Below are 43,992 nucleotides of genomic sequence, written 5' to 3' on the forward strand. Positions count from 1 at the left end.
GCGGATCGCCCACCACGGGCAGCCAGCTCAGCAGGCAGGCCTTTGCGCCCAGGCGGCGCAGCCAGACGCGGGCGCGGCGCTCGTGGCGTGACAGATTGCGCGGCGGCTTGGCCCGTTCAGGCGGCAGCCCGGCCAGCCGCCGCTCGCGTGCCGCGCGCCTCGCTCTGGCCGAACAGTCCCGTCGCCGACCGCGCCGCCGCGCTGGACCGTGCCGCCGATGCGATGCAGACACGCATGCCGATCCTGCTCGGCCTCATCGTCCGCGAAGCCGGCAAGTCGCTGCCCAACGCCATCGCCGAAGTACGCGAGGCGATCGATTTCCTGCGCTATTATGCCGCGCAGGCGCGCACGACCTTCGGCCCGGCGCAGCAGGCGCTTGGTCCCGTCACCTGCATCAGCCCGTGGAATTTCCCGCTCGCCATTTTTACCGGACAGGTTGCCGCAGCCCTCGTCGCGGGCAATCCCGTCCTCGCCAAGCCGGCCGAGGAAACCCCGCTGATCGCAGCCGAAGCCGTCCGTCTGCTCCATGAAGCGGGCGTGCCTGCCGATGCTCTGCAACTTCTGCCCGGCGAAGGCCGGATCGGTGCGGCGCTCGTCGCCGCGCCCGAAACCGCCGCCGTCATGTTCACCGGATCGACCGAAGTCGCCCGCCTGATCCAGCGCCAGCTGGCGACGCGGCTTTCGCCGACGGGGCGGCCCATTCCGCTGATCGCCGAGACCGGCGGCCAGAATGCCATGATCGTGGATTCGTCGGCGCTTGCCGAACAGGTGGTGGCCGACGTTATCGCCTCCGCCTTCGACAGCGCCGGCCAGCGCTGTTCGGCGCTGCGGATCCTCTGCCTTCAGGAGGATGTCGCCGATCGCACGCTGACGATGCTCAAGGGCGCGCTGGCGCAGCTCAGCATCGGTCGCACCGACGCGCTGAAGGTCGATATCGGCCCGGTCATCACCGCCGACGCGCGTGATGGCATCGCCAAGCATATCGACGCGATGAAGGCGCTTGGTCGCAAGGTCGAACAAAGCCCGCTGCCCGAAGAAGCTGCCCACGGTACCTTCGTGCCGCCGACGATCATCGAGATCGACTCCATCGCTGACCTCAGCCGCGAAATCTTCGGCCCCGTTCTCCATGTCCTGCGCTTCCGGCGCGACCGGCTGGATGCGCTCGTCGATCAGATCAACGCCACCGGCTACGGCCTGACCTTCGGCCTGCACACCCGCCTCGACGAAACCGTCGCCCGCGTGACGAGCCGGGTGAAGGTCGGCAATATCTATGTGAACCGCAACGTGATCGGCGCGATCGTGGGGGTGCAGCCCTTCGGCGGCTGCGGCTTGTCGGGCACCGGTCCCAAGGCGGGCGGGCCGCTTTATCTTGGCCGTCTGGTCGCGACGCCGCCGGTCTTTGCCGCGCGCGTCAGCCATCTGCGCTCGCCGCTCCATGCCTTCGCCGACTGGCTGGACCAGCAGGGCGAAGGGGAGGCCGCTGCGCAGGCCCGCCGTACCGGCGATGCGTCCGCGCTGGGTGTCGAACTGGCGCTGCCCGGTCCGGTGGGGGAGCGCAACCTCTACGCCCTGCATCCGCGCGGTCGCGTCCTGCTGCGCCCGGCGACCCGTCAGGGGCTGTTCCGCCAGATGGCCGCCATACTTGCCACTGGCAATCATGGCGTGGTGCAGGGCATGACCATCCCGCCCGGCCTGCCGGCCGACGTCGCCGCATGTTTCAGCACCGATGCCACCGGCCATTATGCCGCCGCCCTGGTCGAGGGCGACGCCGCCAAGATCGCTGCGACTGCTCAGTGCGTCGCCGATCTGCCCGGCCCTATCGTGTCGGTCCATGCCGACGATCATGGTCATGGCTATTGCCTCGACTGGCTGCTGGAGGAACAGTCCACTTCGGTGAACACCACGGCGGCTGGCGGCAATGCCAGCCTGATGATGATCGGATGACGTTAGGGAAATGGGTATCATTTCCTTATCGATATGACTCTCGTGCCCAACGATACATTTTCGTCCAGTCGTCGCGGTTAACGAAAAAATAAAGGGAAAATGCGAAGACCGGCAGGAATTGGAGACCTGCCCATTTTGCGCGCCTTGAAAACATTGCTGGAAAAGCGGGCGCAGCGGCCGACCCAGGATGCGGACGTGCGTCGCAGCCTTATCGAATCTCTTTATGCCTCGCCGGCGTCCCTGACCATCGGGGCAGTGACCGGTGTGGCTGTCGGGTTGGTCGTGGTCAGCCTGTCCAGCGGAGCAGCGATCCATGGCGTGGTCGCGCTGCTCTGCCTCGTTGCGACGCTGCGCGTCATCTCCGCCGTCTTCTTCCATCGCCAGCTGGTTCGTGGCACCGCCGTCGCCTCGCGCGGCTGGGAACTGGCCTATGAACTGGGCGCCTGGGTCTATGCCGGGCTGCTGGGGTTGATGGCCTTCGTCTCGCTGGTGGGCTCAGGCAACAGCGTCATCCACATGCTGACCGTGTCGATGGCGACGGGCTATGCTGGCGGTATTTCCGGCCGCAATGCGGGCCGTGTGCAAATCGCCATAGGGCAGGTCTGCCTGACCCTGCTGCCGACCGCCACGGGCCTCTGGCTGGAAGGCTCCACGGGCTATCGCGTCCTGTCGGTCGCAATGGTGATGATGGTGCTCGGCCTCGCCGAAATCAGCTCGACTACGCACCGCATCGTCGTCCAGGCGCTGCTCGGGAAGCGCGACAAGTCGTTGCTGGCCGAGAAGTTCGAGAAGCTCGCCCGCTTCGACAGCCTCACCGGCCTGGAAAATCGCATGGCGATGCAGATGCGACTGCGCGACATTTTTCAGAGCAGCGAAAAGCGCAACGACGCCGTCGCGATCCTCTGGATGGACCTCGACCGGTTCAAGGAGATCAACGACTCGCTAGGCCATATGGTCGGCGACCAGCTGCTGCGCGCGGTCGCGTACCGGCTCAATGAAGTCGTGCAGGAACGTGGCAAGATCGCCCGCTTCGGCGGCGACGAATTCGTCATCATCTGTCCCGACACGGACAGGGTGACGGCGGCGGGCATCGCGCAGGAACTGATCGACTATTTCGCCCATGGCTTCGACCTGGGCGAAAATCATCTCCAGGTGACCGCCTCCATCGGTTACGCCGTCGCGCCGCAGGATGGCCGCGACATGGACGAACTGATGCAGCATGCCGACCTGGCGCTTTACGAAGCCAAGGGGGAGGGGCGCAATCGCTCCGCCAGTTTCAACTGGTCGCTCAAGGAGCGGTTCAACCGCATCCACGAGATCGAGACGGGCCTGCGTCGCGCGCTCGATGCCGGTGAACTCAAGCTGCTGTTCCAGCCAATCGTGGACCTCGCCGGTGGCAAGATCGACGCCTGCGAGGCGCTGTTGCGCTGGGACCATCCCGTGCTGGGCGCCATCCCGCCGTCGGAATTCATTCCGATCGCCGAAAATATCGGCATGATCGAGGCGATGACCGGCTGGGTGCTGCGTCAGGCTTGTATCGCCGCGGCCTCCTGGCCCGGCGAAGTCCGGATCGCCATCAACATTTCGCCTGCCTCGCTCAAGTCGCCCGAACTGCCCGGCCATGTTATCGCGGCCTTGCTGGAAACCGGCATTTCCGCGCGTCGGCTGGAACTGGAAGTCACCGAATCCATCTTCCTGGACGATAGCGGGCAGACCAATTCCATCCTGCGCGAGTTGCAGCGGATCGGCCTTCGGCTGGCGCTCGACGATTTCGGTACCGGCTATTCGTCGCTTTCCTATCTTCGCTCCTATCGCTTCGACACTCTGAAGGTCGACCAGAGCTTCATGGCCGGTGTCAGCGCCAACGCCGAGGACCGCGCGATCGTCCATGCCATCGGCAATCTGGCGCGCGACCTGTCGATGGATACGGTGGCCGAAGGGATCGAGACGCAGGATCAGCTTCGTCATGCGCGCGATGCCGGCTTCACCAATGTGCAGGGCTATCTGTTCAGCCGCCCCGTCACGAGCGAGCGGATCGCCGAGATGATCGCCGCAGGTCCACTCGAAGGAGCGGAGCGTCCGGACCCGATCGTCCAGACGCGCCGCCGCCGCGCCTAGCCTTTAGCGCAGCCGGGTCTGCGCCGCGGCCAGTCGCCGCATCATCCGCAGATCGCGGTCCGAAAGCGACAGAGCCGTCTCGGTCCACATCTCGACAATGTCGGTCAGTTCGGTCAGCGTCATCGGATTGACCCGTCGCCCGGCGCGGCTGATGCCGACATAACCCGCATGATGCGCCATATGGTCCTTGATCCAGCGCGCCGTCGCCGCTTCGCCGTCCCCGGTGTCGACCACCTGCGTGACGATGCCCATCTCGAACATCTCGTCGGCGGTGTAGATGCGCCCGTCCGCAATCATCTGCCGCGCCAGCACCGGCCCGACCCGCCGTTGCAGGATCGAATAGGCACCCATGCCAGGGAAGAGGCCGAACAGCACTTCGGGCAGCCCGAACCGCGCCTGTCGTTCGGCGATGATGACGTCGAAGCACATCAGCGCTTCCAGCCCGCCACCAAGCGCATCGCCCTGTGCCAGGCCGATGTTGATGATGTTCATGTCATTGCAGTGCCAGATCCGCTCGACGATCTCGCAGCAGGCGACGCCATATTTAAGCAGCGTATCGCGGTCGCGGCGCTGGATGCATTCGGCGAACATTTCCAGGTCGCCGCCCAGGTTGAACACGCCGGGAAAGCGCGATCCCAGCACCATGAACTTCAGCATCCCGCCCTTGTCCCCGAACACGCGGCGGCTTTCGCGCTGCCACGCCATCGTGTCGCGAATCAGGCCCATGTTGGAATTGGGTCGTTCCGTTGGGGTCATGAACGCCCAGAGCGTCGCCAGTTCCTCATCCCACCGGACATCGATCTGGCCAAGGTCGAACAGGGTCGACCGGCTGATCGTTTCGTCAACGGTTGTTTCCGTAACGTAAGCTTGGCCATGGTCCGGGTCGTCGTCGAAACCCTCGTCAGATACGGCCTCGGCCTCGTCTCTTGACGGATTAAACCGTCCTGAATCAATCATCTGCGCCCCCAATTTTCTATCCGTAATGAAGAGATCAGGCTCGCCCCCAAGATGCAGCCAACCGGCTATTTATTGACAGGGCGTTAACCATTTTTCTTGGCAACTGTTGCAAGGAGGTCGCCCGAAACCGGTCCGCTGCGGGGATAATGTGGCGCGAATGCCACATAAATTTTCCGATCCTTTGGCTAAGGGGTGGCTCAGGGCTTTGTTAACCTTCCTTATTTATTCTCATCGGCATGATTGAGCCGCGCCCTGAATCGCCCAGCGTCACTCTCGCCCTGCATGACGAGCAGGGGGAGCCATGGCCGCTACGCCTGTCCGCCGATTGCCTTCGCTTCATCGGACCCTATCGCCGGGTGGAAGGCTTCAACATCGATGCCATGGCCTTGTTTGACGGCGTGCGTCGGGCCGCCTGATCGCGGCGGCTGACCGGCGATCCTTGTGCGCACGGCCGTTCGCTCGTAGAGCGCGGCGATGACCAAGTCTCGTTTTTCTTTCTCGATCAGCGCCACCGACGGCAAGGCGCGCACCGGCGCGATCCAGATGCGCCGCGGCGAAATCCGTACTCCCGCCTTCATGCCCGTGGGCACCGCCGCCACGGTCAAGGCGATGCGCCCCGCCGAAGTGCGCGCGACCGGCGCAGACATCATCCTGGGCAACACCTATCACCTGATGCTGCGTCCTGGCGCAGAGCGTATGGCGCGACTGGGCGGCCTGCACGGCTTCATGGGCTGGGACCGTCCGGTCCTGACCGATAGCGGCGGCTATCAGGTAATGAGCCTGTCCGCCCTCACCAGGATGAGCGAAGAAGGCGTGGCCTTCTCCAGCCATATCGACGGGTCGAAGCATATGTTGACCCCGGAGCGCTCGATGGAAATCCAGCGCCTGCTCGACAGCGATATCGTGATGGCCTTCGACGAATGCACCAAGAATGGCTGCACCCATGACGAAGCCGCCAAGTCGATGGAGCGATCGATGCGTTGGGCCAAGCGCTCGCGCGACGCCTTCGACGCGGGCGGCGATCATGCCGAGCGCGCCGCCCTGTTCGGCATCCAGCAAGGGTCGCTGGACGAAGGGCTGCGCCGCATCTCGGCGGAAAAGCTGATCGAGGTCGGCTTCGATGGCTATGCCGTGGGCGGCCTCGCGGTGGGCGAGGGGCAGGAAGCGATGTTCGCGACGCTCGACTTCGCGCTCGACATGCTGCCACAAGACAAGCCGCGCTACCTGATGGGCGTCGGCAAGCCCGACGACATCGTCGGCGCGGTGGAACGTGGCATCGACATGTTCGACTGCGTGCTGCCGACCCGTTCGGGCCGCAACGGGCAGGCCTTCACCTGGGCAGGCCCGCTCAACATCCGCAACGCCAAGTTCAACGAGGATCTGGGGCCGCTCGACCCGCGCTGCGGCTGTCCGGTCTGCGCGACCTGGAGCCGTGCTTATCTCCATCATCTGGTCAAGGCCGGTGAAATGCTGGGCGCGATGCTGATGACCCAGCACAACATCCATTTCTACCAGGAACTGATGCAGGGGCTGCGCGACAATATCGCCGCCGGCACGCTGACCCGCTTCACCGCCGATTTTCGTCGCGACTATAAACGGGTCTGACGGTCAGGGGATGATGGTGATGGCGATGGCGAAGCAGCCGGTCTCGCCATCATGGTCGAGCGGCGCGCGCAACTGGCGCGACAGGCCGGTCAGCACGCGGCGATAACGATCGTCCAGAAGGTCGGTCATCGCCTCGGACTCCCGCAGGCCAGCCGACCGGACCTCCAGCACGGCGCGATTTTCGGCGTCCGCCTGCAACTGCACTGAAATCCGCATCCGTCCCTGCGGGTCGAGGCGCATCGCCAATTCGACCAGCTCCGTCACCAGGAAAGCGACCGGCACGGCCACGTCCTGGCTGATATGCAGGTCGTCGCTGTCGATCTGTATGCCGAAGCGGCGGGCTTCGGCGGGGGCGGTGCCGCGCAGGCTGGCAGATAGTTCGCTTATCAGTGGACGCATGCCGACGCCGCGATTCTCCTCCAGTTCGGCGAAATGATTGCGATGCACCACTGACAGCGCATCGACCCGTCGCTGGATTGATGCATAGGCTTCGACCGCCTCGGGATCATGAGCGGACCGAGCGTGGAGGTTGATCAGGCTGGCGATGATCTGGAGGTTGTTCTTGACCCGATGATGCACTTCGCGGGTCAGCTTCCGTTGCGTATCCAGCCCTTCGGCCATTTCGGCTTCATGGGTGGCAACGTCCTCGCTGATCTCCCGGAATGTCTCGCCCAGCGCGAGAATTTCCTGCGCGGGCGTGCGCAGCCGGCGCATCGGCTCCAGCACCTCGCCGGGCTGATAGCTCGCCACCGTGCGCCGCAGCAGCACCAGTGGCCGAATGAGCAGGCGATTGACCACGAACCAGCCAACGGCGGCGGCGGCGAACCACATGACCAGCGGAAGGAAGAGGGAAAGGGTGCGCGCCAGCGTCGCAGGCGGATCACTTACGGTCATGGTCAGCACGATGTCGGGTGGATCGATCCGCGCCGACAGGCTGGTCTTGTGTCCATATTCCAGCGCCGCACCGGGCCGGCTGATGATCAGTTGCCTGTCACCCTGACGAAGGCCCAGCTGCCGGTTCTGAAGCGCCGTGGCCGGATCGGCCACGCTTTCCAGATGCTGGCGCGAATAATAGACGAGCCCGACCAGCCTCTCGTCCCGGCTTTTGATGCGCGTCACCAGATAGGGGATGTCGGTCAGGATCTGCGCGGTCGGCCCCGAAAAGCGCTCGCGCTCGTCCAGGCCCACCGGCTCTTCCCGTCTTGATCCGCATATCCTGCGGCCCGATCGGTCGTAGATATAATAGAGGCCGCCCTCCGCATCGTTCGATGTCAGGAACAGGTCCAGGCGGTCGCATATGCGCGGGCCGGCGGTGGTGACATTGTTGATCGCCAGTTGCAGCGCCGTGCGGTCGGACTGGAGGTCGGCGGTCATCTTCCGCGCGCTCTGCGTCACGGCGACCCGCAGCAGTGCTTCCTTTTCCAGATCGGCGGTGCGGATTGCCTGGAGAGAGGCGATCAACGCGATCAGTCCGAGCGGCAAAAGAGCAAGCGTCAGGATGAGGAACATCTTGACGCCGGTAGAGCGGAAAAAATGTGAAAGCGGTTCCGTCAGCGACCGGGCCGCCGGAGAAAGGCTGCCCCCGGCCATGACGACGTCAATCCAATTTGCTCAGAAGGTCCAGCATTTCGGCAGGAATATCCTCATCCACTGCGCGCTGATAGACTGTGCGCAGAACCTGGGACACCTGGCCTTCTTCTTTGGTTTTGGCAGCGCGCGTCTTGCGCGAAGGCGATTTCGCGCCTTTCTCGCTTGCTCCCGCTGACCGTCGTTCCGTTGTTGAAGAAACCAAAATCTGCCCCTTTGAAGCAATCTCAATCACGCCGGCCTGCCCGTATTCGCGGGATTCGTGCGGAACGTCAATTCATCGTCCCCCGCAATAATTGCGAATTTCACGATATCGTCGAAAAAACCATATGGCTGCGAAACAATTTTGCGCTTTGATGGTTCCGATGCAGGAAGCGTTTTTTTGACGCTGCCGGCCGCGAGGCGGGGAGAAGGGGGCGGGGCTTGCCATTATGGCATCGACATTCCATCCTTTTCTCCTCTGACCAACGGTCGGAGGTTGTTGGCCTGTTTTTCAGGCAGGGAGAAGATTTGACGATGTCGCTTGGACAGAAACTCCACCCCCATCTGCCGTTCCTGCGGCGCTATTCCCGTGCGTTGACGGGCAGCCAGGCCCATGGTGACGCCTATGTCCGCGCGACTCTGGAGGCAATCGTGGCCGCGCCGGAGGAGTTCCCGTCCGACATCGATCCGCGTCTTGGCCTTTACAAGACCTTCCACGCCATCTGGTCATCTTCGCATCTGGACGATGTGCCTTTGACGGCGGGCGACGGTCGCGAAGCGATCGCGCAGGCGCGCCTCGGCCGTCTGACGCCGCTGCCGCGTCAGGCGCTGCTGCTGACGGCTTTGGAAGGTTTCGCGGTCGACGATGTCGCCTATCTCATCAATCTGGATAGCGCCGATGTCGAGGCGTTGGTCGAGGAAGCCCTGACCGAGATCGAGGCGCAGACCCGCGCCAAGGTTCTCATCATCGAGGACGAGCCGATCATTGCAATGGATATCGAGACGATCGTGCGCGACCTCGGCCACGAAGTCACCGCCATCGCGGTCACGCGTGAGGATGCGGTGCGCGAAGCCATGGCCGAACGGCCCGGCCTTGTTCTCGCCGACATCCAGCTCGCCGATGATTCGAGCGGGATCGACGCAGTGAAGGATATCCTTGCCGAAATCTCTGTACCGGTGATCTTCATCACCGCCTTCCCCGAACGTCTGCTGACGGGCGAGCGGCCCGAGCCGACTTTCCTTATCACCAAACCGTTCCAGCGCTCGACCGTGAAGGCGGCAATTTCGCAGGCGCTCTTCTTCGACGAGGCGACGGCACCCGCCTGACCCGCCTTTTGCACGACGGGACGGAACTCCCGGTCCACGCTCGCGTTAATGAAGCGTAACGATCGGGAGACGTGCCATGGTTGACCATGAGCAACATATCACGGCCGAAAGGGCGAGCGCAGGCTCCAAGGAGCATGTCGTACGATATGTGTTGGCTATTTCGCTGGCTCTCATCGTCATCGTGATGCTGGCCCTGCTCTGGATGTAACAGGGCGGTAACAGGGCACTAGGTTTTGACGATAAACGGTTTAGGATACGGGCGCACTTATGGCTTTGACGACGTCGATTCATGCGACGAGGGCGACAGCCAGCACGGGGGTTGTTCCCATGGATGAAGACGTTGGCGGCGTTGAGGAACGAGCCGCCCTGTCGGACGCGGATTTCAAGCGCGAACTGGCGGCAGTCATTCCTCATCTTCGCGCATTTGGACGCTCCCTGTCGGGTAATCGCGACGTAGCGGATGATCTTGTGCAGGAAACCCTCTTGAAGGCGTGGGCTGCGCGCGCCCGCTTTCAGGCTGGCACCAATATGCGGGCCTGGACCTTCATCATCCTGCGGAACCATTATCTCTCGCAGATGCGCCGTTCGCGCTTTCGCGGCGATTGGGACGATCTGACGGCGGACCGCATCCTTGCCGCCCCGGCCGGCCAGGACAAGCATGTCGAACTCAGCGACATGCAGCGGGCGCTACTGCAATTGCCCCAGCCGCAGCGCGAGGCATTGATTCTGGTCGGCGCGGGCGGTTTCGCCTATGAAGAAGCGGCGGAAATTTGCGGCGTCGCCGTCGGCACGATCAAGAGCCGCGTCGCGCGCGGCCGCGCTGCGCTGGAACAGATATTGGAAAGTGGCGATCTCCCCTCGCGCCGGAGCCAGGAAACCACCGATACGGCGGTGCTTGACGAGATCATGGAGGATGTCGACCGGCTGAGCCGCGGCGCCCAAAGCCATTCCAGTGAAGATGACTGACGACCCGAACGCCTGATAAATGCGCGTCGTTGTCGCAGCAGAAGGGTAGCGACATGGACGAAGACCCCCTGGCCCCAAAGGAGCCGCCGCCGGTGGAAGAGCCGCCGATGCGCTCGAACGGAAGCAGTGTGGTCTTCGCGTTGGTGGCGCTGGCCCTCATCCTTGCTATCGCCTTCTTCTACCTTACCAATGATCGGCGAGAGGATCGTCGTGCCGAGAAAATTACCGAGGCGGCGGGCATTGTGGACAATGCTGCGGCCGTGGTGGGCGATGCCGCGAAAAACGCCGCGGACGCGTTACGTAACCGGAACTGACACACTTGGCGCGGCGCGCCCTCTTCGGCTTTTTCCATAGCCTTATCGGCTGATTCAGACTTTCTTCGTCATTTTCGGACAGGATGCGCGGCGTCGGATTTCCTTACACTTATCTGTAAGGCGCGATCCGGCGCCATTTGGGGATCCGTGGTCGGAAGGCAGCGGGAAAAAAAGCGCGACGATGATCAGGCTGTTCAAACATTATGTGCCGCATGCCGTATTGCTGCTGGGGCTGCTGGACTTCATGCTGCTGATCGCGGCGGCGGAGGCGGGCTGGATATTACGCGCGCACCAGATCGGCATGGGCATCGACCATGTCGTCACGCGCACCGGCCCGCTGCTCAGCTTTGCGGTCGCCATACAGACTGCGATGATCGCCGTCGGCGTCTATGGTCCCGAAGCCCTCCAGTCGATCCGCTTCGCCGTGGCGCGCCTGCTCGTCGCCGTGTCGCTGGGCGTGATCTTCCTGTCGATCCTCTATTTCCTGTTGCCGGGCATGACCCTGTGGCGGTCGAACTCGCTTTACGCCATGGGCCTGTCGCTTTCATTGTTGTTGCTGGTACGGCTGCTGCTCGGCTCGATGCTGGGGGGCGAAGCGTTCAAGCGCCGGCTGGTGGTGCTGGGTGCAGGCAGTCGCGCCGACCGGATCCGCGAACTTGAGCGCAAGCGCGGTTCGGGCTTCCTCGTCGTCGGCTATATCGCGATGAACGATGGCGCGCAGGTGGTAGAGGAAGCGATCAACCGCAACGCCGTCTATAATCTTTCCGACTTCGTCGTCCGCCTGAACGCCAGCGAGGTTGTGCTGGCGCTGGAGGAGCGGCGCAATGCCATCCCCATGTCTGACCTGCTGCGCATCAAGACGACCGGGGTTCATGTGAACGACCTCTCCAGCTTCCTGGAGCGGGAGACGGGCCGCGTCGACCTTGCCAGCGTCAATCCCAGCTGGCTGATCTTCTCCGATGGTTTTTCCGCCGGTCGCCGCCTGTCCAGCATCGCCAAGCGGCTGTTCGACATTGTCGCCAGCCTGATCCTGCTGGCACTGACCGGCCCGATCATCCTGCTCGCGGCTATCCTCGTGAAGCTCGATAGCAAAGGAGGCGCCTTTTACCGCCAGCAGCGCGTCGGCCTCTATGGCCAGGAATTCTGGATCGTGAAGCTGCGGACCATGCGGCAGGACGCCGAAGTCGCCGGGCAGGCGGTCTGGGCGGAAAAGGACGATCCGCGCATCACCCGCCTCGGCTACTGGCTGCGGAAGCTGCGCATCGACGAACTCCCGCAGACCTGGACGGTGCTGAAGGGCGAAATGAGCTTCGTCGGCCCGCGTCCCGAACGGCGTCAGTTCGTCGAGGATCTGGAACAGCATCTGCGCTATTATGCCGAACGCCATATGGTGAAGCCGGGCATCACCGGCTGGGCGCAGATCAACTATCCCTATGGCGCGTCGATCGAGGATGCCCGGCACAAGCTCGAATATGACCTCTATTATGCCAAGAATTACACGCCGTTCCTGGACTTGCTGATCCTCCTCCAGACCGTGCGGGTCATCCTCTGGCCCGACGGCGCGCGCTGAGGGGCGGGGTGTGGGCGTCCTCCTGCAATTTATCGGCGACTGGGGCCATGCGCTTGCGGCGGTGCTGTTCGCCGCGCTCGGCATCTTCCTACTGCGTCGGCGCGAGGAGGCGATCGAGCTGCGCATGCTCGCGGGCGCGCTGCTGCTGACCAGTTGCTGGGCGCTCTATGTCTCTTTCGGCGGCGTATCGAAACCGTTGTCGGGTGTCGGCGAAAGCATCCGCAACGCCGCATGGCTGCTCGCCCTGTTCGTCATGCTGCGGCGCGGCCCGGTCGGCCGAACCGGATCGATCGGCGCGGTAGCGGCGGTCTACGCAGCGGTCGCGGGTCTCATTCTGCTCCAGACCTTCACCGACCTCACCTGGCGGCAATTGCCGGTCGACAGCGACATGCATCATGCGCTCGTGACCTGTTCCCTGATCCTTCGGATGATGACTGCGATCGGCTGCCTGCTCCTGGTCCATCAGCTCTACACGGCCTGGCCCTCGCGCGAGCGGGGCAGGGTGGCGCTGCTGTTCGGCGCATTGGCGGCGATGTGGACCTATGACCTCAATCTCTACGCCATCTGCTATTTCGCACCCAACCGCGTGAGCGAGCTTTATGCGCTGCGCGGCCTGCTGATGGCCCTGCTGGCGCCGGTCATCGCCATCGGCATGCGCAAGGAGATGGCCGGGCGCTTGCAGCTGTCGCGCACGCTGACAGTCCAGTCGCTCTCCATCTTCGCGGTCGCGCTTTATGTCGTCGTCGTCACGGCGGCGGCCGTGCTGATCGAACTGATCGCCGGCCCCTATGCCCGGCTGGTGGAGATCGGCGCGGTCTTCTTCGCCGCCGTCACCGCGCTCGTCCTGCTGCCCTCGCCGCAGATGCGGGCGCTCTGGAAGGTACAGGTCGCCAAACACTTCTTCCAGCATCGCTATGATTATCGCACCGAATGGATGCGCTTCGGCGAAACCATCGCCCGCCCTGGCGAGGATCCCGCGCCGCTCGGCCAGCGCGTGGCCAAGGCGGTGGCGGACATCACCGATTCCCCCGCCGCGATGCTGCTCCTGCGAAACGAGCAGGGCGGGCTGGCCTTCGAGACACACTGGAACTGGACCGGCGACCTGCCCGAAGCGGCGATGCTCCCCTCCGAACTGGTTGCCCGGCTGGAGGTGAGCGGCTGGGTTCTGGATCTCGCCAGGACCGACAACGCCCCGGCCTTGCCCGACTGGGTAACGCAGGACGGGCGCGCCTGGGCGCTCGCCCCGCTGATCCATTATCGCCGCCTGATCGGCGCGATCTTGCTCGCCCGCCCGCCGATCGACCGGCGGCTGGACTGGGAGGATTTCGACATGCTGCGCGCCGCTGGGCGGCAGGCGGCAACCTATATCAGCGAGGCGCAGGGGCAGCAGGCGCTGGACGATGCGCAGCGCTTCGACGAATTCAACCGCCGCTTCGCCTTCATCGCGCACGACATCAAGAATCTGGTGAGCCAGCTATCCCTGCTGTCGCGCAATGCGGAACGTCATGCCGACAATCCCGAATTTCGCGCCGACATGGTGCTGACGCTGAAGGAATCGGTCGGCAAGATGAACGACATGCTTGCCCGCCTGTCCCAGCATAACAAGGGCCGGCGGGAAGAGCCGCGCCCGATGGCGCTACGCGACCTGCTCGATCAGGTCGCCCGGACCCGTGCGCGCCAGCATCCTGTCCATGTCACCGGTGCCGCGCCGATGGCGGTTGCCGATCCGGCGCGCGTTGAGCAGATCGTGACCCACCTGATGCAGAATGCCATCGACGCCAGCCCGCCCGACAGCCCGGTCGAACTGCGCCTGTCCGCCGACGACCGCGCCGCCATTGTAGAGATCATCGACAAGGGTACCGGCATGAGCGCCGAATATGTCCGCCGCGACCTGTTCAAGCCCTTCTCCTCCAGCAAGGCGGGGGGCTTCGGCCTTGGCGCGTTCGAGGCGCGCAGCCTCGCCGAGGCGATGGGCGGACGGATCGAGGTCGAAAGCCAGCCTGGACTTGGCAGTCGTTTCACCCTGCGCCTGCCGCTGGCGCCCCGCATAGACACAGAAAAGGCCGCCTGATGAGCGACACCCGCCCCAAATTGCTGATCGTGGAGGATGATCCGGGTCTTCAGCGGCAGTTGCGCTGGGCCTATGAGGATTATCAGCTCTTCATCGCCGGCGACCGGCAGGAAGCGATCGAGATGCTGCGGTCGGAAACCCCGGACGTGGTGACGCTGGACCTGGGCCTGCCGCCCGATCCCGACGGCACAAGCGAGGGTTTCGCCACGCTGGTCGAAATGCTGAAGATCAAGCCCGATACCAAGGTGATCGTCGCCTCCGGCCATGGCGCGCGCGAAAGCGCGCTGGATGCGATCGCGGGTGGCGCCTATGATTTCTATCAGAAGCCCGTCGACATCGACGAACTCGGCCTCATCGTTCGCCGCGCCTTTCACGTCCATGCGCTGGAGCGGGAAAATGCCCGTCTCGCCGAAGTCGCGCCGGAGGATGGCCGGGTATTGGGCCGCCTCATCACCGGCGCACCGGAAATGATGAAGGTCGCCCGCACGATCGAGCGCGTCGCCAACGCCGATGTTTCGGTTCTGCTGCTCGGCGCCAGCGGTACTGGCAAGGAATTGCTGGCGCAGGGGCTGCACGACGCCAGCCCGCGTCGCTCGCAGGCCTTCGTCGCGATCAACTGCGCCGCCATTCCCGAAACATTGCTGGAATCAGAACTGTTCGGGCATGAAAAGGGCGCCTTCACCGGCGCGATCAAGACTACGCCCGGCAAGATCGAACAGGCGCAGGGCGGTACGCTCTTCCTCGACGAGGTCGGTGACATTCCGCTGCCGCTTCAGGTAAAGCTGCTCCGCTTCCTTCAGGAGCGGGTGATAGAGCGGATCGGCGGGCGCCAGCCGATCGCCGTCGACACTCGCATCGTCTGCGCCACGCACCAGAATCTGGAGGAGATGATCGCAGCAGGTACGTTCCGCGAGGATCTCTATTATCGCCTTGCCGAAATCGTCGTGCGCATCCCCGCGCTCAGGGAGCGGTCCGGCGACCCGGCGCTGCTGGCGCGCCATTTCCTCACCCGCTTTGCCCGCGACATGAACCCGCAGGTCAGGGGGCTGGCACCAGATGCGCTCGCCGCGCTCGATGCCTGGCCCTGGCCCGGCAATGTCCGCGAACTGGAAAACCGCATGAAGCGGGCGATCATCATGGCCGATGGCAAGCTCATCACCGCCGCCGACCTGGATCTGGACGATGATCGGCTGGAAGGGGCCGATGTCGTGAACCTGAAGGCCGCGCGCGAAATGGCCGACCGCCGCGCCATCCGCCGCGCCATCGCGCGAACCGACGGCAATATTTCCGGCGCGGCCAAGATATTGGGGATCAGCCGTCCGACGCTCTACGACCTGCTCAAACAATATCAGATCCAGAACTGATCGATGCGCCGCTCTCGTCTCTTCCTGCTCGCCGGCATGGCCGCCCTGATGCTGGGCGGCGCTGGCCTGTGGCAATGGCGCGCGCATGAGCGCGACGGCAGCGCCGCGCTCGCCCGTGGCCTTGCCGCGCTCGACAAAGGAGACACCCGCAGCGCGCGGGTCGAATTGATGAATGCGATTCGGGGCAATGGCCGATCGATGCAGGCCCATGCCGCGCAGGCCCGCGCGCTCGCCGAACTGGGCGACGGTGCCGGTGCGCAGGCGGCGGTCGAGCGCGCCCGTTCCCTCGGCTGGCCCGCCGCGCAGGGGCGCGCCGTGATGGCGCAGGCGCTGCTGTTGCAAGGCGACATCGATGGCGCGTTGCGGGAAGCGCAGGCGTCGGACGTCCCGCCAGAGTCCGTCGTCGCGGCGGCCCGCGTGATTGCGCGGGCATCGCTGGCGCAGGGCGATATAGGCCGCGCGCGGCTTGCGCTGGAACGCGCCCTGACGCTTGCGCCCGATGACGCCGAAAACTGGATCGACCTTGGCCGCTTCCGCCTTGCGACGGGCGATCAGGGTGGTGCGATCCAGGCGGCCGACCGGGCCGTGGCGCTTGCGCCCGCCAATGCGAAGGCGCTGGCGCTGCGCGGCGAACTGACCGGCGCCCAATATGGCCTGATCGCCGCCTTGCCCTGGTTCGATCGCGCGCTTGCCGCCAACCCGGATTCCGTGCCCGCGCTGGAGCAATATGCCGCGACCCTCGCCGATGCGGGGCAGGCGAGCAAGGCGCTCAGCCTCTCGCGCCGAATTCTCGCGCTGGACCCGTCCAACCCGCGCGCCTGGATGATGCAGGCGGTGATGGCCGCGCGGGCGGGCAGGGCCGATCTGGCGCGCGCCCTGCTGGACCGCACCCATGGACGGTTGGATGGCGAGCCGGCCACTCGCTTGCTGCGCGGCGTGCTGCATCTGGAGGATGGCAATGCCGTGCTCGCCACCGAGGCACTTGCCCCCCTGGTCGCTGCCCAGCCCGACAACCGCACTGCCCGTGTCCTGCTCGGCCGGGCCTATTATCTGAACGGCGATTTCGCTTCGGCCGCGTCCACGCTCGCTACCATCGTCGCCCAGCGCGACGCCGATCCCTATGTGCTAATGCTCGCCGCGAGTGCGCAGGAAGCGCTGGGCGATCGCGCCATGGCCGACGACATGCTCGCCCGCGCCGACTGGCCGGTGCGCGCGTCCGCCGACCCCTTCGCCAGTCCGCGCGACGCTACCCTGGCCGCCGGCCCGCCGCCTGCCAATGCCACGACCGCGATCGACAATATCCCCTATATCCGCGCGCTGCTCAGTACCGGTCGCGCCGCCGACGCGCTCGCCCGCGCGCGCCTGCTCAGTCGCGCCAATCCCGGCGCGCCCGCCGCCTGGCTCATCCTCGGCGACACATTGGGCGCTGCCGGTCAGCCGCAAGAAGCGGCGCGCGCTTATGAAGCCGCCGCCAATATCCGCTTCGACCGCGACGCCGCGCTGCGCCTGGCCGCCGCCTGGGGTCGAGCCGGGAATCCCGCCCGCGCCGCGCAGGTCATCCAGTTGTTCCTGACGCAAAACCCCAATGATGTGGAAGCGCAGCGCCTTGCGGCCGGCATCGCTATTCAGGCGCAGGACTGGCGCGGTGCGTTGCGGATGCTGCGCGCGGTCCGCGCCCGGATCGGCGACAATGACGCCGTGCTGATGGCCGACCTAGCCCGCGCGGCGCTGGAAAGCGGCGACGGTCCTGCTGCGCGCGCCTACGCCACCCATGGCTATCGGCTGATGCCGGGCAATCCGATGACCGCCGACATGCTCGGCTGGGTCTTGCTGCGCACCGGCGAGAAAGGACCGGCAGCCGTCGACCTGTTGGAAAAAGCGGTTGCGCTGGCCCCCGGCGCGCCTGCGCTCCAGCTGCACCTGGGGCAGGCCTATGCGGCCGCGGGACGGAAAGGGGAGGCGAAACTGGCACTGAACCGTGCGGTGTCCGTTCCGGGCTTTGCGGATCGGCAGGAAGCGCTTGAAGCGCTCGCGGCGTTGTAAAGACACCTGGATCCGTTCGCCTTGAGCCTGTCGAAGGGCATTCTTAAAAAAGAAGGGGCTTCGACAAGCTCAGCCCGAACAGCGAAAATAAGACCGAAGTCCTAAGCCTTCGCCAGATCCAGCTCATCGATCCGCAGCCCCAGCCGCCTGATCTGTGCCGCAACCGGGGGCCAAACCGTTTCCAGAAAACGCTCGCGTTCTGCCGTGCGTAGCCGGCGGGTCGCACCATCGGCAACGAACATGCCGACGCCGCGCTTCACCACCACCAGCCGATCGTCCTGGAAACTCTGATAGGCCTTGGCCACCGTCAGCGGATTGGCGCCTTGCGCGGCGGCAAAGGCGCGCACCGATGGCAGCAGGTCGCCATCACTATATTCCCCGTCCAGGATGGAGGCGGCAATGATCTCCCGCAGGCGGAGATAGACGGGTTTGGATTCGTCGGCCATGGTGCATCAGTGCCATAATACAGCGATCAGGGCAAGTCATGGCATTACGCAATTTGTTTTGTATGCGTAATTATCTGTCCCAGACAGAGACGACCGCGTCATAATCTGGCCGAGGGCGCTCTTCCTGCGGCTTGCCCGGAGTTCCGATGAAGACGAAGCCGGCAATCGTTTCCCCTTCGCGCCCGAATGCCGCGCGCACATCCTCATTATAGGTCGGCCATCCTGTCAGCCAGCCGCCGGCAAAGCCCAGCGCATGAGTGGCGTGCAGCAGGTTCATGATCGCAGCGCCCGCCGACAATTGCTGCTCCCAGGCCGGGATCTTGCTGCCCGCGACCGGGGCGGACAGCGCCACCACCAGGGTCGGCGCCTGATGCGCGAACTGGTGCATCGCCTCGATCTCCAGCCGGCCGGCATCGGGCTTTTCGGCGCGATAGGCCGTTTCCAGCAGTTCCGCCAGCGCGGCGCGCTTGTCCAGCGGCACGATCACGAAACGCCACGGCGCCAGCTTGCCATGGTCGGGCGTACGCAATGCCACGTCCAGTATTTGCCGGAGTTGCGCGCCGTCGGGACCGGGCGCGATCAGGTCGCGCGGCTTGCCGGAACGGCGGGTCTGGAGCAGGGCGAGCGGGGAGGAGAGGTCGTTGAACATCGCTGCGACAGATGGCGCGCCTCTCGCTTCGACGCAAGGGCCGGAGCCATTGCGGCTCGCCCTTTTGACAGGGCGGACCGATCCGCACTAGGTTCGCCCCCATAAGCGGCCCCGCCACGGAGGGCCGGACACAAGAATAAGCAAAGGGTGCCGAATGGCGACTTCGGACATGACGACTGCCGAGGCAGGCAAGACCTGGCTCGGCCATCCGCGTGGGCTGTATCTGCTCTTTTTCGCGGAAATGTGGGAACGTTTCTCCTATTACGGGATGCGCGCCATCCTGATCTTCTACCTCACCAAACATTTCCTCTTCGGCGAGGACAAGGCCTATCTCCTTTATGGCGCCTATACGTCGCTGGTCTATATCACGCCGGTCATAGGCGGCTATCTGTCCGACCGGTTCCTGGGACCGCGAAAGGCGGTGCTGGCGGGCGGCGTGTTCATCGCCATCGGCCATTTCCTGATCGCCGTGACCGAAGGGCCGGGGGGACAGGATCCGCTTTTCCTCAATGGTTTCTATCTGGCGCTTGCCAGCATCATCGTCGGCACCGGTTTTCTGAAGGCCAATGTGTCGGTATTGGTCGGCGAACTCTATCCCCGCGACGATCATCGCCGCGACCCGGCCTATTCGATCTTCTACATGGGCATCAACATGGGCGGGATGCTCGGTCCGATCGTCTGTGGCCTGCTCGGCGAACTCTGGGGCTGGAGCTGGGGCTTCGGTGCAGCGGGCCTGGGCATGTTGCTCGGCCTCGTCATGTTCGTCTGGCTGAAACCCTGGTTGCTTGGCCGGGGCGAGCCGCCCGCACCGCAGCAACTGCGCCAGCCCACGGTCGCTGGCCTCAGCCAGGAATGGACCATCTATGCGGGCGCGGCGCTGGGCATCGTCGCCATCTGGGGGGTGATCCGCTATGCCGAAATGCTGGGCTATGCGCTACTCGGCTTCTCGGCCCTGACCGTCATCTACATCCTCTGGCGCACGGTTGGCACGCTGGGCAAGGTCGATCGCGATCGCATGTTCGCCGCGCTTTTCCTGATCGCGCTCAATCCGCTGTTCTGGGGGCTGTTCGAGCAGACCGGATCGTCGCTCAATATCTTTACCGACCGCAATGTCGACCGCAACATCCTTGGCTGGGATGTGCCGGCCTCGCTGTTCCAGTCGGTCAATTCGGTCTTCATCATCCTGTTCGCGCCGCTTTTCGCCGTCCTCTGGACCTTCCTCGACAAGCGCCGGCTGGAACCGTCCTCACCCGCCAAGTTCGGCATCGGCCTCATCCTCTGCGGGGCAGGCTTCCTGGTGCTGGTGGCAGGCGCGGCTATAGCGGGCGAAAATCTCACCCCGGTCCTCTTCGTCTTCCTCATCTACCTGTTCCACACCATGGCGGAACTCTGCTTCTCGCCGGTGGGCCTGTCGGCCATGACGCGCCTGTCGGTGTCGTCGATGGTCGGCCTCGTCATGGGCACCTGGTTCCTCGCCATGGCGGCGGGCAATTTCATCGCCGGCCTCATCGCCCGCGCGACCGGCAGCGGCGAAGTAGGAAATGTCACGCAAGTGCTTGACGTCTATACGCAAATCGGCTGGTTTGCGGTCATCGTCGGAGGACTGGTGCTGCTCGTTTCGCCCTATGTGAAACGCATGATGCATCTCGACACCATATCCTCGAACAGGGAGGAACATTGATGAACAGAGGCGGCAAATGGCTGCTGATCGCGGCGTTGCTGGCGGGAACCGCCACACCGCTCGCGGCAAAGAAGGACAAGGAAGCGGCGCCCGCGTCGCAAGGCAACTCGGCTGAACCCGAAAATCCCTATCCGTCCACCTACAAGGCCTATCCCGGCCGCCCTACGGTGATCCGCGGCGCGACGATCTTCGACGGCGAAGGCGGTCGCATCGACAATGGCGTGGTCTTCCTGTCGGAGGGCAAGGTCGTGTCGATCGGCGGTCCGGACACGCCGATCTCCGCCGATGTCGCGGTGTTCGACGGTACCGGCAAATATCTGACGCCCGGCGTCATCGACATTCACAGTCATCTGGGCGTCTATCCCTCGCCCGGCGTCGACGCGCTGTCGGATGGTAACGAGATGACCTCGCCCGTGACGCCCCATGTCTGGGCCGAACACAGCATCTGGCCGCAGGACCCCGGCTTCGGTCGCGCACTCGCCAATGGCGGCGTCACCACGCTCCAGATTCTGCCCGGTTCGGGCAATCTGTTCGGCGGTCGCAGCGTGACGGTGAAGAATGTCCCGTCCCGCACCCAGCAGGGGATGAAGTTCCCCGGCGCGCCCTATGGCCTGAAGATGGCATGCGGCGAAAACCCCAAGCGCGTCTACGGCGCCAAGGGGCGCGAGCCGTCGACCCGCATGGGCAATATGGCGGTCGACCGCCAGACCTGGATCAAGGCGCGCGAATATCAGAAGAAGCGCGCCGCCGGCAAGGACCAGACCCGCGACCTCGGCATGGAAACGCTGGCCGATGTGCTGGAAGGCAAGATCCTCGTCCACAATCACTGCTATCGCGCGGACGAGATGGCCAATGTGATCGATATGTCGAAGGAATTCGGCTACAGGATCACCGCCTTCCACCATGCCGTCGAAAGCTACAAGATCGCCGACCTCCTGCGGGAGAACAATATCTGCTCGGCCATGTGGGGCGACTGGTATGGCTTCAAGATGGAAGCCTATGACGGCATCAAGGAAAATGTACCACTGGTCCATCGGGCCGGCGCCTGCGCCATCGTCCACTCGGACGATGAAAACGGCATCCAGCGCCTGAACCAGGAAGCGGCCAAGGCATTGGGCGCGGGCCGCCGCATGGGGATCGACATTCCCGACGAGGTCGCCTGGACCTGGCTCGCGATCAATCCGGCGCGCGCCATGGGCATCGCCGACCAGACCGGCAGCCTCAAGGTCGGCAAGATGGCCGACGCGGTGCTGTGGAACGGCAACCCCTTCAGCACTTATACGCGGCCGGAAAAGGTCTGGATCGAAGGGGCGCTGATGTATGACAGTTCCAATCCGAAGCTGCGGCCTGTGACCGATTTCGAACTGGGCCAGATCGGCGCGGGAGACGTGAAATGAGCGTAGACAAGAAACTCCGTTCGCTTCGAGCCCTTCGACTGCCTGCCAAGGCAGGCGCTCAGGACAGGCGAATGTCGAGAAGCGCCTGCGCTGCTGTCGCCACCATGGCTGCGCTGTTGTCCGCTCCCGCCTTCGCCCAATCCATCGCCATCACCGGCGCGACCCTCGCCATCGGCGACGGCTCCGAGCCGATCCAGAACGGCACCGTCGTCATCACGGGTGGCAAGGTGGTCGCGGCCGGCGCGGGCGTGGCCGTTCCCGCCGGGGCGAAGACCGTCGACGCCAGCGGCAAATGGGTGACGCCCGGTCTCGTCTCCGGCTATTCGCGCGTCGGCCTGGTCGAGGTGCCGGGGGTCAAGCAGACCAACGACACTCGCGCCCGCTCGCCCTTCTCTGCGGCGATCGACGTCGCGCCCGCGATCAATCCGCTGGCCAACCCGATCGCGGTCAGCCGCACCGCCGGCATCACCCGCGCGGTCGTGGTGCCTGCAACCGGCGTCGGCATCTTCGCCGGGCAGGGCGCGGTGGTCGATCTGGGCGCGGACCTCAACCCGATCACCAAGGCGCGCGCCTTTCAATATGTGGAAATGGGCGAATCCGGCGCGGAGGATGCAGGCGGCAGCCGCGCCGCCGCGATCCTGACCTTCAAGACGATGCTGCGTGAAGCGCAGGATTATGCGAAGGCGCCTGCCAGCTACGATGGTCGGTCGAGGGACGCGCTCCTCAACCGCGTCGATGCCGAAGCGCTGGTTCCCGTCGTCACCGGCGCCATGCCGCTGATGATCCATGCCGAAAGCGCCCGCGACATAGTGTCCGTGCTCGCCTTGCGGCAGGATTTCCCGGCGCTCAAGCTGATCCTCGCCGGCGCGGCCGAAGGCTGGATGGTCGCGACCCAGATCGCCGCCGCCAAGGTGCCGGTGATCGCCGGCGGCCTCGACGACCTGCCCTCCAGCTTCGAAAAGCTGGCCGCGACCCAGAGCAATGTCGGCCGCATGGTGAAGGCTGGGGTCGCCGTCTCCATGGGCCTGATGGATCGCGATGAGGGGCTGCAACTGCGCCTCGCCACCCAGCAGGCGGGCAACATGGTCGCTCTCAACAAGGTGCCGGGCGCGACCGGCCTCAGCTGGGGTCAGGCGCTGCGCACCATCACCTCTGCTCCGGCCGAGGCGATGGGGCTGGGCGACCGCATCGGCTCGCTCAAGGCTGGCAAGGCAGGCGACGTGGTGATCTGGGACGGTGACCCGCTGGAAATGACGTCAGCGCCGGTCGCAGTGTGGATCGACGGCGTCCAGCAACCGATCGAAAACCGCCAGACGAAACTGCGCGACCGCTACGCCACGCCCACCGAAGGCGCGATGCCTAAGGCCTATGAATGGTGAGGTGCAGGGAGAAGGGGGGCTGAGGCTCCCCTTTGTTCTTTGGCTGGGCGGATGGCGAGCAGGAATTGCCGTCCGTTTGTTCCGCGGCTTGCCTGAAATCCGCCGCTTCCCGCAGCGGTCATCCCGGACTTGATCCGGGATCCATTCAGAGCTTCCTCACGAACGTGGCGCTGAATGTATCCCGACTTTCGTCAGGATGAAGGCTGTAGGTAAATGGCAACAAGCGACCATTTGCCGCCGTTTAATATATGCCGCGACACTTTCAAAAGCTGACGCTCACAGTTGAGCAAGGCTGGCGTCCCGCCGCGCTGCAAACTTCCATGCCGTGACGGCGATACTAGCGGTCAGGACCAACGTTGCAGCGGCAACGACGGCACCACATAACGCTAGGGCAATCGCTTCACCGACGTTCGTAGCGGACGACATGCTAGGCATGAGTTTGTTCACGCTACTAGCTGCGAAGAACACCAATATCAGCGACCAACGGTAGCCCTTCGTTGCCTTGACGATCTGCATCGGGCTTACGAACCGCGGCGAGATCGCCTGCGCTATCGGCCAAGCGGGCAGGAAAGCTACAAATAGCAAGCCTACAAGAAACAGCGCGATAACAGTAGAAATGATCAGGCCGTCGTGCGCACCAGCGCCAGACGTATAAACCAGAGCGGCCAAGCTAGATAATATCGGCACAAACGTCAGGATGCTAACGGCTGTGAACTTAGCGAAGCCAGCCACGGATGATGGCCTTGCAACCATTGTCATCGTCGTAGCATATGCGCCTGCGAGCCAAGGCAATATGACAATGGCTTGAAGGGCATAATTCCATTCGGAAAATTTCGCGCCACCCCCCCATTAAATTAGGTTTGCGATGGCAGATAGCGCGCCCGCTATTGTGACGTAGATAAGCCCACGCTTAGGGACGGTGCCGAACTCGCCCATCGCCTGCGTGAAAAAGTCTTGGAATGTGGAACCGCCAGTCATTCACGACACATGACCGACAATGCTTTGCATCGCAATCTAGGTTCTGTGTCAGACGCTATGTCAGCTTTTGGACATCTCACTACGCTAAACTGCCGGTCAGCTTTCCACCCATTCCGTCATGCTGACGAAAGTCAGCATCCAGGGTTGCCTCTGACCACTCTGGATCCCCGCATGCGCCGGGATGACGAAATTGCGGATGGTCCGCCACCCACCCAATCGCCCATCTTGATCCGCCCCCGCCTCATCCGCTAAGGGCCACTGCATTCGCATGGACCCGGTGAAATTCCGGGTGGCTATTCCGGCCGCCGATCCGCCGGACAACATCCCACATGACCCGATCGAATGCGCCGTCGCTTGCCGTGCCATGTGCCTTGTTGTGGATTTCTCATGACCAATATCCTTACCCGCTACCGTCGGCAGTGGTTCGTCGATGCCGCCTCGGCGCGGCGCGACGCGTTGGCGGGCATCGTCGTCGCGCTTGCGCTCATCCCGGAAGCCATCGGTTTTTCCATCATCGCCGGGGTCGATCCCCGCGTCGGCCTCTATGCCTCGGTCGCCATCGCCATCACCATAGCGCTGATCGGCGGGCGGCCGGGCATGATCTCCGCCGCGACCGCCGCTGTCGCCGTGCTGGTCGGCCCGTTGGTGAAGCAGCATGGCGTCGATTATCTGTTCGCCGCCACCATCCTGATGGGCCTGATCCAGATCGTCGCCGGGCTGCTGCGGCTCGACCTGCTGATGCAGTTCGTCTCGCGCTCGGTCATCACCGGCTTCGTCAATGCGCTCGCCATCCTCATCTTCATGGCGCAACTGCCCCAACTGACCAATGTCAGCTGGCAGACCTATGCCATGGTCGCGGCCGGCCTCGCCATCATCTATCTCTTCCCCCGGCTGACGAAGGCCGTCCCGTCGCCGCTGGTCGCGATCCTGCTGCTCACCGCGATCAGCATCGCCCTGGGCCTGCCGGTCCACAGCGTCGGCGACATGGGGAAATTGCCCGAAGGCCTGCCCGGCTTCGCCCTGCCGCATGTGCCGCTCACGCTCGATACACTCCGCATCATCCTGCCCTATTCGGTGACGATGGCGGCGGTAGGCCTGCTCGAATCCATGCTGACGGCCCAGATCGTCGACGACATGACCGACAGCGACAGCGACAAGAAGCGCGAGGCCATGGGGCAGGGCGGCGCGAACATCGTCGCGGCCCTGTTCGGCGGCATGGGTGGTTGCGCCATGATCGGCCAATCGGTCATCAACGTCAGCTCCGGCGGTCGCGGCCGTTTCTCTACCTTCGTCGCGGGCGCCTTCCTCCTGTTCCTGCTCGCCGTGCTGGGGCCGTGGGTCGGGCGTATGCCCATGCCTGCGCTGGTGGCCGTCATGGTCATGGTGTCGATCGGCACCTTCAGCTGGAATTCGATCCTCAATCTGCGCCGCCATCCGCCTACCTCCTCGGTGGTGATGCTGGTGACGGTGGTCGTCGTGGTCGCGACCCGCGACCTGTCGCTGGGCGTGCTTGCAGGCGTGCTGCTGTCGGGCATCTTCTTCGCCGGCAAGGTGCAGCGCATGTTTTCGGTCGAACGAAGCGAGGATGGGGCAACGGCGATCTATCGCGTGACCGGCCAGATCTTCTTCGCCTCGGTCGACCGCTTCACCCGCGCCTTCCAGCAGGAAGAGACCGCCGCCCACATCCTGATCGATGTCGCAGGCGCGCATTTCTGGGACATTTCAGGAGTCGGCGCGCTCGACAAGATCGTCGCGCGCCTGCGCCGCGACGGGCGTCAGGTGGAGGTGGCCGGCTGTAACCGCGCCAGCGCCGACCTGATTGATCGCTTCGCGCTACACGACAAGACCGGTGTCGAACTGGGCGCTGTCCCGCATTGATGGGGGGGGCGGCCTGTCCTACAGGCCGTCCTTCTGCTATAAGCGGTGCCGGCTCTTTCGCATCGTCGCCGCATCTTTTTCTTTGAAATAAAATTACCGAAATTTGCATGAAAATGTCAAGATATGCGCGACATGTGCGAAGTTAAGCCTGGCAAATCCTATTTATCGGTGGCGCCCCAGAGGTCGCTCGCCTTCACATAGCCGCGCTGTCCCTTGACGTCGAAGGTACACCAGCCTCCCGAACAATCGCTGAGCCGCCCCACGACCCCGCGTTGCGCGCGAAACAACGTCCGTGCGCCGTCGCTCGCGGATTGATGCAGCGGCGCGACCTCCGCCTTCACGATGCCGGTGGCGGTGTCGCTGAGCAGGCGGACGTGCATCCATCCCTGCGCGCCTTCGGGATCCTCGACCTTGCGCCACAGGCCCAACACCTGAACCACCTTCACCGGCAGGTCGCGGCGACGATAGACCCAGTTGGAGGGATAATCGAGGCTCGGTCCGACCCGCATCCGCGCTTCGTCCTGGGCCAGCGACGCCCAGTAAGGCACCGGCTTGGCCGGCGCCGCCAGTGCGACGCCTGCCGCCGTCAGTGCCGCCATCGCGCCTGCACCTAACCAGAAACGCTTCATCCCAGACCTGATACCCATGTCACCCATGATCATCCCATAACCATTTGCGTGGACGGGCGACAGTCCTTCGATGGGACTATTCGGTATATCCGCTTGACCGATGTCGCGACGGGGAATAGCGGCCTAGAAATGGCCAAAAAATTGCGCCCCGCCAAGCCGCGCGTCATCGTCACGCGCCGCCTGCCGCCCAATGTGGAGGCGCGCATGGCCGAACTGTTCGACGCCAGCTTCAATGTCGGCGACGTCGCGATGAGCCGAACCGAACTGGCGCGCGCCATGGCGCAATGCGACGTGCTGGTGCCCACAATCAACGACCAGATCGATGCGGCGCTGATAGAGGGGGCGCCCGATCGGCTGCAACTGATCGCCAGCTTCGGCAGCGGCGTCGACCATATCGACCTTGCCGCCGCGCGGAAGCGGGGCATCATCGTCACCAACACGCCCGGCGTCCTGACCGAGGATACGGCCGACATGACCATGGCGCTGATCCTGTCGGTCCCCCGTCGCCTGGCGGAGGGCGAAAAGCTGGTGCGGACAGGCGAATGGCGCGGCTGGAGTCCTTCGGGCATGCTCGGCCATCGCATCGGCGGCAAGAAGCTGGGCATCATCGGCATGGGCCGGATCGGCCGCGCCGTCGCCCGCCGCGCTCGCGCCTTCGGCTTGTCGATCGCCTATCATAACCGCCATCGCCTGCCGTTCGAAGTAGAGCAGGAACTGGAAGCCGAATGGCATTGCGAACTGGACTCCCTGCTGGCCGGCAGCGACATCCTGTCCATCCACTGCCCGCTCAATGCCGACAGTCGCGGCCTGATCGATGCGCGCCGTATCGCCCTGCTGCGCCCGGACGCCTACATCATCAACACCTCGCGTGCCGAGGTGACGGATGAGCAAGCGCTCATAACCGCGCTGGAGGAAGGGCGGATCGCCGGCGCAGGCTTCGACGTCTACACCCATGAACCGGCCGTGGACCAGCGCCTGCTGTCGCTGTCCAACGTCACCCTGCTGCCGCACATGGGTTCGGCCACCTTCGAGGGGCGTGACGCCACGGGCGCCCGCGTCATCGCCAATATCCGTACCTGGGTCGACGGGCATCGCCCGCCCAACCAGGTGCTGGAAGGCTGGGTGTGAAACGCCGGGTCAGGCTGCGGCGAGCTGAACCTTGAGATTGTCGATCACAATCTTTCCGCGCAGCACCGATTCATGCGCGCGGCGTACTACGGCCAGCGTTTCCTCGTCGATCGCGCTGTCTTTCAATACCCGCTCGAACTCTTCACGCAGATAATCCTCGCCTCGGTCGACCGCTTGGATCACAGCCTTGTCGCCACCGCCCAGCGCGACGAGAATATCTTCCAGCCGGCGATGGACCGTTCCCGCTGCCGATCCGAACTGATTGGGCTTGCCGTCCAGGGTGCGGCTGCGTTCCTGCAACAGTTCCACCGCATTGCTGCGTTCGACGGCCAGATCGCGAAACAAGGTCTGGAACTCGGGCGACTTTACCTTGTCGGCGCTGTGTTGATAGCCCTTCACGCTGTCGATCAGGGTCGTGATCAGGTCGTCCAGCTTGCTGATGGCATGGTTATTCGACATCGGCTTCTCCTTTCAAGTAGGCAACAACTGCCCACCGCTCCCGATGGTTCACCCAACGCGCTGAAAATCGACCTTAATTTCCGGTTATCCATGACCGATCCGGCAGTGGAACAAGCCCGCTCACTGTCGGTTGATAGGGGCATTGCATCCTTGTCCAATGAGAGGACTATTTCATGATCAAACTTGCGATCATTTCGCTCGTCATCGCAGCGGTACTGGCGCTGCTCGGCTTCGGCGGCGCGGCCGGCACCTTCGTCGGCATCGCCAAGATCCTGTTCTTCATCGCGATCGCCGTCTTCGTCGTCTTCCTCGTGCTGGGAATATTGGCTGGCAAAGGAATTAAGGACGCGATAGATTAACCCAAATGATCGAGATTGGCGCTGGAGTGGACGAAACCGGCAGGTTGCTGCGCGACGAAGCCGGCTTCCTGCTCCAGCGCGATCTGGGTGGCAGCTATCGCCTCGTCCTTCTCCGCGTACCTGTCGATCATGTCGAAAAGCGGGTTCGGGTGCGCGGTTTCTATGCCGGCGACAATATCGTGGAGGCTGAGGGCGTGGCAGCGGCCTGACATAGGCACCCGACCCTCTTGCCAAACACTCCCGCGCAAGCGATCCATTGCGTCCATGCGCAAGATTCTTTCCCTGATGTTCATAGCTGCCTCGCCCGTTCTCGCGCAGGCGCAAACGCCACATGATCAATTGACCAAGGTCATCGACGACCATTGGGCCTGGTATCTTTCGACCCATCCGGTCGACGCGACGGCACGCGGCGTGCGCGACTATGACGACCGCATCTACGATATTTCGCTAGCCGCGCGCGATGCGCAGATCAAGGCAGAGCAGAGCTTCGTCGCCCGGCTGGAGACTGTGCCTGCGTCCGGGCTGGATGCTGCCGACCGGGTCAATCGCGACGTGTTGCTGTGGATGTTGCGCGACGATATCGACAGCGACCGGCACCCGGCAGAACGGTTGATGCTTTTCACCACCTATTATGGCTGGCATCAGGGCTTTTCCGGCATGGCCGACGGCCTGCCTTTCTACAATCGCGCCGATTATGCGAGCTATCTGAAGCGCCTCGCCCTTTACCCGAAACAGAATGGCGATGCGCTGACCATCACGCGGCAGGCGATCAAGGGCGGCTATGTCCAGCCCTGTTCGGTGCTGCAAAATTATGCCGGCACGATAAGCGGCATCGTGGATGGCAAGCCGGAGGACACCCGCTTCTACGAACCGTTCAAGCGCCCTAGGCCGCGCGATATCAGCGACGCTGACTGGAACGCGATGCAGGCCCAAGCCGTCGCGATCATCCGCGACGTGCTGACGCCCGAATATCGCAAATGGCACGATCTGTTCGTGAAGGATTATCTGCCCCATTGCCGCAAGAGCGACAGCGCATCCGCACTGCCGGGCGGGGCGGCCTGGTATGCCAGCCGGGTCAGGGCGCACACGACCACCGACCTGACGCCCGACCAGATTCACCAGATCGGCCTGGACGAGGTTGCCCGCATCGGCAAGAGGATGGACGAAATCGCAGCCAAGGCCGGCTATCCCAGCCGCGCCCCCTATATCCAGCATCTGCGCACCGACCCGTCCTATTACGCCAAGACCCCCGAAGAACTGCTGCGCTTCGCGGCGCGGCAAGCGAAGACGATCGATGGGCTGCTTCCGCGCTATTTCGGCACGCTGCCGCGACTGCCTTACGGCTTGAAGCCGATCCCGACGGCCGAGGCGGAAGGCACGACCACTGCTTATTACGGACCCGGCGCGCCGGAGGCGGGCATTTCCGGCACTTATTGGGTCAATACGTCGAAGCTCGATCAGCGGCCCTTCTGGGAACTGCCGGCGCTTACCGCCCATGAAGCGGTGCCGGGCCATCACAACCAGATCGCGCTTCAGCAGGAACTGCCGCTGCCGCCCTTCCGCAAATATCTGGCCGGCTTTACCGCCTATGTGGAAGGCTGGGCGCTCTACACTGAATATCTCGGTGAAGAGATGGGCCTTTACGACACGCCCGAAAAGATGATGGGGCGCCTGTCCTACGAAATGTGGCGGGCCTGCCGGCTGGTGGTCGACACCGGCATTCACGCCAAGGGCTGGGACAAGGCCAGGGCCGTCGCGTTCATGAAGGCCAACAGTGCGCTGACCGACGCCAATATCGATGCGGAGGTCAACCGCTACATCAGCTGGCCGGGGCAGGCGCTCGGCTACAAGCTGGGCGAGATCAGGATTCGCGAATTGCGGGCGAAGGCGGAAAAGGAGTTGGGGCCGAGGTTCGACCTGCGGCGGTTCCATGACGCCCTACTGTCGCAGGGGGCGGTGCCGCTGACCGTGCTGGAAAGCCAGATCGACGGCGGGATCGCGACGGAGAAGGCTAACGGATAACCGTTCTACTAAGGCGATTCTTTACTCAGACTAATGACGAAAGCCGCAGTTTTTGGACGGTTTGCGAAGTTGGCAGCAATATTTTGCTGCGTTGCGGCGACTTGCCAATTTGCGTCTTCTGACGTACCGGGGCCGCGTCAGCTCCCAGACCGGGCATAAAAGTCGGCAAGTGGCGCTGCGCGTCGACTCCGTGCACTTTTATGACGTTGGGAACGAGATGAGCATCTACCTGGATTATCTGGCCGAAATCGAAAGCCGTAAGACTCAGGGACTCGCGCCCAAGCCAATCGACGATGGCGCACTTGTCGGCGAAATCATCGCCCTTATCCAGGATGGTGGCAGCGAACATCGCGCCGATGCCCTGAATTTCTTCATTTACAACACGCTGCCCGGCACCACGAGCGCCGCGGGCGTCAAGGCGGACTTCCTCAAGAAGATCGTGCTGGGCGACGTGACCGTCGCGGAAATCACCCCGGCTTTCGCCCTCGAACTGCTGTCCCACATGAAGGGCGGCCCCTCGATCGCAGTGCTGCTCGACATCGCGCTGGGCGATGACGTCGCGCTGGCCGTCCAGGCGGGCGAAGTGCTCAAGACTCAGGTCTTCCTCTACGACGCCGACATGTTCCGCCTGCGCGACGCATTCAAGGCGGGCAATGCGGTCGCCAACGACGTGCTGGAAAGCTACGCCAAGGCCGAATTCTTCACCAAGCTCCCTGAGGTCGAGGATGAGATCAAGGTCGTGACCTTCATCGCCGGCGAAGGCGATATCTCGACCGACCTCCTGTCGCCCGGCAATCAGGCGCACTCGCGCTCGGACCGCGAACTGCACGGCCTGTGCATGATCTCGCCGGAGGCGCAGCAGCAGATAGTAGCATTGAAGGTCCAACATCCCGACAAGCGCGTCATGCTGATCGCCGAAAAGGGCACGATGGGCGTCGGCTCTTCGCGCATGTCGGGCGTCAACAATGTGGCGCTGTGGGCTGGCAAGCAGCAGAGTCCCTATGTTCCGTTCGTCAACTATGCGCCGGTCGTCGCGGGCACCAACGGCATCTCGCCGATCTTCGCGACCACCGTCGACGTGACGGGCGGCATTGGCCTCAATCTCAAGAATTGGGTCAAGAAGACCGACGCCGAAGGCAAGGCCATTCTCAACAATGACGGCAACCCCGTCCTTGAAGAGAAATTTTCGGTCGAAACCGGCACCGTCCTCAAGATCGACGTCAAGAACCGGAAGCTGACCGACGAAGCCGGCAACGAACTGGTCGATGTCGCTTCGGCCTTCACGCCGCAGAAGATGGAATTCATGAAGGCGGGCAGCTCTTATGCCATCGTCTTCGGCAAGAAGCTCCAGACCTTCGCCGCTGAAACCCTCGGCGTCGAGGCGACTCCGGTGTTTGCCGCCAACAAGGAAATCACGGTCGACGGGCAGGGCCTGACCGCGGTCGAGAAGATCTTCAACCGCAACGCCGTCGGCGTGACGCCGGGCAAGGTGCTGCACGCCGGTTCGGACGTGCGCGTCACCGTGAACATCGTCGGTTCGCAGGACACCACCGGTCTTATGACCGCGCAGGAACTGGAAGCGATGGCGGCCACCGTCATCTCGCCGGTCGTCGACGGCGCTTATCAGTCGGGCTGCCACACGGCGTCGGTCTGGGACAAGAAGGCGCAGGCGAACATTCCGAAACTCATGTCCTTCATGAACAATTTCGGCCTGATCACCGCCCGCGACCCGAAGGGCGTCTATCATGCGATGACCGACGTGATCCACAAGGTGCTGAACGACATCACCGTGGATGACTGGGCGATCATCATCGGCGGCGACAGCCACACCCGCATGTCGAAGGGAGTGGCCTTCGGTGCGGACTCGGGCACGGTTGCTCTCGCTCTGGCCACCGGTGAGGCGACCATGCCGATCCCGCAGTCGGTCAAGGTGACGTTCAAGGGCAGGATGCAGCCCTATATGGACTTCCGCGACGTGGTGCACGCGACCCAGGCGCAGATGCTGGCCCAATTCGCCGGCGAAAACGTCTTCCAGGGCCGCATCATCGAAGTCCATATCGGCACGCTGCTGGCCGACCAGGCCTTCACCTTCACCGACTGGACGGCCGAAATGAAGGCCAAGGCGTCGATCTGCATTTCCGAAGACGCGACGCTGATCGAGTCGCTGGAAATCGCCAAGTCGCGCATCCAGATCATGATCGACAAGGGCATGGAAAATGCCGCCGGCACGCTTCATGGCTTGATCGCTCTGGCGGACAAGCGCATCGCCGAAATCCGCTCGGGTGAAAAGCCCGCGCTGGCGCCCGACGCCAACGCGAAATATTTCGCCGAAGTCGTGGTCGACCTCGACCTGATCGACGAGCCGATGATCGCCGACCCGGACGTCAACAATGCGGACGTGTCGAAGCGCTACACCCATGACACCATCCGCCCGGTGTCCTATTATGGCGGCACGAAGAAGGTCGACCTGGGCTTCATCGGGTCGTGCATGGTGCACAAGGGCGACATGAAGATCCTGGCCCAGATGCTGAAGAACATCGAAGCCACCGAAGGCAAGGTCGAGTTCAAGGCGCCGCTGGTCGTCGCCCCGCCGACTTACAACATCGTCGATGAATTGAAGGCCGAAGGCGACTGGGACGTGCTTAAGAAATACGCCGGTTTTGAATTCGATGACGTGGCGCCCAAGACCGCTGCGCGCACCGACTATGAGAACATGCTGTATCTGGAGCGTCCGGGCTGCAACCTGTGCATGGGCAACCAGGAAAAGGCTGCCAAGGGCGATACCGTCCTCGCGACCTCGACCCGCCTGTTCCAGGGTCGCGTCGTGGAAGATACGGCCAACAAGAAGGGCGAATCGCTCCTCGCCTCGACTCCGCTCGTGGTGCTGTCGACCATTCTCGGCCGTACGCCGAACATGGACGAGTATAAGAGCGCCGTTACGGGTATCGACCTGACGAAGTTCGCTCCGCCGGCTGCGCACTGATCGAAACGGGCAATAGTCCCTTCGTAAAATGAATGCCGCCGCTGCGCTCGCAGCGGCGGCATTGTCGTATATGCGCTTCCTGCCGGCTGGCAGCCGACTGGAAACGCATCGGATTATCGGGTTTGAATGGCGTCAGGAAAGGCCATCGATCCATCCGCGATGTTGCGATGCAGCAAGGGGTAAGGGCGTTTCACACCTGGCGCATTCTGCAACCACCCGTCCCACGAACCACTGGCTGCCACCGCAATCGGGACAAGCCATTTCACGTCCCTGATAATATTGCGGATTGATCGCAACTATCGCGGTTTGGACGGGCGAAAAACATGCTTCCATTGGCGTGTCCCCTTTTCTGTCGATGCAACGTTTAAAGGGACGGAATGGATCCCTAAATAAGGATCGTAGGCTGCGCCGCCATTTGACTTGAACACCGCAAATGTTATGGCGCTGCAGCATCGGGACATACCTGCTTCGACCACTGGTTGGGGCGCATCCCTGCCACCTTGCCGTCCGGCTTCCCATCGCCGTTCGGTGGGCTTCTGGTGGAAACGCGCCATCCTCTGGCCGAGGCCATGCGAGGAGACGCACGACTTATGACCGCAATCGGACAGGACACCCTCGGCACGCGCGACACGTTCAATGTCGGCGGCAAGGACATTGCCTATTATTCGTTGGAAAAGGCCGCAGCCAAGCTTGGAGACGTTTCGCGCCTGCCTTTCTCGATGAAGGTGCTGCTGGAAAATCTGCTTCGCTTCGAGGACGGCGTGACCGTCACCACCGACGACATTCAGGCGATCGTCGACTGGCAGAATGATCGGGGCAAGGCCGAGCGCGAAATCCAGTATCGCCCGGCCCGCGTGCTGCTTCAGGATTTCACCGGTGTGCCCTGCGTCGTCGACCTGGCCGCCATGCGTGACGCGATGAACGCGCTGGGCGCCGATGCCGCCAAGATCAATCCGCAGGTTCCCGTCCATCTCGTCATAGACCACTCGGTCATGGTCGACGAATTCGGTACGCCCAAGGCGTTCGAACAGAATGTGGAAATCGAATATCAGCGCAACATGGAGCGCTACGACTTCCTGAAATGGGGCAGCAAGTCGCTCGCCAACTTCTACGCCGTGCCGCCCGGCACCGGCATCTGCCATCAGGTGAATCTGGAAAATATCGCGCAGGCCGTCTGGTCGAGCGAGGCGCCCGATGGCACAACCATTGCCTATCCCGATACCTGCGTCGGCACCGACAGCCACACCACCATGATCAACGGCCTTGGCGTGCTCGGCTGGGGCGTGGGCGGCATCGAGGCTGAGGCGGCGATGCTCGGCCAGCCCGTCTCCATGCTCATTCCTGAAGTCGTCGGCTTCAAATTCACCGGCAACCTCAAGGAAGGCGTCACCGCCACCGACCTGGTGCTGACCTGCACCCAGATGCTGCGCGCGCGCGGCGTGGTCGGCCGCTTCGTCGAATATTTCGGCCCAGGCCTCGCCACCCTGTCGCTCGCCGACCGCGCTACGCTGGCGAACATGGCGCCCGAATATGGTGCGACCTGCGGCTTCTTCGGCATCGACGACAAGACGCTCGATTATATGCGCCTGACCGGCCGCACCGACGAGAATATCGCGCTGGTAGAGGCCTATGCCAAGCAGCAGGGCTTCTGGATCGACCCGGCGATCGAGCCGATCTTCACCGATACGCTGGAACTCGACCTCGGCACCGTCGTCACCAGCCTTGCCGGACCCAAGCGCCCGCAGGACCGGGTCGCGCTGCCGGACGTCGATGACGTGTTCAACGCCGACATGGCGAACACCTACAAGAAGGAGCAGACCCGCGTTCCGGTCGAGGGCAAGGATTTCGACATTGGCGATGGCGACGTCACCATTGCCGCGATCACCAGCTGCACCAACACCTCGAACCCCAGCGTTCTCGTCGCCGCCGGCCTCGTCGCCAAGAAGGCGAACGAGCTGGGCCTGAAGCCCAAGCCCTGGGTCAAGACCTCACTCGCGCCGGGTTCGCAGGTTGTCACCGACTATCTGGAAAAGGCCGGGCTTCAGTCGCACCTCGACGCCCTCGGCTTTAATCTGGTCGGCTATGGCTGCACGACCTGCATCGGCAACTCCGGCCCGCTGGCTGAACCGATCAGCAAGGCGATCAATGAGAATGGCCTGGTCGCGGCCGCCGTTATCTCCGGCAACCGCAACTTCGAAGGCCGCGTGTCGCCCGACGTGCGCGCCAACTTCCTGGCCAGTCCGCCGCTGGTCGTGGCCTATGCCCTGAAGGGTACGGTGATCGAGGATTTCATCACCACCCCGATCGGCACGGCCTCCAACGGCGAACTGGTTTACCTCAAGGACATCTGGCCGACCAATGACGAGGTCGCCACCACCATCGCGGGGGCCGTGGACCGTCCGATGTTCCAGGCGCGCTACGCCAATGTCTACAAGGGCGACGCCCATTGGCAGGCGATCGACGTTACCGGTTCGGACACCTACAAGTGGCGCGCCGGTTCTACCTATGTCGCCAATCCGCCCTATTTCGAAGGGCTGACCATGACCCCGGCGCCGGTCACCGACATTATCGAGGCCAAGCCGCTCGCCATATTCGGCGATTCGATTACCACCGACCACATCTCGCCGGCTGGGTCCATCAAGGCGTCGTCGCCCGCGGGCAAGTGGCTGAGCGAGCATCAGGTCGCGCAGGCGGACTATAACAGCTACGGTTCGCGCCGCGGCCATCATGAAGTCATGATGCGCGGTACCTTCGCCAATATCCGCATCAAGAATCTGATGCTGGACGGCGTGGAAGGCGGCATGACCAGCTATGAAGGCGAAGTCATGCCGATCTACGACGCGGCGATGAAGCACAAGGCCGACGGCACGCCGCTGGTCGTTATCGGCGGCAAGGAATATGGCACCGGTTCGTCGCGCGACTGGGCGGCGAAGGGCACCAACCTGCTCGGCGTCCGCTCGGTGATCGTCGAAAGCTTCGAGCGCATCCACCGCTCGAATCTGGTCGGCATGGGCGTGCTGCCGCTCCAGTTCAAGGATGGCGATACGCGCGATACGCTGGGCCTGAAGGGCGACGAGACCTTCACTATCCAAGGTGTTGCGGACCTGAAGCCCCGCCAGGATGTGGACGTGATCGTGAAGCGCGCCGACGGCTCGACCTTCACCTTCACCGCTCTGTGCCGCATCGATACCGTCAACGAACTGGATTATTTCCTGAACGGCGGCATCCTCCAATATGTGCTGCGCAAGCTGGCAGCTTGATCGGCTGACGCGCTGACGTAGGACAGAAGGGCTTCTCCCAACCGGGAGGAGCCCTTTTTCTGTGGAGAGACGGATGGCGCTGTTCGTCGAGATTATCGGCTGGGCCGGTGCGCTGCTGGTGCTGGGTGCCTATATCGGCGTGTCGACCGGGCGACTGTCTGGAGGATCGGCGGCATTCCAGTGGTTGAACGTCATCGGTTCGGCCTTTTTCATTCTCAACACATGGTGGCATGGCGCGCTGCCGTCGATGGTACTCAATATAATCTGGTGCGCTGTCGGCTTCACCGCTCTATGGCGCATCGCGCGTCGGAGAATATCACCCTCATGACCCGTTTTATGAACCTCAGCCATGTGATCGAGCATGGTATGCAGACCTGCATTGGTACCCGCGGACAGCGTCTCGATACCGGGATGATCGGCGAAAATCTGTTCGGCGGTCGGGCTGCGAAGCCGGTTCTGGCTACAGATAAAGAGATAATGCCTTTCCCTCTGCATCACCGCCCATAGCCCGTCATCGAATAAGGCCGCGCCTTCACGCTGGTCGCCCATGTCTTGTTCGGCCTCGCCTGCATGGTGAAGCGCAGTTCCCCGCCGGCCCGGATTTCCGCATCGGTCACATAGCCGCGCTCCAGCACTTTGCCGTTCAGCGTCACTTTGCCAACATAGCGGTTGGCGTCCGACAGGCCATTAGTCGTTACGATGAAGCGCTGGCCGCCCGGCAGGGTCATCTCCGCCCGATCCACGAAGGGGCGGCCGATCACATATTCGTTGCTGCCCGGCGCCACCGGGTAGAAGCCGAGCGCCGTGAAGACCAGCCAGGCGGACATCTGGCCGAGGTCGTCGTTGCCGGCAAGGCCGTCGGGCGTGGGCTTATACTGACTGTCGACAATCTGCTGCAGCCGCTCCTGCGTGCGCCAGGGCTGCCCAGCATAGCTGTAGAGATAGGCGACATGGTGGCTCGGTTCGTTTCCATGGATATATTGGCCGATCAGGCCGGCGATATCTTCCGCATGGCTATAGTCGATCTTGCTGTTGTCATAGTCGAACATGGCGTCGAGCTTCGCCACGGTCTTGGCGTCTCCGCCCAGCAGGCGGAACAGGCCGCCCTGATCGTGCGGCATGAACCAGCTATATTGCCAGGCATTGCCCTCCGTATAGTCGGACCCATAATTGATTGCGGTCGGATCGAAGGGGATGCGAAAGCTCCCATCCGCCTTGCGCGCGCGCAGGAAGCCGGTCTTCGCGTCGAAACTGTTGCGCCAGTTTTGCGCCCGCTTCTCGAACCGCTGCGCCGTCGCCGTGTCGCCCAACTGGTGGGCGAGGCGGGCGATGGTCCAGTCGTCAAAGGCATATTCGACCGTCTTGGACGCCGCTTCCGGCTCCCGGTCGATTGGGACGTAGCCAAGCTTCATATAATCGCCCAGGCCGCCATAGGGCGCATAGTCGGCGCTGGCGACCATGGTCTTGAGCGCGGCGGCGCAGTCGATGCCCTTGATCCCCTTCAGGCAGGCGTCGGCGATCACCGGCACCGCATGATAGCCGATCATCGTCCAGGTTTCCTTGCCGCCGAATTGCCAGACCGGCAGAATACCGAACGGGCTGGTCTTCTGGCTGGCGACCAGCGAGTTCACGAAATCGGCATTTTTCGCCTCGGGCTGGATCAGCGTGAGCAATGGGTGTTCGGCGCGGAACGTGTCCCACAGCGAGAAGGTGGAATGCATGGTGAAACCTGTGCCCTCATGCACCTGATCGTCCGGCCCGCGCCAGCGCCCGTCCGCATCGCTCCACACGCTGGGCGCCATCAGGCTGTGATAAAGAGCGGTGTAGACGTTGGTGCGCATCGCCTTTGGCGCATCGATCTTCACCGCGCTGAGCGCCTCGTTCCATGCGGCGCGGGTCTTCGCGCGGATTGCGTCGAAATCGCCCGGCTCGCTGGCGAGGTTGGCGATGGCGCCATCCTCATCCACGCCCGACAGCGCGACCTTCACTTCCAGCGGTTTCGTCAGTGCGCCGAAGTCGAGTTGCGCAACGATCGCGCGGCCGGACAGCGAATCCAGCGTCTCGGGGCCGCGGCCCGGTCCCTTGAACCCCTTGTAGAGTACGTCCTTTTCGGTGGTGACGAACTGGTGTCCGATCAGCGGCGCGGAAAAGCGCATCGCAAAGAATATGCGTCGCGGCGTCGCCCAGCCGCGAACCTCACGCATCCCCGTAATCGTGCCATCGGGCCGGATACGCACCGAGGACCAAAGGATCTTGCCGGGATAATCATAGATGATGGAGCGCAGGTCGAGCACCAGATGCGCGGCCTTGCCGACCGGGAAGGTGTAGCGGTGGACGCCGACGCGCGTTCCCGCCGTCATTTCCGCGCGCACCCCCGGATCGGTCAGGGTGACGGCATAATAGCCCGCTGACGCGACCTCGTCGGCCTTGCGTGATCGATAGCCCGGCTTTTCGGGCGTGCCCGGCTCCAGCGCGACCGTGTCGCCGCTGACCGGGGCAACGAGGAAATCGCCGAGGTCGCTATGCCCAGCGCCGGAAAAATGAGTGTGGGAAAAACCGAGGATGGTCTGATCCTCATGCCGATATCCCGCCGCCCAATTATAGGTTTGGCGAGCGGGGCCGACATGGGTATCGGGCGACAGCTGTACCATGCCAAAGGGCCCCACCGCGCCGGGGAAGGTGTGGCCTTCGCCCGATGTGCCGATGAAGGGATCGACCGACTCGACCGGATCGGATGCGGGCGGTGTATTGATGGGGCCTTGAGCGGAAAGGGCGGTGCCGGCGAGCAGGCTTGCGGCGAGAAGCGCGATGCGAAAAGCTGTCATGCGCCGGTTAAATCATGGCTTTGCGCGACGGCCAAGGGCGATAGCGCTTATTTTTGCGCGCCAAGAAAGGCTGGGGTGGCGGTGGCGTTCTCGATTGTCTAGCGTCCGAATCAGCAATGAAAAGAGCGTTGATCGTCCGTCATGTGCCGCGCGAAGGAGCGGCAGGGTATCTCCAGCCGATCGAGGCGGCGGGCTATCATATCGACCGTATCGACGTGGCCAGCCCGGATTTCGCGGATGTGAATCTGTGCGAGCCCGACCTGCTGATCATGATGGGCGGCCCGATGGGCGTCTATGAACATGACCGGCATCCCTGGATTTCCGTGCAGATCGAGAAGTTGGCGGCGCGGCTGGCAGCCGACCGTCCGACGCTTGGCGTGTGCCTTGGCAGCCAGATGATCGCCGCGGCGCTGGGCGCGCGCGTATATCCTGGCGGTCATATGGAACTGGGCTTCGCGCCGGTCAGCGTGAACGGGGCGGGAGCCGCATCGCCCCTGCGCCATATCGACGGCGTACCGATCCTCCATTGGCATAGCGACACGTTCGACCTGCCCGACAATGTTGAGTTGCTGGCGTCGACGCACAAATATGCGCATCAGGCCTTCCGACGCGGTCCCAACCTGCTCGCCCTGCAATTCCATGCCGAAATGGGCGAAGATCCGCGTTTCGAGGATTGGCTGACGCATTTCTGGGCCGATCTGGACGTGGCCCAGCAATGCGGCATAGCCCTGCGCGAAGATCATGCTCTGCACGGCCCGATCGCGGTCGCGGCCGGACGCGCCATGATTGGGGAATGGCTGGTGGGAATCCGTGCCTGATCTGCGTTGTGACTTGATCTGGTCACAAGCTTCCTATTAACTCCGACAAATGACGAGGATGACTTGGAAAGCCAGCCGTCGCGATATGATCGCGGGTGGGGTGGCGGGGCTTGCGGCTGCGGGAGCAGTGCGCGCGGGTGCGGCGCCTGTGGAGCAGGGTGGGGCGATGCTCGCCCCGCGCCCGCCCATGGGCTGGAATAGCTGGAACAGCTTCGCCACGACGATCACGGAGGCGCAGGCGCGCGAAACCGCGAAGATCATGGCGGAGAAGCTGCTGCCCTCCGGCTATGACATCTTCACCGTCGACATCCAATGGTATGAACCGGAAGCGTCTAGCTACACCTATAACGCCAAGCCCAAGCCTGCCATGGACGCCCATGGCCGCATGATCCCCGCGCCCAACCGTTTCCCTTCCAGCGCCGGGGGCAAAGGCTTCACCCTGCTGGCGAGGGACGTCCATGCGCTGGGCATGAAGTTCGGCATCCATGTCATGCGCGGTATCCCGCGCGCGGCGGTGGAGCAGAATTTGCCGATTTTGGGCACGAAATATCGCGCCGCCGACATTGCCGACAAGGCGAGCATCTGTTCGTGGAATCCGGACATGTATGGCGTCGACATGACGCGGCCGGGTGCGCAGGCCTATTATGACAGCATCTTTCGCCTCTATGCCGACTGGGGCGTCGATTTCGTCAAGATGGACGATATGAGCCGCCCCTATGACGCCCATGCGCCGGAGATCGAGGCAGCGCATAAGGCGATAGTGGCGACCGGTCGACCCATCATCCTCAGCCTCTCGCCGGGTGAAACACCGGTGATCAGGGGCGATCATGTTCGCAAATATGCGCAGATGTGGCGTATATCCGATGATTTCTGGGATGACTGGGCGATGCTGGAGGCGCAGTTCACCCGGCTGGAAAACTGGACGCCCTGGCGTGGGCCGGGATCGTGGCCCGATGCGGACATGCTGCCGCTCGGCCGTTTGGCGTTGGGCGAGCGGGATACGCGCTTTACGCCGGACGAGCAGAAGACGCTGATGACGCTCTGGGCGATCGCCCGCTCTCCGCTAATCATGGGCGGCGACCTGCGCCATCTGGATGCGCCGACCCTGGCCCTTCTCACCAATCGCGAAGTGCTGGCGGTCAATCAGGCGAGCAGCGGCAACTGCCCGCATTTCGTCGAGGACGGAATGCGCGTCTGGTCGGCGGTCGCCGATGGCGGCAAAGGCCGCTATCTTGCCCTGTTCAACACTGGCGACAAGGCGCGAGATGTTGGTGTGAAGCTACATAATTTGGGGCTGGACGGTCCGGTCGCAGTGCGCGACCTGTGGGCAGGTAAAGCGCTTGGGCAGCAGGCGGACCGCATTTCCGCAACGCTGCCGCCTCATGGTGCGGCACTTTACAGGCTAAGCTGAAAGGTCCGTTCGTTTCGAACGAAGTCGTGAAACGTTTCTCGACACGCTCGAAACGAACGGGGGTTGGGATTACTTCCGCACCGCCGCGCTCTTGTCGCGGATGGCCTTGAATTCCGATCCCAGCTTCCATTCGGGCCAGCGGGTGGAGTTGGCGAGGTCGCGGCCGATGTCGAGCATCAGGTCGACATCCTGCGCCGCGCCGTCCAGCTTCCATGTCTCGTCCACCGCGTCGCACGCCTGATGATAGCATTTGCCGGTATAGGCATCGATCCAGGCCTGACCCGCAGCGCGGCCGCCCTCGACCATGTCGGATGCGCCGGCAAGGCCCATCATCAGCAGCACGGGCACGCCGCGCTTGGCCATGGAGAAATGGTCGGCGCGGTAGAAGAGGCCGCGTTCGGGCAGGCTTTCCTGCGTGATCACGCGGCCCTGTTTTGCGGCGAACTTGGCCAGATCGTCTTCAAGGACATTCTGGCCCTTGCCAATCAGTATCACGTCCTTCGCCTTGCCCGCGGTCTGGAGCACGTCGATGGTCAGGTTCGCGACGGTCTTGTCGATCGGATAGACCGGGTTCTGCGCATAATGTTCGGACCCCAGCAGCCCGCGTTCCTCAGCCGTCCACACGGCGATGACGATGGAACGGTCCGGGGCAGGGGCGGCCTTGAAGGCGCGGGCGATCTCGAACAGGCCCGCCACGCCCAGTGCGTCGTCATTGGCGCCGGCGCGGTAGATGCGACCCTGCGCGTCGGGCGCGCCCTTGCCATAGGCATCCCAGTGCGCGCCATACATCACCGTTTCGTCGGGGCGTTTGGCGCCGGGGATGCGGGCGATGACGTTGGCGCTCTGCACTACTTCCTGCGTAACATGGAAGGCGGCGGAGAATGTCGCGCCCTTGAGTTCGACCGGCCTGAACTTCGCCGACCGTGCCTTCTTGCGCAGTGCCGCCAGATCCTGGCCGGCATCGGTGAACAACGCCTTCGCGGCGTCACCCTCGACCCAGCCCTGTACCTGAAGGCTGGTCAGCTTGTCGGCGGGACGGACGAGATCATAATTCTCGCCGCTCGGGCTGACGACCACGTTCCAGCCATAGCCCGCGCCGGGCGTGTCATGCACGATCAGCGCGCCGATCGCGCCGCGCCGCGCGGCTTCCTCAAACTTGTAGGTCCAGCGGCCATAATAGGTCATGGTCTTGCCGCCGAACTTGCCGAAGGGATCTTCGCCCTTCACCGCTTCGAAATCCGGATCGTTGATCAGGAAGACCGCGATCTTGCCCTTAAGGTCCATACCCTTGAAATCGTCCCAGCCGCGTTCGGGCGCGGATACGCCATAGCCCACGAAGACCATCGGCGCATTGACGACCGCGACCTTGTCCTTGGGCTGGAGGGTGGAAAGATAGACCTGCTTGCCGAAGGTCCAGGGGGTGGCGGCGCCATTCTGCGCCACTTGCAGCCCCTCCGACTGGCCAAGGCGGGTGTGGAGTAGTGGAACGGTTTGCACCCACTCACCGTCCGGACCGCCCGGTTCCAGCCCCAGTTGCTCGAAACGGGCGACGAGATAGCCGATCGTGCGCTCTTCGCCCATCGTACCGGGCGCGCGGCCTTGGAACAGGTCCGAAGCCAGCGTGCGGACCGACTGTTCGAGGCGGGCAGGCTCGACGGTTTGGGCGTGAACAGGGATGGCGGCGGTCAGGCCAAGGGCCAGGGCAAAGGTGCGTATAGTCATGCCCGAGCCTTAACTAGCTGATCCCGCCGGGGGAAGCGCTTTAGAACTCGGTTTCAAGTTCGATCAGCTCATCCGGTTCCGCCCGCGCCGCATCGATCCATTCGCGCATCAGCGGCCAGCT

General features: G+C 63.5%; 36 protein-coding genes and 1 other annotated feature. Of the genes, 26 read left to right on the plus strand and 10 right to left on the minus strand.

Annotated features, from left to right (window positions below; translation table 11 throughout):
- Both VMR39_RS21630 and VMR39_RS21635 read left to right on the plus strand, forming a co-directional pair.
- A partial coding sequence (locus VMR39_RS21630; protein WP_414712571.1) for an L-glutamate gamma-semialdehyde dehydrogenase occupies nucleotides 1-1,944 on the plus strand: 1,944 nt, incomplete at its 5' end.
- A gap of 135 nt (nucleotides 1,945-2,079) precedes the next feature.
- Nucleotides 2,080-4,062: a putative bifunctional diguanylate cyclase/phosphodiesterase gene (locus tag VMR39_RS21635; protein WP_414712572.1), complete on the plus strand. Its 1,983-nt coding sequence runs from the start codon at nucleotides 2,080-2,082 to the stop codon at nucleotides 4,060-4,062.
- A 3-nt stretch (nucleotides 4,063-4,065) separates the two neighbouring features.
- Here VMR39_RS21635 and VMR39_RS21640 read toward each other — a convergent pair whose 3' ends face one another.
- Complete coding sequence (locus tag VMR39_RS21640) at nucleotides 4,066-5,019, minus strand: crotonase/enoyl-CoA hydratase family protein (protein WP_325418981.1); 954 nt, start codon at nucleotides 5,017-5,019, stop codon at nucleotides 4,066-4,068.
- Nucleotides 5,020-5,255: 236 nt separating this feature from the next.
- On the opposite strand from VMR39_RS21640, the gene VMR39_RS21645 reads away from it, so the two are divergent.
- Entirely contained in the window at nucleotides 5,256-5,435 is a 180-nt protein-coding gene (locus tag VMR39_RS21645; protein ID WP_325418983.1) for a hypothetical protein, read from the plus strand.
- Between the two features lie 58 nt (nucleotides 5,436-5,493).
- Nucleotides 5,494-6,624: a tRNA guanosine(34) transglycosylase Tgt gene (gene tgt / locus VMR39_RS21650; protein ID WP_325418985.1), complete on the plus strand. Its 1,131-nt coding sequence runs from the start codon at nucleotides 5,494-5,496 to the stop codon at nucleotides 6,622-6,624.
- A 3-nt stretch (nucleotides 6,625-6,627) separates the two neighbouring features.
- On the opposite strand, the gene VMR39_RS21655 is transcribed toward tgt, so the two are convergent.
- Nucleotides 6,628-8,133 (minus strand): sensor histidine kinase, encoded by a 1,506-nt coding sequence (locus tag VMR39_RS21655; protein WP_325419046.1) that lies wholly within the window; start codon nucleotides 8,131-8,133, stop codon nucleotides 6,628-6,630.
- A gap of 88 nt (nucleotides 8,134-8,221) precedes the next feature.
- Nucleotides 8,222-8,446, minus strand: a complete 225-nt coding sequence (locus tag VMR39_RS21660; protein ID WP_325418987.1) for a NepR family anti-sigma factor — start codon at nucleotides 8,444-8,446, stop codon at nucleotides 8,222-8,224.
- Nucleotides 8,447-8,727: 281 nt separating this feature from the next.
- Here VMR39_RS21660 and VMR39_RS21665 point away from each other — a divergent pair, with 281 nt between their 5' ends.
- From VMR39_RS21665 to VMR39_RS21700, 8 genes are all read left to right on the plus strand, one after another.
- Nucleotides 8,728-9,519, plus strand: a complete 792-nt coding sequence (locus VMR39_RS21665; RefSeq protein ID WP_325419048.1) for a response regulator — start codon at nucleotides 8,728-8,730, stop codon at nucleotides 9,517-9,519.
- A 76-nt stretch (nucleotides 9,520-9,595) separates the two neighbouring features.
- Complete coding sequence (locus VMR39_RS21670) at nucleotides 9,596-9,727, plus strand: hypothetical protein (protein ID WP_325418989.1); 132 nt, start codon at nucleotides 9,596-9,598, stop codon at nucleotides 9,725-9,727.
- A gap of 119 nt (nucleotides 9,728-9,846) precedes the next feature.
- Entirely contained in the window at nucleotides 9,847-10,485 is a 639-nt protein-coding gene (locus VMR39_RS21675) for a sigma-70 family RNA polymerase sigma factor (protein WP_325418991.1), read from the plus strand.
- Between the two features lie 53 nt (nucleotides 10,486-10,538).
- Nucleotides 10,539-10,799 (plus strand): hypothetical protein, encoded by a 261-nt coding sequence (locus tag VMR39_RS21680; RefSeq protein WP_325418993.1) that lies wholly within the window; start codon nucleotides 10,539-10,541, stop codon nucleotides 10,797-10,799.
- 181 nt (nucleotides 10,800-10,980) lie between these two features.
- A complete protein-coding gene (locus VMR39_RS21685; RefSeq protein WP_325418995.1) occupies nucleotides 10,981-12,369 on the plus strand; it encodes a TIGR03013 family XrtA/PEP-CTERM system glycosyltransferase in 1,389 nt (462 codons plus the stop codon).
- Between the two features lie 10 nt (nucleotides 12,370-12,379).
- The gene (gene prsK, locus VMR39_RS21690) at nucleotides 12,380-14,440 is read left to right on the plus strand and encodes an XrtA/PEP-CTERM system histidine kinase PrsK (RefSeq protein ID WP_325418997.1); all 2,061 of its coding nucleotides are present in this window, start codon (nucleotides 12,380-12,382) and stop codon (nucleotides 14,438-14,440) included.
- Entirely contained in the window at nucleotides 14,440-15,804 is a 1,365-nt protein-coding gene (gene prsR, locus VMR39_RS21695) for a PEP-CTERM-box response regulator transcription factor (protein ID WP_325418999.1), read from the plus strand. The genes prsK and prsR overlap by 1 nt, the downstream gene beginning before the upstream one ends.
- A gap of 3 nt (nucleotides 15,805-15,807) precedes the next feature.
- Nucleotides 15,808-17,847, plus strand: a complete 2,040-nt coding sequence (locus VMR39_RS21700; RefSeq protein ID WP_325419001.1) for a tetratricopeptide repeat protein — start codon at nucleotides 15,808-15,810, stop codon at nucleotides 17,845-17,847.
- Between the two features lie 101 nt (nucleotides 17,848-17,948).
- Here the strand turns inward: VMR39_RS21700 and VMR39_RS21705 are convergent, their stop codons facing one another.
- Both VMR39_RS21705 and VMR39_RS21710 read right to left on the minus strand, forming a co-directional pair.
- Entirely contained in the window at nucleotides 17,949-18,293 is a 345-nt protein-coding gene (locus VMR39_RS21705) for a GntR family transcriptional regulator (RefSeq protein ID WP_325419004.1), read from the minus strand.
- A gap of 70 nt (nucleotides 18,294-18,363) precedes the next feature.
- On the minus strand, nucleotides 18,364-18,942 hold the full coding sequence (locus tag VMR39_RS21710; protein ID WP_325419006.1) for a nitroreductase: 579 nt from the start codon (nucleotides 18,940-18,942) through the stop codon (nucleotides 18,364-18,366).
- 154 nt (nucleotides 18,943-19,096) lie between these two features.
- Between VMR39_RS21710 and VMR39_RS21715 the strand changes: the two genes are divergently transcribed.
- The 3 genes from VMR39_RS21715 (at nucleotide 19,097) to VMR39_RS21725 (ending at nucleotide 23,399) form a co-directional block, all read left to right on the plus strand.
- Nucleotides 19,097-20,623: a peptide MFS transporter gene (locus tag VMR39_RS21715; RefSeq protein WP_325419008.1), complete on the plus strand. Its 1,527-nt coding sequence runs from the start codon at nucleotides 19,097-19,099 to the stop codon at nucleotides 20,621-20,623.
- Nucleotides 20,623-22,020, plus strand: a complete 1,398-nt coding sequence (locus VMR39_RS21720) for an amidohydrolase (protein WP_325419010.1) — start codon at nucleotides 20,623-20,625, stop codon at nucleotides 22,018-22,020. The genes VMR39_RS21715 and VMR39_RS21720 overlap by 1 nt, the downstream gene beginning before the upstream one ends.
- A gap of 71 nt (nucleotides 22,021-22,091) precedes the next feature.
- Complete coding sequence (locus tag VMR39_RS21725; RefSeq protein WP_325419012.1) at nucleotides 22,092-23,399, plus strand: amidohydrolase family protein; 1,308 nt, start codon at nucleotides 22,092-22,094, stop codon at nucleotides 23,397-23,399.
- Nucleotides 23,400-23,675: 276 nt separating this feature from the next.
- On the opposite strand, the gene VMR39_RS21730 is transcribed toward VMR39_RS21725, so the two are convergent.
- Nucleotides 23,676-24,131: a hypothetical protein gene (locus tag VMR39_RS21730; RefSeq protein ID WP_325419014.1), complete on the minus strand. Its 456-nt coding sequence runs from the start codon at nucleotides 24,129-24,131 to the stop codon at nucleotides 23,676-23,678.
- Between the two features lie 513 nt (nucleotides 24,132-24,644).
- Nucleotides 24,645-24,700, plus strand: a sequence feature (sul1 is cis-regulatory element that is thought to sense ions involved in sulfur or methionine metabolism; They are found in Alphaproteobacteria).
- Between the two features lie 64 nt (nucleotides 24,701-24,764).
- Here VMR39_RS21730 and VMR39_RS21735 point away from each other — a divergent pair.
- Nucleotides 24,765-26,255, plus strand: a complete 1,491-nt coding sequence (locus tag VMR39_RS21735) for a SulP family inorganic anion transporter (RefSeq protein WP_325419015.1) — start codon at nucleotides 24,765-24,767, stop codon at nucleotides 26,253-26,255.
- 158 nt (nucleotides 26,256-26,413) lie between these two features.
- Here the strand turns inward: VMR39_RS21735 and VMR39_RS21740 are convergent, their stop codons facing one another.
- On the minus strand, nucleotides 26,414-26,911 hold the full coding sequence (locus tag VMR39_RS21740) for an SH3 domain-containing protein (RefSeq protein ID WP_325419017.1): 498 nt from the start codon (nucleotides 26,909-26,911) through the stop codon (nucleotides 26,414-26,416).
- 102 nt (nucleotides 26,912-27,013) lie between these two features.
- On the opposite strand from VMR39_RS21740, the gene VMR39_RS21745 reads away from it, so the two are divergent.
- On the plus strand, nucleotides 27,014-28,012 hold the full coding sequence (locus VMR39_RS21745) for a D-glycerate dehydrogenase (protein ID WP_325419019.1): 999 nt from the start codon (nucleotides 27,014-27,016) through the stop codon (nucleotides 28,010-28,012).
- A 9-nt stretch (nucleotides 28,013-28,021) separates the two neighbouring features.
- Here VMR39_RS21745 and VMR39_RS21750 read toward each other — a convergent pair whose 3' ends face one another.
- Nucleotides 28,022-28,471: a PA2169 family four-helix-bundle protein gene (locus VMR39_RS21750; RefSeq protein WP_325419021.1), complete on the minus strand. Its 450-nt coding sequence runs from the start codon at nucleotides 28,469-28,471 to the stop codon at nucleotides 28,022-28,024.
- Between the two features lie 173 nt (nucleotides 28,472-28,644).
- Here VMR39_RS21750 and VMR39_RS21755 point away from each other — a divergent pair, with 173 nt between their 5' ends.
- The 7 genes from VMR39_RS21755 to VMR39_RS21785 all read left to right on the plus strand — a co-directional run bounded on the left by VMR39_RS21755 (nucleotide 28,645) and on the right by VMR39_RS21785 (nucleotide 37,602).
- Nucleotides 28,645-28,830 carry a DUF1328 domain-containing protein gene (locus VMR39_RS21755; RefSeq protein WP_325419023.1) on the plus strand — a complete coding sequence of 62 codons (186 nt, stop codon included), beginning with the start codon at nucleotides 28,645-28,647 and terminating at the stop codon, nucleotides 28,828-28,830.
- 5 nt (nucleotides 28,831-28,835) lie between these two features.
- Nucleotides 28,836-29,039, plus strand: coding sequence for a DUF5818 domain-containing protein (locus tag VMR39_RS21760; RefSeq protein WP_325419025.1), 204 nt, complete (start codon nucleotides 28,836-28,838; stop codon nucleotides 29,037-29,039).
- 55 nt (nucleotides 29,040-29,094) lie between these two features.
- Entirely contained in the window at nucleotides 29,095-30,852 is a 1,758-nt protein-coding gene (locus tag VMR39_RS21765; RefSeq protein WP_325419027.1) for a DUF885 domain-containing protein, read from the plus strand.
- 217 nt (nucleotides 30,853-31,069) lie between these two features.
- The gene (locus tag VMR39_RS21770; RefSeq protein WP_325419029.1) at nucleotides 31,070-33,835 is read left to right on the plus strand and encodes a bifunctional aconitate hydratase 2/2-methylisocitrate dehydratase; all 2,766 of its coding nucleotides are present in this window, start codon (nucleotides 31,070-31,072) and stop codon (nucleotides 33,833-33,835) included.
- A 590-nt stretch (nucleotides 33,836-34,425) separates the two neighbouring features.
- Nucleotides 34,426-37,095: an aconitate hydratase AcnA gene (gene acnA, locus VMR39_RS21775; protein WP_325419031.1), complete on the plus strand. Its 2,670-nt coding sequence runs from the start codon at nucleotides 34,426-34,428 to the stop codon at nucleotides 37,093-37,095.
- Nucleotides 37,096-37,168: 73 nt separating this feature from the next.
- Nucleotides 37,169-37,423 (plus strand): CBU_0592 family membrane protein, encoded by a 255-nt coding sequence (locus VMR39_RS21780; RefSeq protein WP_325419033.1) that lies wholly within the window; start codon nucleotides 37,169-37,171, stop codon nucleotides 37,421-37,423.
- The gene (locus VMR39_RS21785) at nucleotides 37,420-37,602 is read left to right on the plus strand and encodes a hypothetical protein (protein WP_325419036.1); all 183 of its coding nucleotides are present in this window, start codon (nucleotides 37,420-37,422) and stop codon (nucleotides 37,600-37,602) included. Before VMR39_RS21780 ends, VMR39_RS21785 begins: the two co-directional genes overlap by 4 nt.
- Here the strand turns inward: VMR39_RS21785 and VMR39_RS21790 are convergent.
- On the minus strand, nucleotides 37,590-39,920 hold the full coding sequence (locus VMR39_RS21790; protein WP_325419038.1) for a GH92 family glycosyl hydrolase: 2,331 nt from the start codon (nucleotides 39,918-39,920) through the stop codon (nucleotides 37,590-37,592). The two genes, VMR39_RS21785 and VMR39_RS21790, sit on opposite strands and share 13 nt — an antisense overlap.
- 116 nt (nucleotides 39,921-40,036) lie before the next feature.
- Here VMR39_RS21790 and VMR39_RS21795 point away from each other — a divergent pair, with 116 nt between their 5' ends.
- Together VMR39_RS21795 and VMR39_RS21800 are read left to right on the plus strand one after the other, a co-directional pair.
- Complete coding sequence (locus VMR39_RS21795; protein WP_325419040.1) at nucleotides 40,037-40,738, plus strand: glutamine amidotransferase; 702 nt, start codon at nucleotides 40,037-40,039, stop codon at nucleotides 40,736-40,738.
- A gap of 58 nt (nucleotides 40,739-40,796) precedes the next feature.
- Nucleotides 40,797-42,149: a glycoside hydrolase family 27 protein gene (locus tag VMR39_RS21800; RefSeq protein ID WP_325419042.1), complete on the plus strand. Its 1,353-nt coding sequence runs from the start codon at nucleotides 40,797-40,799 to the stop codon at nucleotides 42,147-42,149.
- A gap of 69 nt (nucleotides 42,150-42,218) precedes the next feature.
- Here the strand turns inward: VMR39_RS21800 and VMR39_RS21805 are convergent, their stop codons facing one another.
- Nucleotides 42,219-43,871 carry a M28 family metallopeptidase gene (locus VMR39_RS21805; RefSeq protein ID WP_325419044.1) on the minus strand — a complete coding sequence of 551 codons (1,653 nt, stop codon included), beginning with the start codon at nucleotides 43,869-43,871 and terminating at the stop codon, nucleotides 42,219-42,221.
- Nucleotides 43,872-43,992: the final 121 nt, after the last annotated feature.

Source organism: Sphingobium sp., from assembly GCF_035511395.1.
GTDB lineage: Bacteria > Pseudomonadota > Alphaproteobacteria > Sphingomonadales > Sphingomonadaceae > Sphingobium.

Coding starts and splice junctions, on each gene's coding strand:
- VMR39_RS21795 (WP_325419040.1), top strand. CDS start 40,037: ATGAAAAGAGCGTTGATCGTCCGTCATGTGCCGCGCGAAGGAGCGGCA.
- VMR39_RS21675 (WP_325418991.1), top strand. CDS start 9,847: ATGGATGAAGACGTTGGCGGCGTTGAGGAACGAGCCGCCCTGTCGGAC.
- prsR (WP_325418999.1), top strand. CDS start 14,440: ATGAGCGACACCCGCCCCAAATTGCTGATCGTGGAGGATGATCCGGGT.
- VMR39_RS21645 (WP_325418983.1), top strand. CDS start 5,256: ATGATTGAGCCGCGCCCTGAATCGCCCAGCGTCACTCTCGCCCTGCAT.
- VMR39_RS21770 (WP_325419029.1), top strand. CDS start 31,070: ATGAGCATCTACCTGGATTATCTGGCCGAAATCGAAAGCCGTAAGACT.
- VMR39_RS21740 (WP_325419017.1), bottom strand. CDS start 26,911: ATGGGTGACATGGGTATCAGGTCTGGGATGAAGCGTTTCTGGTTAGGT.
- VMR39_RS21760 (WP_325419025.1), top strand. CDS start 28,836: ATGATCGAGATTGGCGCTGGAGTGGACGAAACCGGCAGGTTGCTGCGC.
- VMR39_RS21790 (WP_325419038.1), bottom strand. CDS start 39,920: ATGACAGCTTTTCGCATCGCGCTTCTCGCCGCAAGCCTGCTCGCCGGC.
- VMR39_RS21680 (WP_325418993.1), top strand. CDS start 10,539: ATGGACGAAGACCCCCTGGCCCCAAAGGAGCCGCCGCCGGTGGAAGAG.
- VMR39_RS21705 (WP_325419004.1), bottom strand. CDS start 18,293: ATGGCCGACGAATCCAAACCCGTCTATCTCCGCCTGCGGGAGATCATT.
- VMR39_RS21800 (WP_325419042.1), top strand. CDS start 40,797: ATGACTTGGAAAGCCAGCCGTCGCGATATGATCGCGGGTGGGGTGGCG.
- VMR39_RS21665 (WP_325419048.1), top strand. CDS start 8,728: ATGTCGCTTGGACAGAAACTCCACCCCCATCTGCCGTTCCTGCGGCGC.
- VMR39_RS21670 (WP_325418989.1), top strand. CDS start 9,596: ATGGTTGACCATGAGCAACATATCACGGCCGAAAGGGCGAGCGCAGGC.
- VMR39_RS21745 (WP_325419019.1), top strand. CDS start 27,014: ATGGCCAAAAAATTGCGCCCCGCCAAGCCGCGCGTCATCGTCACGCGC.
- VMR39_RS21725 (WP_325419012.1), top strand. CDS start 22,092: ATGTCGAGAAGCGCCTGCGCTGCTGTCGCCACCATGGCTGCGCTGTTG.
- VMR39_RS21685 (WP_325418995.1), top strand. CDS start 10,981: ATGATCAGGCTGTTCAAACATTATGTGCCGCATGCCGTATTGCTGCTG.
- VMR39_RS21720 (WP_325419010.1), top strand. CDS start 20,623: ATGAACAGAGGCGGCAAATGGCTGCTGATCGCGGCGTTGCTGGCGGGA.
- VMR39_RS21655 (WP_325419046.1), bottom strand. CDS start 8,133: ATGTTCCTCATCCTGACGCTTGCTCTTTTGCCGCTCGGACTGATCGCG.
- VMR39_RS21750 (WP_325419021.1), bottom strand. CDS start 28,471: ATGTCGAATAACCATGCCATCAGCAAGCTGGACGACCTGATCACGACC.
- acnA (WP_325419031.1), top strand. CDS start 34,426: ATGACCGCAATCGGACAGGACACCCTCGGCACGCGCGACACGTTCAAT.
- VMR39_RS21735 (WP_325419015.1), top strand. CDS start 24,765: ATGACCAATATCCTTACCCGCTACCGTCGGCAGTGGTTCGTCGATGCC.
- VMR39_RS21715 (WP_325419008.1), top strand. CDS start 19,097: ATGGCGACTTCGGACATGACGACTGCCGAGGCAGGCAAGACCTGGCTC.
- tgt (WP_325418985.1), top strand. CDS start 5,494: ATGACCAAGTCTCGTTTTTCTTTCTCGATCAGCGCCACCGACGGCAAG.
- VMR39_RS21755 (WP_325419023.1), top strand. CDS start 28,645: ATGATCAAACTTGCGATCATTTCGCTCGTCATCGCAGCGGTACTGGCG.
- VMR39_RS21640 (WP_325418981.1), bottom strand. CDS start 5,019: ATGATTGATTCAGGACGGTTTAATCCGTCAAGAGACGAGGCCGAGGCC.
- VMR39_RS21780 (WP_325419033.1), top strand. CDS start 37,169: ATGGCGCTGTTCGTCGAGATTATCGGCTGGGCCGGTGCGCTGCTGGTG.
- VMR39_RS21805 (WP_325419044.1), bottom strand. CDS start 43,871: ATGACTATACGCACCTTTGCCCTGGCCCTTGGCCTGACCGCCGCCATC.
- VMR39_RS21785 (WP_325419036.1), top strand. CDS start 37,420: ATGACCCGTTTTATGAACCTCAGCCATGTGATCGAGCATGGTATGCAG.
- VMR39_RS21710 (WP_325419006.1), bottom strand. CDS start 18,942: ATGTTCAACGACCTCTCCTCCCCGCTCGCCCTGCTCCAGACCCGCCGT.
- VMR39_RS21700 (WP_325419001.1), top strand. CDS start 15,808: ATGCGCCGCTCTCGTCTCTTCCTGCTCGCCGGCATGGCCGCCCTGATG.
- VMR39_RS21765 (WP_325419027.1), top strand. CDS start 29,095: ATGCGCAAGATTCTTTCCCTGATGTTCATAGCTGCCTCGCCCGTTCTC.